We start from the raw sequence: 56,366 nt of genomic DNA, 5'->3' as shown, positions 1-56,366 counted from the left end.
CGGCTCGTTCCGCGAGCCCGACCCGAGCACTGCTCGCAGGAGTGACCCGATGTCCCGCCGTACCGCCTCCCGGGCCCTGCTCGCCGTCGCGATCTCGGTCTCCCTGGCCGCCTGCGGGGACGCCGACGAGTCGACCGGCGCCGACGAGCCGACCGGCTCCGCCGAGCCGACCTCGCAGGCGTGCGAGACGCAGCCACCGACGGCCGAGCCGGCGGAGTCCATCTCCACCGACCTGGCCGAGCGGCCCGAGGTGCCCGCGACCGACGCGGCGCCGCCCTGCGGCCTCGTGATCAGCGACGTGGTCGTCGGCTCCGGCGCGGAGGCCGTCGAGGGCTCGACGGTGGCCGTCAAGTACCTCGGGGCCTTCTACGGGACCGGCAAGGAGTTCGACTCGTCGTGGTCCCGCTCGGCCGACGAGACGATCCCGGTGCCCCTCGGCGCAGGGCGGGTCATCCCCGGCTTCGAGCAGGGGATCGTCGGCATGCAGGTCGGCGGTCGGCGGATGGTGACGATCCCGAGCGACCTGGGCTACGGGGACGAGGGCCGTGCCCCGATCCCCGGCGGCGCCACCCTCGTGTTCGTCCTGGACCTGGTCGAGGTCACCCCCTGATGCGCGGCCGACCCGCGGTCCTGCTCGCCGTGGTCCTGTCGCTGGCGGTGACCGGCTGCGGCGGCGGCGTGGACGACGAGGCCGGCGTCGTCGTCACGGTGCCGCCCGCGAGCAGCGCGGCCGCGCCGACCACGCCGGTCACGTCCACCGACGCGGAGGCGGCGCTCAACGAACGGGGCAACATCGTCACGGCGGTCGGCGAGCCGGCGGCCATCCGGCGATCGGCCGACCCGGGGGCCCCGACGATCCTGACGTTCACCGTCGAGGAGTTCGTCATCAACCCCGAGTGCGACAGCGGCTTCGAACAGGCGCCGGTCACCGGCAACTACCTCGGCATCGCCCTGCGGGTCGAGACGACGCCGGACTACGACGCGCGCGCGCTGCGTAGCTTCTCGGAGTTCGACTTCGCCATCCTCCGGCCGGACGGCACGCCCCTCGACGACGTGATCGGCAAGGGGCAGCTCTGCTTCGGCGAGGAGGACGAGATCTCGCACCGGCGGATGGGCCCCGGCCAGCAGTACCGGGGCTGGATCGTCCTCGACATGCCGATCCGCGAGGGCACCCTCGTCTACGCGCCGCCGGACCAGCCCCACGGCTGGGAGTGGGAGTTCTGACCGTCGCCTGACCCCGGGCCCCGAGCGGTTCCGGTGGACAGCTGGACGACCTCGCCGACGACCCACACCGCCGGCGGCTGGACGCAGTGCTCGGCCATCGCGTGCCCGAGGTCCGCGAGCGTCGTCCGGACCGTGCGCTCACGGCCGGTCGTGCCCTCGACCACGACGGCGACGGGGGTCGCGGCGGGCCGCCCGGACGCGATCAGGGTGACCGCGATGGCGGCGGCGTTCTCCACGCCCATGAGCACGACGACGGTGCCCCGCAGGCGGCCGACGGCGGACCAGTCCACCAGCGACTGCGGATGGCCCGGCGGCAGGTGCCCGGAGACGACCACGAACTCGTGCGTGAGCCCCCGATGGGTCACCGGGATCCCGGCGACGCCGGGGACGGCGATCGCACTGGTGACGCCGGGGACGACCTCGACCGGGACGTCGGCGGCCGCGCAGGCGAGGAGCTCCTCCATGCCGCGGCCGAACACGAAGGGGTCCCCGCCCTTCAGCCGCACGACGAGCCGGCCCTCGCGGGCGTGCCGCACCAGCAGCCGGTTGATCTCCTCCTGCGGCATCGCGCGACCTCGGGGCAGCTTCGAGGCGTCCACGATCTCGACGTCACGCCGCAACCCGGCCAGCAGCGAGCGTGGGCCCAGGTGGTCGACGACCACGACGTCGGCCTGCGCCAGCGCCTGCCGGCCGCGCACGGTGATCAGCCCGGGGTCGCCGGGCCCGCCGCCGACGAGCACGACCCGGCCGCGGCGGCCGTCCCGGGGGAGGGCGTCCGCCCCGTCCGAGAGGACGCGGAAGGCGCTGGAGGCGTCCGGGTCGCCGGTGGAGGTGCAGAAGACGCGGGCGCGCTCGGCGTCGGCGGCGACGTGCCGGTCCACCGCGTCGTCGCCGGTCGCGGCGACGGCGTACCAGGCGGCGTCCAGGTCGCCGGGCGCGTAGCCGCGCGGGATCCACGAGAGCGAGCCGGCGCCGGCCAGTGCCTCGAGCGCGGGGACGACGGCGGGGCTCACGACCGTCACCAGCGCGCCGGCGTCCAGCAGCCCGGCGGTCGCGCGCAGCGCACCGGCTCCGCCCCCGACGACGACCACCGGTCGGCTGTGCAGCCGCAGGCCGACGGGGTGGAGCGGCGGGGACGGACGGGACGGCGATGCGGTGCTCATGGCACCTCCTCGGGGTTCGGGGCGGAGACGAGGACGTCGGTGAGGGCGGCGGTGAACGCGGCGGTGACCTCGGGCCGGCGGACCGCCACCCGCAGGTGGTCCCCGGTCAGGCCGGGGAAGGTGTCGCCGCGGCGGACCGCCCACCCGCTGTCCCGGAGCGCCTGCCGCACCCGGACCCCGTCGGGCACCCGCAGCAGGACGAACGACGACCGAGGATCTCCCTCCACGACGGCGGCGGGGGGCAGACCGGCGAGGAGGGCCGCCCGCCAGCGGTCGAGGTCACGGGCGCCCGCCTCGGCCTCGGCCCGCGCCGCGGGGGTGCTGCAGGCGACGAGCGCGGCGAGAGCCGGCGTGGAGACCGGCCACCGCGGCTGGTGCGCGGCCAGGCGGGCGACGAGCGCCGCGGACCCCAGCGCGTAGCCGACCCGCAGCCCGGCCAGCCCCCACGTCTTGGTCAGGCTGCGCACGACGACCAGCCCCGGGACGTCCCGCCGGTCGGCGAGGCTCTCCGGTTCCCCCGGCACGGTGTCGGCGAAGGCCTCGTCGACCACGAGCACCCGGCCCGGGCGGGCGAGGTCGACGAGGTCGGCGGCCGGGTGGAGCACGGAGGTCGGGTTGGTCGGGTTGCCGACGACGACGAGGTCGGCCTCCTCGGGCACGGCCGCGGGGTCCAGCCGCCAGCCGTCGGCGGCGCGGAGCACCACGCGGGTGACCGGGTGCCCGGCCGCGTCCAGCGCCGCCTCCGGCTCGGTGAACGACGGGTGCACGACGGCGGCGAGACGCGGGCGCAGTGCGCGGGCCAGGAGGACGAAGGTCTCGGCCGCACCGGCGGTCAGCAGGACCTCGTCGACCGGGCGGCCGTGCGCGGCGGCGACCGCCGTCCGGGCGGGGGCGGGATCCGGATAGGACGACGCGGCGTCGATCGACGCGTGCAGGACGGCGCGCAGCCAGGCCGGCGGGGCGTCGGCGCGGACGTTGACGGCGAGGTCGACCAGGCCGGGGGCCAGCTCGGCGTCGCCGTGGTGGTGCAGGTCGGTCATCGTCCCGGCTCCGTGCGTGCCACCGCGACGGTGACCCGACCGCACACCGTCCTGGGCACGACGAGCGAGCCGCCGTCCAGCAGAGCCGCGGCCTCGGCCACCGAACCGGTCCCGACCGCGGCCGCCACGAGGTCGGACGCCGTCGGCGTCCGGACCTGCGCCAGCGCTGTCGCGGGGTGACCCACCAGGGTCCAGCCGCGCCGGGCCGCCGCCTCCTGGACCCCCGTCTCCCGCGCCCGCGCGTCGATGGTCGCCAACCGCACGGCGCCGACGCCGTGCGGCAGCACCGAGTCGACCGCGGCGAGCACCTCCTCGGCGCTCACGCCGGACCGCGCACCGATGCCGACCGTGGTCGGGGCGCCGGTCACGACCGCACCAGCGGGGCCGGGGGCAGGGCGGCGAGCAGGCCGCCGGCGTCCCGGGGGAGAGGGCCGGCCGGCAGCAGGCCGAGGGCGCGCAATCGGGCACCCACGCCCAGCGCCCACGGTCGGTCGAGCCGCGCGCGGGCGAGCAGGTCGCCGTCGGCGAGCAGCACCTCGGGTGCGCCCTGGACGACCCGGCCGTCGACCACCACCGCGACCTCGTCGGCCCACCGCAGCGCCAGGTCGACGTCGTGGGTGCTCATGGCCACGGTGGAGTCGTTCTCCTGCAGCCGGGCCAGCGCCGCGAGCGTCTCGGCGACGGCCGAAGGGTCCAGGCCGGCCGTCGGCTCGTCGAGCAGCAGCACGCAGGGCCGCATCGCGACCGCGCCGGCGATCGCGACCCGCTTGCGCTCGCCGTAGGAGAGCTGGTGCGTGGGTCGTCCGGCGAGCGGGTCGAGGGCGAGCAGGTGCAGCGCCTCGGCCACCCGGGCGCGGACCGCGGCCTCGTCCAGGCCGAGGTTGAGCGGGCCGAAGGAGACGTCCTGCGCGACGGAGGCGCTGAACAGCTGGTCGTCGGGGTCCTGCAGCACCAGCTGGACGGTCTGCCGGTGCGTGCGCAGCCCGGCGCGCGAGTACGCCACGGGCTGCCCGTCCACCGTGACCGCGCCGGCGGTGGGCCGCAGCCTGCCTGCGAGGCAGCGCAGGAGGGTGGTCTTCCCCGAACCGTTCGCGCCGAGCAGGGCCAGCCGCCGGCCGGCGGGCACGGTGAGCGTGGCGCCGTCGAGCACGGGGCGGCCGCGCTCGTAGCCGGCGACCAGCCCGCGGGCGGCGAGCGTCCGGTGGCTCACGTCGCCACCGAGGAGGCGACGACGATGGCGGCCGGCCCGGCGACCGAGCCGGCGAGGAAGGCCCACGACGAGGGCAGGACCTCGGGCAGCACCCGCAGCCCGGTCTCCATGCCGCGACCGGCCAGCCCCTCCTGCATCCGCCGGGCGCGGTCCCAGGACCGGGTCAGCACGGCCGCGGCGAGGGCACCCGACGACCGGTAGGAGCGGGCGACCGAGGAGTAGCCCATCCGCGCCGTCTGTGCCTCCCGGATGGTGTGCAGGCTGCCGAGCAGCACGAACAGCAACCGGTAGACGACCGACGCGACCTCCACCACGGCGTCGGGCACGCGTGCCCGGCGCAGCGCCGGCAGCAGGTCGGACATCGGGGTGGTGGTGGCCAGGAGCAGGACGGCTGCGCTCCCGGCCAGCGCGTGCCCGACCAGCGAGCCGGCGCGCGCCGCGGCGTCCGGCGCCCACCCCGGTCCGCCGCCGCCGCCGACCTCGACCACGGCGGTGACCGCGCCGACGGCGATGAAGGCCGCGGGCCAGCGCGCCGCGCGCAGGAACGTGCGGGCGGGCACCCGGGCGGGACCGAGGGCCAGCGCGACCACGACGGCGCCGACCAGTGCGCTGCCCGGCCAGGCCGGCAGCACCAGGGCGGTGACGACGAGCCCGCCGCAGAGCAGCATCTTGTCCCCGGGCGCACGCCGGCGCCACGCGCTGGCCCACGCCGCGTCGTCGACGGCCAGACCGGTCACCGCTCGCCGGCTCCCGCAGCGGGCGCCGGGACCGAGGTGCGCCGTCCGCGCAGCAGCCCCAGCACGTAGCCGAGCGCCCCGGCGCCGAGCGCGGCCTGCAGGGCGAACAGCCCGGACTCGACCTCTCCGGCCGGGCTGAACACCGACTCGAACCACGGGGTGTAGCCGTCGGCCTCGAGCTCCTCGGTGACCGCGGCGTCCGTGCCGCCGAACTCCGACGTCCCGCCGTCGACCAGCAGGGGCACGGCGAACAGCGCGACGACGGCGAGCACGAGCAGTGCGGTGACGAGCGTGCGGCGGGTCATGCGGCGCCTCCGGGGGTCACGGGCTCGGCGGGCTTCAGCACGCCGAGCCGCTCGAGCTCGGGGCGGGCGTTGACGGTGAGCACCCGGAACAGCAGGACGCCCAGCAGCCCCTCGCCGATGGCCAGCGGGATCTGGGTGACCGCGAAGACCCCGAGGAACTTCAGCAGCCCCCCGACCAGGCCGCTCTCGGCGTCCGGGAAGGCCAGCGCCAGCTGGAACGAGGTCGTGACGTAGGTGGCGAGGTCGGCCAGCGCGACGCCGGCGAAGACCGCCGGCATCAGGCCGGCCCCGGCGGCCCGGGTGAGCCGGTAGGCGGCGTACCCGGTCCAGGGTCCGACCACGGCGAAGGCGAACGCGTTCGCGCCGAGCGTGGTCAGCCCGCCGTGCGCCAGGAGCAACGCCTGGAACAGCAGGACGACCGTGCCCAGCAGCGCCATCACCGGTGGCCGGAAGAGGATCGCGCCCGGGCCGGTGCCGGTCGGGTGGCTCGAGCTGCCGGTCACCGACGGCAGCTTGACCGCGCTCAGCACGAAGGTGAACGCCCCGGCCGCGCCCAGCAGCAGCGTCGACCCCGGGTTCTCCCGCACCTCTCTCACCACGGCTCGGGCGCCGTGCACGACGAAGGGAGCGGCCGCGATCGTCCAGCCGGCCGCGTGGCCGGCGGGGAGGAATCCTTCAGCGATGTGCACGGATGTTCTCCGATCGTTCGGCGGTGACGCACGCGGCGACGAAGCGCTGGGCCATGAAGGGGCTGCCGGCCCAGTGGAGGTGCAGATAGGAGGCGTGCACGCTGCCGCCGACGAACCCCTCGGTGGTGGCGGCCGACCACTGCCACGCGCCGGCCGCGCCCGCCGGCGGGTCGGCGTGCGTGCGGTGGAACTCGTGCCCTCGGACCCGGGTGCCGGCGACGGCGAGCACCGAGTCGGTGACGGCCTCGGCGGCCCGGTAGCCGAGGGTCAGCCGCGGCGACATCGCCGTCGCCACGTCGAGCACCCCGCACATCGGCACCCCGTCGAGCGCGCGGGACAGGTAGAGCAGCCCCGCGCACTCCGCCACGACCGGCGCGCCGCTGGCGGCCAGCGCGGCGACGTCGGCGCGCAACGACTCGTTGGCCGACAGCTCGGTGGCGTGCACCTCGGGGAAGCCGCCGCCGACCACGAGCCCGGCGGTGCCCTCCGGCAGGGTCTCGTCCCGCAGCGGATCGACGACGACCACCTCCGCGCCGGCCGCCTCGAGCAGCTCGGTGTGCTCCGCGTAGCCGAAGGTGAAGGCGGGCCCGCCGGCGACCGCGATCCGGGGCCTGTCCCGGACCGGCGCGACCTCCGCCGCGGGGTCCCAGGGCGCGGCGTCCAGCGGGGGAGCGGACCGGGCGAGGGCGAGCACGGCGTCGAGGTCGACCGATGCGGCGACCACCTCGCCCAGCCGCCGGACCGTGGCCAGCGCGTCGTCCGAGCGTTCCGCCGCGGGGATCAGCCCCAGGTGCCGCGACGGGGTGTGCAGCTGCTCCATCCGGCGGACCGCGCCGAGCACCGGCACCCCGGCGGCGGCCAGCGCCTCGCGCAGGATCGCTTCGTGCCGGTCGCTGCCGACCCGGTTGAAGATGACGCCGCCGAGCCGGACGCCGGGGTCGAAGGTCGCGAACCCGTGCACGAGTGCGGCCACCGAGCGCGCCTGCGAGGAGCCGTCCACGACGAGCAGGACCGGCGCCCGGAGCAGCCCGGCGACGTGCGCGGTGGAGGCGAAGCCCGGCTCGACCGACGGATGCGAGGCGCCGTCGAACAGCCCCATCACGCCCTCGACGACGGCGACGTCGGCCGGCCGCGGGTGCAGCGCGCCGCGCAGGAACAGCGGCGCGATCCGCTCCTCGCCGACCAGCCACGGGTCCAGGTTGCGGCCCGGGCGTCCGGCGGCGAGGCCGTGGTAGCCGGGGTCGATGTAGTCGGGGCCGACCTTGTGCGGGGAGACGGTGAGCCCGCGGGCGGTGAGCGCGGCGATCAGCCCCGTGGCCACCGACGTCTTGCCGGCGTTGCTGCTGGGCGCGGCCACGACCAGCCGTGCCATCCCCCGCCCGCCCCCGGTCACCACTCGATGCCTCGCTGACCCTTCTGGCCGGCGTCCATCGGGTGCTTGACCTTGGTCATCTCGACCACCAGGTCCGCGGCGCCGACCAGCGCCGGCGGGGCGTCCCGGCCGGTGATCACCACGTGCTGGGCGCCCGGGCGAGCGGACAACGTCGCGATCACATCATCGATGTCCACCCAGCCCCACTTCAGCGGGTAGGTGAACTCGTCGAGCACGTAGAACCGGTGCGCCTCGGCGGCCAGGTCGCGCTTGATCTGCGCCCAGCCCTCGGCGGCGTCGGCGGCGTGGTCGGTCTCGCTGCCCGCCCGGCGCGACCAGCTCCAGCCGGAGCCCATCTTGTGCCAGACGACGGGGCCGCCCTCGCCGGTCTGCTCGTGCACCCGGCCGAGCGCGGTCAGCGCGTTCTCCTCGCCGACCTTCCACTTGGCGCTCTTGACGAACTGGTAGACCGCGATCGACCAGCCCTGGTTCCAGGCGCGCATCGCCATCCCGAAGGCGGCGGTGGACTTGCCCTTCATCTCGCCGGTGTGCACCACGAGCAGCGGCCGGTTGCGCCGCTGGCGCGTGGTCAGCCCGTCGGCCGGCACGGTCTCGACCTGCCCCCGGGGCACGTCAGGCCACCTTCCGGGCGTCGCGGACCGTCGCGGCGAGACCGTCGGCGGCGAGCTCGCCCATGGCGAGGGTCGGCCCGCCGAGGACGGCGCCCAGGGTCGAGGCCAGGCCCAGCCGGACCGGCCCGGACTCGCAGTCGACGACGACGGCGGCCACGCCCGCGGCGGCGAGGAGCCTCGCGGCGGCGTGCGCCTCGAGGAGCGGGGCACCTCCGCGGGCCCCGGTCGCGCGGCCGTCGGTGACGACGACGAGCAGCGGGCGGCGCCGTGGATCGCGGATGCGCTCCACCCGCAGCACCTCGGCGGCACGGAGCAGGCCGGCGGCCAGCGGCGTCCGTCCTCCGGTGGGCAGCTCGGCGAGCCGCGCGGCGGCGGCCTCGACCGACCAGGTGGGCGGCAGGGCCAGCTCGGCGCCGGTGCCGCGGAAGGTGACCAGCCCGACCTTGTCCCGGCGCTGGTAGGCGTCGACCAGCAGCGAGAGGACGGCGCCCTTCACCGTGCCCATGCGGGCCCGGGAGCCCATGGAGCCGCTGGCGTCGACGACGAAGAGCACGAGGTTGCCCTCCCGGCCTTCGAGCGTCGCCTGGCGCAGGTCCTCGCGGGCGATCCGCAGCCCCGGACCGGTGCGGCCGCGCGCCCGCTGGTGCGGTGCGGCCGCGAGCACGGTGTCGGTCAGGTGCAGCTTCGTGACCGCGGCGATCGGACGGGTGGAGCCGACGACCCGGCCGCGCTCCGAGCGGGCGCGCGACCGTCGGCCCGCCGCGCCGGCGCCGATGCCCGGCACCTCCAGCCGCCGCGCGCGGAAGGTCTCCGACGGGGCGGCCGCGGCCTGGTCGGGGGCGGGTGCGGCCTCGGTGTGGCCGCCGCCCTCGCCGCGCGGCGCCGTCGTCGGCTGCTGCCCGTCGCCGTCAGGGACTTTCGGTGCAGAAAGTCCCTCGTCGTCGTTCCCGGGGGCAGCGTCCGGGTCGGTCGGAGCAGGTGGACCGCCGCTGCCGTCGGGGCCGTCGTCCTCGGGGCCGTCGTCGTCGGGCCGGCTGTCGGCGAGGGCCTGCTCCAGCGTCTCCTCGTCGAGGCCGGGGGCGTCGAACGGGTTGCGCCGGCGGCGGTGCGGGAGGGCGAGGCGGGCGGCCACCCGGACGTCGTCCTCGGTGACCTCGTCGCGACCGCACCAGGCGGCGTGCGCGATCGCGGCGCGGGCGGTGACCAGGTCGGCGCGCAGGCCGTCCACGTCGAAGGCCGCGCACACGGCGGTGACCTGCTGCAGCGCGGCGTCGGACAGGACGACGTGCGGCAGCCGGGCGCGGGCGCCGGCGATCCGGTCCGCGAGCCCGGACTCCTGCGCCGACCACGCGGCGGCGAAGCCGGCCGGGTCGGCGTCGGAGGCGAACCGCCGGCGCACGACCTCGGCGCGCACAGCCGGGTCACGGGGCGCGGCGACCTCGACGGTCAGGCCGAACCGGTCGAGCAGCTGCGGCCGCAGCTCGCCCTCCTCCGGGTTCATGGTCCCGACGAGGAGGAAGCGGGCGGCGTGCCGGACCGAGATGCCCTCGCGCTCGACGTAGGCGGTGCCCATGGCGGCGGCGTCCAGCAGCAGGTCGACCAGGTGGTCGTGCAGCAGGTTGACCTCGTCGACGTAGAGGACGCCGCGGTGCGCGGCGGCCAGCAGGCCCGGTTCGAACGCCTTCACGCCCTCGGTGAGCGCGCGCTCGAGGTCCAGCGAGCCCACGACGCGGTCCTCCGAGGCGCCCACGGGCAGCTCGACCAGCCGGGCCGGGCGCACGGGGCCGCCGGCGGTGGGCTCGTGCGGGCCGTCGGGGCAGCCGGGGTCGGGAGCGGCGGGGTCGCAGGCGAAGCGGCAGCCGGGCACCACCGCGACCGGCGGCAGGACGGCGGCCAGGGCCCGGACCGTCGTCGACTTCGCCGTGCCCTTCTCGCCGCGCACGAGCACGCCGCCCACGGCGGGGGAGACGGCGTTGAGCAGCAGGGCCAGCCGCATGTCGTCCATGCCGACGACGGCGCTGAAGGGGTAGGTCATGCGCAAGAACGGCGCACGGGAGCACGCTTCCTCTCCCCGGGTGTCCACGCCCGGAGGTGGCAGGAGCGCGACGGCGGGAGTTCCTGACTCACCGACCCGGGGGTCGGCTCACAGTGGCGGGACCGCGCCGGAATCGCACCGGGCTTCCTCCACTGCCGTCGCGTGGTGGCGACATGGAACCACACCCTCCCGGCGGGCCGGGAGCGCCGGGGGTCAGCCCGCGACCGACCCCGGGGGCAGCAGCGGGAGGTCCGGCGGCGCTCCGGACTCGATCAGCCGCCAGAGCGCCGCGGTGTCGGCGTGCTCGGCGACGAGGTCGCCCAGGCGGTCCAGCCGGGCCTCGCGGACCGCGGCGAAATCGGTGCCCGGGGCGGGCACGAACCGGCGGCCGGTGATCCGGGCGACCTCGGTGAGGAACGCCCGCCGGAAGCCGTCGTTCTCCAGCGCGCCGTGCCAGGTGGTGCCGGCCACCGACCCCGCCCGGGCGCCGTCCAGGAAGGGCTCGGCGGAGTCGTCGACGGTCACGACGCCGTGGTGGATCTCGTAGCCGGAGACCGGCTCGCCGAGGGCCGCGCCGGTCGGGCGGCCGAGGGTCTTCTCGCGGGCGAACCGCACGTCGGTGGGGAGCAGGCCGAGCGCCGGGACGGTGCCGGCACGGGACTCGACGTCGTCGGTGATGGTGCGGGCGAGCATCTGGTGGCCGCCGCAGATGCCGAGCACCGGACCGCCGGCCGCCGCGTGCCGCTGCACGGCGGCGGCGAGCCCGGTCTCCCGCAGCCAGGCGAGGTCCGCGACGGTCGACCGGGTGCCGGGGAGGACGACCAGGTCGGCGTCGGCGAGCTCCTCGGCCCGGGTGACGTACCGGACGAGGACGCCGGGCTCGGCGGCCAGCGCGTCGAGGTCGGTGAAGTTCGACAGCCGGGGCAGCCGGGCGACCGCCACGCGGAGCACGTCCTCGCCGTGCGGCGGCCCCGTGAGGGTGCCGCCGGTCGGCACGCCGAGGGAGTCCTCGACGTCGAGCTCCAGCCCGCCGAGCCACGGCAGCACACCGAGGGTCGGGCGCCCGGTGAGCCGTCCGAGCTCGACGAGGCCGGGCTCGAGCAGCCGGACGTCGCCGCGGAACTTGTTGACCAGGAAGCCGGCGACCAGCCGCTGGTCGGCCGGCGGCATGAGCGCGACCGTGCCGTAGAGCGCCGGGAACAGCCCGCCGCGGTCGATGTCCCCCACCACCACGACGGGCAGGTCCGCCGCGGTCGCCAGCCCCATGTTGGCGATGTCGTCGGCGCGCAGGTTGATCTCGGTGGGGGAGCCCGCGCCCTCGCAGACCACCACGTCGAACCGGGACCGCAGGTCCGCGAGCGAGGCCAGGACCTGCTCGAGCAGCGCGGCCTTCATCGGCCGGTAGGACAGCGCCGTCACGTCGGCCACGGCCCGGCCCAGGACGACGACCTGGCTGGAGTTGTCGCCGCCGGGCTTGAGCAGCACCGGGTTCATCGCCGCCTCGGGCTCCACCCGCGCGGCCGCCGCCTGCATGACCTGCGCCCGGCCGATCTCGGCGCCGTCGGGCGTGACCATGGAGTTGTTGCTCATGTTCTGCGCCTTGAACGGCGCGACCGAGACGCCTTCGCGCACCAGCCAGCGGCAGATGCCCGCGGTGACGACCGACTTGCCGGCGTCCGACGTGGTGCCGGCGACCAGCAGCGCCCCGCTCACGAGCGCGTCCGCAGCAGCCGGGCGGCGACGGCCAGCCCGGCGGCGCCGAGCCAGACCGCCCGCGACAGCCGCACCGCCGCGCCGATGTCGGCCGGGGTGGGTGCGCGACCCGCGGCCCCCAGCAGCGGGCGGACCTCCACCCGGGAGCCGTAGACGTTCCGGCCGCCCAGCCGCACGCCGAGGGCGCCGGCGGTCGCGGCCTCGCACCGGCCGGAGTTGGGGCTCGGGTGGGCCGGGCCGTCGCGCAGCCAGGTGCGCAGCGCCCCGGGAGCCGAGCCACCGACCAGGGGCGCGCAGGCCACGGTGAGCGCGGCGGTGAGCCGGGCCGGCAGCCAGTTGGCGAGGTCGTCGAGGCGGGCGGCCGCCCACCCGAAGCGCTCGTAGCGCGGCGACCGGTGGCCGACCATGGCGTCGAGCGTGTTCACCGCGCGGTAGCCGAGCAGCCCGGGGAGCCCCGCGGCCGCACCCCAGAACAGCGGCGCGACGGCGGCGTCCGAGGTGTTCTCCGCGACCGACTCGACGGTCGCCCGGGCCAGCCCGTCCCCGTCGAGCGAGCGCGGATCCCGTCCGGCCAGGGACGGCAGGGCCGCGCGGCCGGCCGGGAGGTCGCCGGCGTCCAGGGCGGTGCGCATGACCCCGGCCGCCCGGCCGAGCGAGGTGCCACCGAGCACGGTCCAGGTGGCGGCCGCGGTGACGAGGGTCCGGGCGGCCGGCCTCCGCCGGGTGCCCCGGTCCAGGAGCACGCCGAGCCCCGACGCGGCGGCGGTCAGGCCGAGCGCGTGGCCGGCGCCGACCGCGCGGGAGTCGCGCCAGATCCGGTGCTCGAGGGCGCCGGCGACCGCGCCGAAACCGGCCACCGGATGGGCGCGCCGGGGGTCGGCGAGGAGCAGGTCGGCGGCGGCGCCCAGGGCGAGGCCGGTCGCGATCGGGATGTCCATCGCCGCTCATCGTGTCAACCGGCCTCCGGGACCCGGTGCCTAGGATCGCCCGTCGTGCGTGCTGACGAGCGGGACGGAGCCGCGCCGGTGACCGTCGTCGGCATCGGCGCCGACGGGTGGGACGGCCTCTCGCCGGCTGCCCGGCGAGCCGTCGGGGACGCCGGCGTGCTGCGCGGCAGCGCCCGACAGCTGGGGCTCGTGCCGGACGCCGTGCCCGCCGAGCGGGTGCCCTGGCCCTCGCCCATGGGCCCGGCGCTGGCGGGTCTGCTCGACGCGCACCCCGGACGCCGCGTCGTGGTCCTGGCCAGCGGGGATCCGATGCTGTCCGGCGTCGGCACCTCCCTGGTGCGGCTGCACGGAGCCGGCGCGGTGCGCGTCCTCCCGCACCCCTCCTCGGTCAGCCTGGCCTGCGCGCGCCTGGGCTGGGCGGTCGAGGAGACCGCCGTCGTGACCGTCGTCGGCCGCGCCCTGGAACTGCTCGTCCCGCACGTGACCCCCGGCCGGCGGCTGCTCGTGCTGGGCTCGGACGGCGGCGCCCCGGCCGAGGTGGCCGCCCTGTGCGCGCGGCTCGGCTACGGCGCGAGCCGGATCACCGCGCTGGCCCGGCTCGGCGGGCCGGAGGAGCACGTGCTGACCGGCCGCGCGGCGGGCTGGCCGCACGGCGTCGTCGACCCGCTGGTGGTGACCGCCGTCGAGGCGGTCGCGGACGACGGCACGGTGCCGCTCCCGACCGTGCCCGGGCTGCCCGACGAGGCCTACGAGTCCGACGGTCAGCTCACCAAGCGCGACGTCCGCGCCGTCACGCTCGCCCGGCTGGCCCCGCTGCCCGGTCAGCTGCTCTGGGACGTCGGCGCCGGCGCCGGCTCCATCGGCATCGAGTGGATGCGGGTCCACCCCTCCTGCCGTGCCGTGGCGGTCGAGTCCCATCCGGACCGGGCCGCCCGCATCGCGCGGAACGCGGTGCGGCTCGGGGTGCCGGGGCTGCGCGTCGTCGAGGGCCCGGCGCCGGACGCGCTGGCCGGGCTGCCCGCCCCGGACGCCGTCTTCGTCGGCGGCGGGGGAACCGTGCCCGGCGTCCTCGACGCGTGCTGGGCGGCGCTGCGCCCCGGCGGCCGGCTGGTGGTCAACGCGGTGACGCTGGAGAGCGAGACGGAGGTGCTCCGGTGGCGGGCGGAGGTCGGCGGCGAGCTGACCCGGCTGCAGGTGTCGCACGCGGGCGCGGTCGGCGGCTTCACCGCGTTCCGCCCCGCCCTGCCGGTCACGATCTTCTCCGTGGTTCGGTGACGCCATGACCGTGCACTTCATCGGCGCCGGGCCGGGCGCACCGGACCTGGTCACCGTCCGGGCCGCCCGCATCATCGCCACCGCGCCGGTCTGCCTGTACGCAGGCGCCCTGGTGCCGCGGGAGCTGCTCGACACGGCGCCGCCCGGCGCCCGGCTGGTCGACACCGCCGACCTCGACCTCGACCGGATCACCGCCGAGCTGGTCGCCGCCCACGAGGCCGGTCTCGACGTCGCCCGGCTGCACTCCGGCGACCCGTCGGTCTACAGCGCGATGGCCGAGCAGATGCGCCGGCTCGACGCCCACGGCGTGCCCTACGACGTCGTCCCGGGGGTGCCGGCGTTCGCGGCGGCCGCCGCCTCGCTCAAGCGCGAGCTGACCGTGCCCGGGGTCGGCCAGACGGTGATCCTCACCCGGACGTCGGCCCGCTCCACGCCGATGCCGGCCGGGGAGGACCTGGCCACGCTGGGGGCCTCGCGCGCCACGCTGGTGCTGCACCTGGCCGTCCAGCGGATCACCGAGCTCGTGCCCGAGCTGGTGCCGCACTACGGCGCCGACTGCCCGGTGGCGGTGGTCGCCCGGGCCAGCCGGGACGACGAGCTGATCCTGCGCGGGACGCTGGCCGACATCGCGGAGCAGGTCGAGACTGCCGGGCTGAAGCGGACGGCGGTGGTGATCGTCGGGGCGGTGCTGACCGCGGGGGAGTTCCCCGACAGCCACCTCTACTCGACGACGCGGTGCCGCTGACGGGCCGGTCAGCCCGCGCGGCCGACGATCGTCCCCCCGCGGTCGATGACCACGACGTCCACCTCGACGGGGGCGCCGCGGAGCACGCCGAGCGCCGTCGTCCGGGCGCCGGCGGCGACCAGGTCGCCGAGGGGGAAGCCCGCAGCCGAGCACTGCTGCAGCGCGTCGAGCGCGGTGTTCGCCGCACGGACGCCGTCCACCAGGTCCGGCGCACCCCCCGCGTCGCGCACCATGGCCGCCAGCGACTCCGTCGACACCTGGGAGCGACCCGAGTGCAGGTCGAGGTGACCGTCGGCGAGCTTGGCCAGCTTGCCGATGCCGCCGGCGACGGTCAGCCGCGGAACGGGGTGCCGGCGCAGGTACTTGAGCACCGCGCCGGCGAAGTCGCCCATGTCCAGCAGCGCGTCCTCGGGCAGGCCGTGGAGCTCGGTGACCACGCGCTCGCTGGTCGACCCGGTGCACCCCGCGACGTGCTCGCGGCCGGCGGCCCGGGCCACGTCGATGCCGCGGCGGATCGAGTCGATCCACGACGAGCACGAGTAGGGGACGACGACGCCGGTCGTGCCCAGGATGGACAGCCCGCCGAGGATGCCCAGCCGCGGGTTCCAGGTCCTCCGCGCCAGCTCCTCGCCGTGCTCCACGGAGATCTCGACGACGACGTCGCCGGTGCCGCCGTGCCGCGCGGCGACCGCGGCCACGTGCTCGCGGATGAACTGGCGCGGCATCGGGTTGATCGCCGGCTCCCCGACCGCCAGCGGGAGCCCGGGCTTGGTCACCGTGCCGACGCCCTCGCCGGCGCGGAAGGTGACCCCGGTGCCCGGTTCGCCGGCGGTGACGCGCGCCGAGACCAGCGCGCCGTGCGTGACGTCGGGGTCGTCGCCGGCGTCCTTGACGACGCCGACCGTCGCCGCGCCTGCGGTCAGTTCCTCGGTCGCCAGCGCGAACGACGGGTGCAAGTCGCGAGGCAGGTCGATCGACACCGGGTCGGGGAACTCGCCCGTGAGCAGCGCGGTGTAGGCGGCGGTGGTCGCCGCGGTCGCGCACGCCCCGGTCGTCCACCCGTAGCGCAGCCCGGTGCTGCCCTCCCTGCCCGCTGTGGTCACGGGGAAAGGATGCACCGGTGGTGAGCGGAACCGGTCGGGTGCTGGTGCTCGGGGGCACGGGGGAGGCCCGTCGGCTGGCCGGGGCGCTGGTCGCCGAGGGCGTCGAGGTGGTCAGCTCGCTCGCCGGCCGGGTGGCCGATCCGGTGCTGCCCCCGGGGGAGGTGCGGATCGGTGGGTTCGGCGGCGCCGCCGGGCTGGCGGCGTGGCTGGGGGCGAACCCGGTCGGCGCGGTCGTGGACGCGACGCACCCCTTCGCGACGACCATGACCGCCTCCGCCGCCGAGGCCTGTGCCGTCACCGGGCATCCGCTGCTGCGGCTGCAACGGCCGGGCTGGACCGCCCAGCCGGGTGACGACTGGCGATGGGTGGACACGCTGGAGGAGGCCGCGGCCGCGGTGCAGGGGTTCGGCTCGGTCTTCCTCACGACGGGCCGGCAGGGGCTGGGCGCGTTCGCCGGCCTGACCGCGCGCTGCCTCGTGCGCTCGGTCGACCCGCCGGCGTCGCCGCTGCCCGGACGGACCTCGGTGGTGCTCGCGCGTGGCCCGTTCAGCGTCGACGACGAGCGCGCTCTCCTCCGCGAGCACGCGGTCGACGTCGTCGTCACCAAGGACAGCGGCGGGCACATGACCGCGGCCAAGCTCACCGCCGCCCGGGAGCTCGGGGTACCGGTCGTGCTGGTCCGCCGTCCGCCGCTGCCGCCCGGCGTGCCGGTCGTCGTGACCGTCGACGACGCGCTGAGCTGGGTGCGCGCCGGTCCCGGACCGAGGACGTCCGCCGACTGACCGCCCGCACGCGGGCGCCCTGAGGACGCCCGTCAGCGGGGCGCCGCTACTCGTCGAGAGGCCGGAGCCGCGTCGCCGCGGGCGGGGTGGCGGTCCGGATGATCGCCTCCCGGAGTGCGTCGGTCAGCCGGCACTGGCCCGCGCAGTCGATCTCCGTGAGGGTCTGCCCGACCCAGCCGAGTGCGGCGGCTCCGTCGCAGGCCGGGCAGGCCTCCCAGGTGACCACGTCGCTCTGCACAGCCGCACCCCCCGTCCACGTCGGTGATCACGCAGTCACCGGCTGTACGGACAACGACCGACCCGGCGTCAGGGTGCTGCGCGACCCGCGGCCGGCCTCAGCCCGGGTAGGTGCGCGACGTCCAGACCAGGCCGGACGGGCCGACGCGGGTCTGCGAGGACCCGACGATGAGCAGGCAGCGCATGTCGACGGTCTCCGGGTCGAGCGCGCCGAGCGTGGTCACGGTGAGCCGCTCCTCGGGCCCGCCGACGTCCCGGCCGACGACGACCACGGTGTCGGGCGACCGGGTCTCCAGCAGCACCTGCTTCGCCTCGCCGAGCTGGTGCGGGCGGGCCTTCGACCGGGGGTTGTACAGGGCGATCACCAGGTCGGCGGCGGCCGCGTGCCGCAGCCGGTCGACGACGACGTCCCACGGCTTGAGGACGTCGGACAGCGACAGCACGCAGAAGTCGTGGCCGAGCGGCGCGCCGACCCGCGAGGCCACCGCCTGCGCCGCGGTGAGACCCGGCACGACGCGCACCGGCACGCCCGCGAACTCCGGTCGCCCGGCGACCTCCAGCACCGCGGCGGCCATGGCGAAGACGCCGGGGTCGCCACTGGACACCACCGCGACCCGGCGCCCCGACCGGGCCAGCTCCAGGGCATGGGCGGCCCGCTCCGCCTCGACCCGGTTGTCCGTGGGGAACCGCTCCTGGCGCGGGTTGGCCGGCACCCGGTCCAGGTACGGGCCGTAGCCGATGAGCACCTCGGCGGTGGCGAGCGCGTCGGCGGCCTCGGGGGTCGTCCAGTACCGCGCCCCCGGCCCGAGCCCCACGACGACGACCTCGCCGGCGGGCCCGTCGGCGTCGGCCGGCCGGTCGGGGACGGGCAGCTCGTCGGTCAGCGGGCTGGGCAGCAGGGCCAGCGAGAAGTACGGCACGCTCGCCGGGTCGACCTCGGCCAGCGGCATCGTGCGCTGGCCGTCGGTCGTCGCGCGCTCGACGTACAGCGCCCGGTCGAGGACGCCCGCCCGGTCGAACGCCTCGCGCACCTGCGGGAACGTGCGCCCGAGCTTCATGACCACGGCGGAGTCGGTCCTCGCCAGCCGCTCGGCGAGCTCGTCGGCGCCGAGCGTGCCGGGCAGGACGGTGAGCACCTCGTCCCGCTCGACCAGCGGCCGGCCGACGGCCGCGGCGGCGCCGCTGACGCTGGTCACACCGGGCACCACCTCGGTCGGGTACCGGTGCGCGAGCCGCTTGTGCATGTGCATGTACGAGCCGTAGAAGAACGGATCGCCCTCGGCCAGGACCACGACGTCCCGGCCCGCATCGAGGTGGGCGGCCAGCCGCGCGGCGGCGGCCTCGTAGAACTCGTCGATGGCGCCCTGGTAACCGCCGGGGTGGTCGGTCGTCTCGGTGGTCACCGGGTAGACGAGCAGCTCCTCGATCTGGCCCTCGCGCAGGTGGGGCGCGGCGATCCCGCGGGCCACCGACCGGCCGTGCCGCGCCGCGTGGAAGGCCACGACGTCGGCCGCGCCGATCAGCCGGGCGGCCTTCACGGTGAGCAGCTCCGGGTCGCCGGGGCCGAGGCCCACGCCGTAGAGGCGGCCGGTGCTCATTGCACCTGACTCGCTCCCGCGGTGCCCTCCGCTCCTCGCTCGTTCCTCGCTGCGATGCTCACGCCCCTGTCCGCTCATTCGACGTCGCTCGCGATCGCGTTCACGGCCGCGGCGGTGATGGCGCTGCCACCGCGGCGGCCGCGCACGACGAGGAAGTCGAGGTCGGAGGCGGCCAGGGCGTCCTTGGACTCGGCCGCGCCGATGAACCCGACGGGGATGCCGAGGACGGCGGCCGGGCGGGGGCCGCCGGCGGCGACCATCTCGAGCAGGTGGAACAGGGCGGTGGGGGCGTTGCCGATCGCGACGACCGCGCCGTCGAGCCGGTCGCGCCACAGCTCGAGCGCGGCGGCGGTGCGCGTCGTGCCCAGCTCGGCGGCGAGCCCGGGTGTGCGCGGGTCGTTGAGCGTGCAGACCACGTCGTTGTCCTTCGGCAGTCGGCGCCGGGTCACCCCCGAGGCGACCATCTGGACGTCGCAGAGGACGGGCGCGCCGGCGTCGAGGGCCGCCCGCGCACGCTCGACCACGGCGGACGAGTACGCCACGTCCTCGACCAGGTCGACCTGCCCGCAGGCGTGGATCATGCGCACCGTGACCCGGGCGACGTCCTCGGGCATGCCGCCCAGGTCGGTCTCCGCGCGGATGGTGGCGAACGACCGCCGGTAGATCTCGGCGCCGTCCTTCTCGTACTCGTACATGTGCTGCCGGGTCTCCATCGCACTCGCTGCCGGCGCGGTCGAGCGCCGTGCGGGGGCGAGGCTACGGAACGCCGATCCGGTACCCGTCACCCGTGGCGACGACGTCCACGACGTCACCGGGGGGCCGCCCGCAGCGGCGCTCGCACCCCACCCAGTGCTGGCGGGCCCCGTCCGCGGGGAGCGTGCCGGCGCGCACAGCGGCGACGGCGTCGGCGCGCACGTCGGCCAGCGACTTCGCGCAGCCGGGGCGTCCGGCGCAGGTGGTGACCTGCAGCCAGGCGGTGCCGGGGTCGAGTTCGAGGCCCGCGGCCGCGAGGGCCGGGGCCGCTCCGGCATCGGGCAGGTCGGGGACCGCGATGCTCCGCCACGGGGTGAGCTGCAGGCCGTCGGTGGCGGTCGCGGCGAGCATGTCCGCCTGGGCCGCCGTCAGCCGGCCCAGCGGGACGACGGCGACCAGCGCGGTGCGACCGTCGTCCTGGCGCACCGCTCCCGCCGGGCCGGCCGCCGGGGCGCGGGGAACGGGCCGCGGCTCGTGCCGCGCGCCGCCGAGCGCGGTTGCCATGCGCTCGCGGCCGTCGGTGAGCTCGGCGACCCGCCACGCCGTGCCGCCCTGCTGCTCCCTGACCTCGAGGAACGCCCGGGTCGCGGCGAGCGCGAGCGCCACGGCGCCGTCGGGACGGGTCCGCAGCCCGGTGTCGGTGCCGGCGAGCAGCAGCGCCACGGTGTGCCCGTCGAGGGCCAGCAGCCCGACGTCGGCGCGCAGCCCCGCGACGTCACCGCGGCCGTCGTCGAAGGCAGCGAGGAAGCGGCCGGGCAGAGCGGCCAGCCGGGCATCGGCGCACAGCCCCGCATCGAAGCCCGGCACCCAGGGGCGCGCGTCGAGCAGCCCGCCGGCGCGGCCGCTCAGCACGCTCGCCAGGACGTTGCGGGCCGTCTCGTGGGTGGCGCTCGGCAGCAGCCCGACCGCGGCCAGCCGGTTCCCGAGCTCGGTCTCGGCGCCCGCCCGCAGGCCACGGAGCTGCACGTTCCCGCGGCTGGTGAGCTCGAGCGCGCCGTCGCCGAGCTCGCGCGCCGCGGTGCCGAGGACGCGCAGCTGACCCGGGGTCAGCGCGCCGCCAGGAACCCGGACGCGGGCGAGGGCGCCGTCGGCGGCGGGATGCGTCTGCAGGGCACCGGGGCAGGCGTCGGGCCGGTCGCGGGGTGGCGGGGTGGCGTCCATGGCGGCGTCGAGGCTACGTGCGCGCGGCAGCAGCTCCGGCGCGCCGGCGGGGCCACGTGCCAGGCTGGACCGATGCGCGTCGTCTCGCTCCTGCCCTCGGCGACGGAGATCGTCTACGCCCTCGGGCTCGCCGATCAGCTCGTGGGCGTCACCTTCGAGTGCGACGAGCCGCCCGCGGCGCGCCGCGAGAAGGCGGTGGTCGTCGGCGGGCTCGACACCGCAGGCATGACCCCAGCGGAGATCGATGCCTCCGTGCGCCGGCGGCTCGCGGCGGGGGAGGACCTCTACACGCTGCACGAGGGGGCGCTCGCCGCGCTGGACCCCGACGTGATCCTGACCCAGGACCTGTGCCGCGTCTGCGCCCTGCCGTCGGGCGCCGTCGACGCGGCGCTGGCCCACCTGGGCTGCCGGGCCGACGTCGTCGCCCTCGACCCCTACACGCTGGACGAGGTGCTCGCGACGATCAGCACGGTCGGCGGGCGCCTCGGCGTCCCCGGGCGCGCCGAGGAGGTCGTCGCCGCACTCCGGGCGCGGCTGGCCACGGTCGCGGCCCGCGTCGCCGGGCGGCCCCGGCCCCGGGTCGCGGTGGTCGAGTGGGTGGACCCGCCGTTCCCCGCCGCCCACTGGGTGCCCGACCAGATCGCCGCCGCGGGGGGCGAGCCCGTCGCCTGCCGGCCCGGACAGCGTTCCGCGCCCGTCGACTGGGACTTCTTCAGCGCCGCCGACCCGGAGGTCGTCGTGGTCGCGCCCTGCGGCTTCGGTCTCCCCGGTGCGGTGGAACAGGCGGCGAGGGTGGCCGAGGCGCTGCCCGGCCGCGCGGTCTGGGCCATCGACGGCGACGCGGTGATCGTCCGGCCGGGGCCGCGGCTGGTGGACGGCGTGGAGGCGCTCGCGGCGCTGCTGCACCCGGGCGAGGACGACGGGCAGCCCGGTCTCGCCATCCGCGTCGCCTGACCGCTGCCGGCTGCCCGGCCGGGATGTCCGGCCGGTAGCGTGCGGCGCACACCACGGCAGTGCGTGAGGAAACCGGTGCGATTCCGGTGCGGTCCCGCCACTGTGACCCTGGGCGACCAGGGGAGCCAGATACTCCGGCTGCCGTGCCCGACGACCCGGGGCGCGGACCCCCAGGGAAGGCTCTCCCGTGACGTCCCAGCGCACCTTCACGCTGCTGTCCACCTCCGACACCGACCTGCTCTCGGCCAGGGCCAGCGCGTCGGACTGGAAGCTCGGCAACCCCTACCGGGTCGGCGCCGACCAGCTCGCCGCGTTCGCCGCCGGCACCGACCTGGTCGTCGTCCGGATCCTCGGGGCCGCCCGCAAGTACGAGGACATGCTGCAGCCGTTGCTGGACAGCGGCCTGCCGGTCGTGGTGCTGGGCGGGGAGCAGCTGCCCGACGCCGAGCTGATGGCACTGTCCACGGTCCCGATGGGCGTCGCCACCGAGGCGCACGCCTATCTCGCGCAGGGCGGCCCGGACAACGTGGTGGAGCTGCACCGCTTCCTGGCCGACACCGTGCTGCTGGACGGTGAGGGCTTCGAGGCCCCCGCCGTCGCGCCCGACTGGGGCCCGCTGGACCGCCCCACCACCGCGACCGGCCCCCGGGTCGCCGTCCTCTACTACCGGGCGCACCACCTCGCCGGGAACACCGCCTTCGTGCACACGCTGTGCGATGCGATCGAGACCGCCGGCGGCGTCCCGGTACCGATCTACACCGCCTCGCTGCGTGCGGTCGACCCCGCGATGCTCGAGGTGCTGCGCACGGTCGACGCCATGGTCGTCACGGTGCTGGCGGCCGGCGGTTCCCGGCCCGCCACCGCCCAGGCCGGTGGGGACGACGGCGCGTGGGACGTCGGCGAGCTGGCCCGCCTGGACGTCCCGGTCATCCAGGGGCTGGTGCTGGGCACCCCGCGCGAGAGCTGGGCGGCCAACGACGACGGGCTCTCCCCGCTGGACGTCGGCAACCAGGTGGCCATCCCCGAGTTCGACGGCCGGATCATCAGCGTCCCGTTCTCCTTCAAGGAGGTCGACGACGAGGGTCTGACCTCGTACGTGCCCGACCCCGAGCGGGCCGCCCGCGTCGCCGGCACCGCGGTCGCCCACGCCCGGCTCCGGCACACCGCGCCGGCCGACCGGAAGATCGTCGTGATGCTGTCGGCGTACCCGACGAAGCACTCGCGCATCGGCAACGCCGTCGGCCTGGACACCCCCGCGTCGGTCGTCCGGCTGCTGGCCGCCATGCAGGGCCAGGGCTACGACATCGGTCCGTTCGACGGGCCGGGCGCGCTGCCCGGCGTCGCGGACCTGGACGGCGATGCGCTGGTGCACGCCCTCATCGAGGCCGGCGGCCAGGACCCGGACTGGCTGACCGCCGAGCAGCTGTCCGGCAACCCGGTGCGCATCCCGGCCGCCGAGTACCGCGCCTTCTTCGACACGCTGCCCGCCGAGCTGACCGAGCGGATGGTCGAGCACTGGGGTCCGCCGCCGGGGGCGCTGTTCGTGGACCCGACCGACGACTGCATCGTGTTCGCCGCCCTGCGCGCCGGCAACGTCGTCGTGATGGTGCAGCCGCCCCGCGGCTTCGGCGAGAACCCCATCGCGATCTACCACGACCCCGACCTGCCGCCCAGCCACCACTACCTGGCCGCCTACCACTGGCTGCGCAGCGCACAGATCGACGGAGGGTTCGGCGCGCACGCGGTCGTGCACGTGGGCAAGCACGGCAACCTGGAGTGGATGCCCGGCAAGACCGTCGGGCTCTCGGCGGCCTGCGCCCCGGACGCGGCGCTCGGCGACCTGCCGATGATCTATCCGTTCCTGGTCAACGACCCCGGCGAGGGCAGCCAGGCCAAGCGCCGGGCGCACGCCACGCTGATCGACCACATGGTGCCGCCGATGGCCCGCGCCGAGACCTACGGCGACATCGCCCGCCTGGAGCAACTCCTCGACGAGCACGCCAACATCGCCGCGATGGACCCGCCGAAACTGCCCGCCGTCCGTCAGCAGATCTGGACGCTGATCCAGGCCGCCAAGCTCGACCACGACCTGGGCCTGGACGACCGCCCGCACGACGCCGAGTTCGACGAGATGATCCTGCACGTCGACGGCTGGCTGTGCGCCATCAAGGACAGCCAGATCCGCGACGGGCTGCACGTCTTCGGCTCCCCGCCGGAGGGTGACGCCCGGGTCGGGCTGGTGCTGGCCATCCTGAGGGCCCGGCAGATCTGGGGCGGCTCCGTCGCGATGCCCGGTCTGCGCGAGGCGCTGGGCCTGGTCGAGGACGGCTCGGCCGGGCTGCACGAGACCGACGAGGTGGAGGCCCGCGCCCTCGCGCTGGTCACCGCCATGGAGGACGCCGGCTGGGTTCCCGACGCCGTCGCGCCGACGGTCCTCGACGTGCTGGGGGAGTCGCACACCGAGGTGGAGCGCGTGCTGCACTTCGCCGTCGCCGAGGTGGTGCCCCGGCTGGCGCGGACCACCGACGAGATCGACATGGCGCTGCACGCCCTCGAGGGCGGCTACGTGCCGGCCGGGCCCTCGGGCTCGCCGCTGCGCGGGCTGGTCAACGTGCTGCCGACCGGCCGCAACTTCTACTCCGTCGACCCCCGCGCGGTGCCCTCCCGGCTGGCGTGGGAGACCGGGCAGGGGCTGGCCGAGTCGCTCGTCGAGCGGTACGTCAGCGAGACCGGCGAGCACCCGCGCTCGGTGGGGCTCTCGGTGTGGGGCACCTCGGCGATGCGGACCTCCGGTGACGACGTCGCCCAGGTGCTGGCGCTGCTCGGCGTCCGGCCGGTGTGGGACGAGGCGTCGCGCCGGGTGACCGCGCTCGAGCCGATCCCGCTGCCCGAGCTGGGCCGGCCGCGGATCGACGTCACGGTGCGCATCTCGGGCTTCTTCCGGGACGCCTTCCCGCACGTGGTGACCATGCTCGACGACGCCGTCACCCTCGCCGCGGGCCTGGACGAGACCCCGGAGCAGAACTTCGTCCGCGCCCACGTGGACGCCGACGTCGCCGAGCACGGGGACCGCCGGCGGGCCACCACCCGGGTGTTCGGCTCGAAGCCCGGGGCCTACGGGGCCGGGCTGCTCTCGCTGATCGACAGCCGCAACTGGCGCACCGACGCCGACCTCGCCGAGGTGTACGCGGTGTGGGGCGGCTACGCCTACGGCCGGGACCTCGACGGCGTCGCGGCCCGGTCGGACATGGAGACCTCCTACCGGCGGATCGCGGTGGCGGCCAAGAACATCGACACCCGCGAGCACGACATCGCCGACTCCGACGACTACTTCCAGTACCACGGCGGGATGGTCGCGACCGTCCGCGCGCTGACGGGGAACTCGCCGAAGGCCTACATCGGCGACTCGACCCGGCCCGAGCACGTGCGCACCCGCTCGCTGGTCGAGGAGACCTCGCGGGTGTTCCGCGCGCGGGTGGTCAACCCGAAGTGGCTCGCCGCGATGCGGCGGCACGGCTACAAGGGCGCCTTCGAGATGGCCGCCACGGTCGACTACCTGTTCGGCTACGACGCCACGACCGGCGTCGTCGCCGACTGGATGTACGAGAAGCTGGCGCAGAGCTACGTGCTGGACCCGGAGAACCGCGAGTTCATGGAGCAGTCGAACCCCTGGGCTCTGCACGGCATCGCCGAGCGGCTGCTCGAGGCCGTCGACCGGAAGATGTGGGCCGAGCCCGACCCGGCACTGCTGGCCGAGCTGCAGCAGGCCTACCTCGACACCGAGGGCGACCTGGAGGGCGGGGAGTCACCGGCCCAGGTGGGCCGGTGACCCGCCCGCCTCACCGGACGGGACGCAGCGCGTCGCGCGTCAGGGAGGCGATCGTCGGATAGCCGTCGACGGCCATCGTCAGGTCGATCTCCGCGAGCAGGGAGCGCAGCACGTGCTCGATGCCCTCCTGGCCGCCGACCGCGAGGCCGTAGGCGTACGGACGCCCGACCGCGACTGCCCGCGCGCCCATGGCGAGCGCCTTGACCACGTCCGGCCCGCCGCGGATCCCGCTGTCGAAGATCACCGGGGCGTCACCTGCGGCGTCCACGACGTCGGCGAGGCAGTCGATCGCCGGGAGGCCGCCGTTGGCCTGGCGGCCGCCGTGGTTGGAGCAGTAGATGCCGTCCATGCCGGCGTCGACGGCGCGGCGCGCGTCGTCGGGGGAGCAGATGCCCTTGAGCAGGATCGGCAGCGAGGTGAGAGAGCGGAACCAGGCGAGGTCGTCCCAGCTCAGGCTCTGGTTGCCGAAGATCCGGGCCCACAGGCCGGTGGCGGCCTGCGGGTCCTCCTCCGGGGGAGCGTCCAGCCGGGAGCGGAACACCGGGTCGGAGGTGTAGTTGGCCAGGCAGAGCCCGGTGAGCTGCGGGAAGCTGGCGATCGTCAGGTCCCGTGGCCGCCAGCCCAGGGCGAGCGTGTCGAGGGTGATGACGATCGCCTGGTACCCGGCCGCCTCGGCCCGCCGGACCAGGCTCTCGGTGAGCTCGCGGTCGTTCGGCGGGTAGAGCTGGAACCAACCGGGGGTGTCCCCGAGAGCGGCGGCGACGTCCTCCAGGGGGTCCTGCATGAGCGTCGAGGCGATCATCGGGACGCCGGTCGCGGCCGCGGCGCGCGCGGTGGTGAGGTCGCCGTGCCCCTCGGGTTCGCAGATGCCGATGACGCCGACCGGCGCGAGCATCAGCGGCGTCGGCAGCTGCCGGCCGAAGATCTCGACGCCCAGCTCGCGCTGCGCGGCGCCGGCCAGCATCCGGGGCATGAGGCCCCAGCGCTCGAACGCGGTGACGTTGGCGCGCTGGGTGTGCTCGTTCCCGGCGCCGCCGGCCACGTAGGACCAGACCTCCTCGGTCATGGCGGCCTCGGCGGCGCGCTCGAGGGCGCCGTACTCCATGGGCAGCGTCGGCTTCTGGCCGACCAGTCCGTTGAAGTAGATGCCGAACTGCCAGTCGCCGTGGTTGGCCACGTGCTCTCCTCGTGCGTCGTTCCCCGGACCAGGGCCGAAGCCCTTGACGGGGTGAACTGAACCACATTCCATTTCGGGGCATGACGGTCGACGACAGGTTCACCGAGGACTTCCGCGAGCAGCAGGCCGAGCGGGAGGACCTGGGCACCTGGAACGAGATCGTGACCGGGCCGGTGTCCGACTGGACCACCGACTTCTCGCACACCGAGCCGGAGTACGCCGAGCGCGCGATCGAGATCTGGGCGGACCTCCGCGTCCGGTGCCCGATCGCGCGCACCGAGCGCTTCGGGGGCGCCTGGCTGCCCACGCGGTACGAGGACGTCCAGGCGATCGCCTACGACACCGAGCACTTCAGCTCGCGGGCGATCATCGCGGGCAACTACCGGCCGCCGCTGGACCTGGCGCCGGTCGGCGGCGAGCCGCCCATCTCGTCGGACCCGCCGTTCCACCACGACGCCCGCAAGCTGCTGCTGCCGGCGTTCACGAAGGCGAACGTCGCCAAGCAGGCGGTGACGACGGAGGCGTTCTGCCACTCGCTGATCGACGGGTTCGCCGGCCGGGACGTCGTGGACGCGGCGACGGAGTACGGCATGCACATCCCGATCCGGGTCATCGCCGACATGCTCGGATTCCCGACGGCGGACAGCGACCGGTTCAAGCACTTCGTCGAGGACGCCCTCGAGGGGATCAACACCCCGCTCGAGGAGCGCGAGCAGCAGCCCGACCAGCTCTTCGACTACCTGCTCGAGCAGATCCAGGACCACCTGGCGCACCCGCGGGACGACCTGACGACCCACCTGATCAACGCGGAGCTGTACGGGCAGAAGCTGGAGCCGCAGCACGTCGCCGGCACGATGGCGCTGCTGCTCATCGCCGGCATCGACACCACGTGGAGTGCGATCGGGGCCTCGCTGTGGCACCTGGCGCAGCACCCGGAGGACCGTCGCCGGATGGCCGAGGAGCCGGCCGTCCGGGCGACGGGGGTGGAGGAGTTCCTCCGCGCCTATGCCCCGGTGACCATGGCCCGGCTGGTGAAGGAGGACATCTCCTTCGGCGGTGTCGAGATGAAGGCCGAGGACTGGGTGCTGCTGCCCTTCCCGGCCGCGAACCGCGACCCCGAGCGCTTCGAGCGGGCCGACGAGGTGCTCATCGACCGCGAGGTCAACCGGCACGCGGCCTTCGGTCTGGGCATCCACCGCTGCGTCGGTTCCCACCTGGCGCGGATGGAGCTGCGGGTGGCGCTCGACGTGTGGCTGGACCGGATCCCGGAGTTCACGCTGGCGGACCCGGCCGCGGTGCGCTGGTCGACCGGCCAGATCCGTGGTCCCCGGGCGCTGCCGCTGCGCATCGGCTGACCGCCCTGGGGGCTCAACCCAGGGCGGCGATGAGCTCCCGGCAGGCCCGCTCGCAGCGACGGCACGCCTCCGCGCACACCCGGCAGTGCTCGTGCATCGAGGCGTGCTGCCCGCACTCGTCACCGCACGCCTTGCAGGCAGCCGCGCAGGCCTCGAGCACCGCGCGGGTCAGGGTGGCGTCGTATCCGGTGCGGCGGGAGAGCACCCGGCCGGTGGCGTCGCAGACGTCCGCGCAGTCGAGGTTGGTGCGGATGCACTTCGTCAGCTCGGCGACCATGTCCTCGCTGAGGCATGCATCCGCGCACGCCGTGCACGCCTGCGCGCACTCGACGCATGCCTCGATGCACTCCCGCAGCTTGTCGCGATCCACGCCCCCGAGGTCCTTCGGGTAGGTCTCCAGCATCTGGCCGGCAACGGTCACGGTCCTCGCCTCCTCGCGCCGGTCGGTGGGCGCCGCCTCGACGCCCCGGGATCCGCCGGCCCCTGCGGCCTACCCCGCGTCGCGTACGGATCCCCCGATGTCACGAATTGTTCATGCGCTCCCGAGCCTGCGGCCGTCCTCGGCTGCGACGGTGCCGCGCGACGTGCGGATCCACGCCGCGCGACCGGAGCTCTTGACTAAGTGAACTGAATCACATTTCATTTCGGGCATGGGGCGGACCGTCGGTGCGAACGCCGATGAGACACGTCGCCGCCTCCTGCGGGCCGCGGCGGACGTCTTCGCCGCCCGCGGCTACGACGGCACCCGCGTGGCCGACATCGCCCGCGCCGCCGGGCTCAGCAACAGCGCGCTCTACTGCTACTTCACCTCGCGGGCCGACCTGCTCATCGGTGCCCTGCGGGTGCACGGCCGCCGGCCCCTGGCCGACCTGGTGGCGAGGTTCCCCAGCAGGTCGGTGGCCGACCTCCTGCTCCAGACGGGAGCGGCCCTGCGCCGACGGCAGGACCCCGAGTCCTTCCTCGCGGTCGAGGCGCTCGTCGCGGCCCGGCACCACGCCGAGGTGGCGTCGGCGCTGCGCGACTACACCGCCGAGCGAGCCGGTTGGCTCGTCGCCCTCGTCCGGGACGGCCAGGCCCGCGGGGAGCTGGATCCCGCGCTCTCGCCCGAGGCGGTGGCGCACTTCTGCCTCGCCCTGGCGGCCGGCACCACGCTCATCGGCCCCGACCTGCACGACGTCGACGACCGGGAGTGGACCGAGCTCCTCATCCGTGTCGTCACCAGCCTCGAACCCGTCCGCACCGGCGAACAGATCGGAATCCGCACATGAGAGTCAGCATCGATCCTGCGAGGTGTCAGGGCCACGGCCGCTGCTACGACCTCGCTCCTGACCTGTTCGGGGAGGACGAGGAGGGCTACGCGGTCCTGACCGACCTCACCGCCGACCGGGACGTGCCCGCCGACCGGGAGGGCGACGCCCGGCTCGCGGCGGCCAACTGCCCCGAGTCCGCCGTGCTCGTCCACGAGGAGGCCCGGGCATGACCGTCGACGACCGGTTCACCGAGGAGGCCCGGGCGCAGCGCATCGCGCAGGCCCAGCTCGGCACGTTCAACGAGATCATCACCGGGCCGGTGTCCGACTGGACCACCGACTTCTCCCACCTGGAACCCGAGTACGCCGAGAACGCCATCGAGATCTGGGACGACCTCCGGGAGCGGTGCCCGGTCGCGCACACCGAGCGCTTCGGGGGCGCGTGGTTGCCCACGCGGTACGAGGACGTCCAGGCGATCGCCTACGACACCGAGCACTTCACCTCCCGGGCGATCATCGTGAGCAACGTCCGGCCGCCGCTCGACGTGGCCCCGGTGGGCCTGGCCCCGCCGATCTCCTCGGACCCGCCGTTCCACCACGACGCGCGCAAGCTCCTGCTGCCGGCGTTCACCAAGGCCAACGTCGCCAAGCAGGCGGTGACCACCGAGGCGTTCTGCCACTCGCTGATCGACGGCCTCGCCGGCCGGGACGTCGTGGACGCCGCGACCGACTACGGCATGTACATCCCCATGCGGGTCATCGCCGACATGCTCGGATTCCCGCAGGAGGACAGCGAGAAGTTCGCGCACTTCGTCGAGAACGCGCTCGAGGGAGCGAACGGACCGCTCGAGGAGCGCCAGGCGAGAGGGATGGCGCTGTCGGACTACCTGTTCGAGCAGGTCCGCGACCACCTGGACAACCCGCGGGAGGACCTCACGACCTACCTCCTCAACGCCGAGCTGTACGGGCAGCGGCTGTCCCCGCAGCACGTGGTCGGCACCATGACCCTGCTGCTCATCGCCGGCATCGACACGACGTGGAGCGCGATCGGTTCCTCGCTGTGGCACCTGGCGAAGAACCCGGAGGACCGCAAGCGGCTGGTGGCGGACCGCTCCCTGCGACCGAAGGCGGTCGAGGAGTTCCTCCGCGCCTACGCGCCGGTCACCATGGCGCGCCTGGTCAAGGAGGACGTGGAGCTGGGCGGCGTCCAGATGAAGAAGGCGGACTGGGTCCTGCTGCCCTTCCCGTCCGCCAACCGCGACCCGGAGCGCTTCGAGCATGCCGACGAGGTGCTCATCGACCGCGAGGTGAACCGGCACGCCGCCTTCGGTCTGGGCATCCACCGCTGCGTCGGCTCGCACCTGGCGCGGATGGAGCTGACGGTGGCGCTGGACGTCTGGCTCGACCGCATCCCGGAGTTCAGCCTCGCCGACCCCGCGGCCGTGCGGTGGTCGGCGGGTCAGATCCGCGGACCGCGCGCCCTGCCGCTGCGCATCGGCTGACGCGCGGAGCACGAGGAGAGGCCCTGGTCGAGCCGGCCAGGGCCTCTCCTCGTTGTGGGGGGACGGTTGCTCAGCCCAGCAGACCGACGCCGGGTGGCGCGGCCATCAGCGGCGGCGGAGCAGTGTGCTCAGCCAGCCCCCGGACCGCTCGGGGCGGGGGTGGCCCGGGCAGCGCTGGGCGCTGGGGACGCGGGCCATGACCTGGTCGACGTGCTGGCCGCATCCGGCCCAGGTGGTCTTGCCGCAGGTGCTGCAGGTTGCCGCTCGGCACATGGTGGATCTCCTCGTGTCGGTGTCGGTGTCGGTGTCGGTGGTCGGGTTCGCCGTCGGGCCGGTGGTCAGTCGTGGGCGAAGCGGATGTTCGGCAGCACCCGGGTGAGCCAGGCCGGGCTCCACCAGGCGGCTGCGCCGGTGAGCCGGAGCATCACGGGCAGCAGCACGAGGCGGACGAGGAAGGCGTCCAGCAGCACGGCGACGCCGAGGATGATCCCCATCTCCTTGGGTGGCAGCGGCCCGGACAGGGCGAAGGTGAAGAACACCGCGACCATGACCGCGCCGGCGGCGAAGATGACCCGGCCGGAGTGGGCGAGGGAGCCGATCATGGCCTCGCGGGCGTCTCCGGAGCGCTCGTAGTGCTCCTTGGCGCTGGCCAGCAGGAACACGGTGTAGTCCATCGCGATCGCGAAGATCATCGCGAAGAAGAACACCGGGGCCCAGGCGTCGAGGAAGCCCTGGCTCTCGAATCCGAAGAAGCCGGCCCCGAAGCCTTCCTGGAAGATCAGCCGGGCGACACCGAACGCGGCGGCGGTGGACAGCAGGCTGGCCAGGGTGCCCAGCAGGGAGATCAGCGGCGCCTGCAGCGCGATGAGCAGGAGCAGGAAGCCGAGCACGAGCACCACGCCGATGACCAACGGGGTGGACTCGTCCAGCTGGGCCTTGAGATCGAGGTTCTCCACCGGGGCGCCGCCGACCTGGGCGGAGACGGGCAGGTCGGCGCGCAGCCGGTCCACCAGGGCGGACAGCGCCGGGTCGGAGGGGTCCATGGTGGGCACGGCCTGGATCATCACGAGGTCGGTGCCGTCGGTCGCCGGCATGGCCGGCAGGACACCCGCGATGTCGGGGTCCCCGCTCAGCGTGGCGGTGGCCGCCGTGGCGTCGCCGCTGTCGGCGATGACCTGCAGGGTGCCGGGTGCGCCGTCCCCGAAGGCCTCCTGCACCCGGTCGTAGCCGACGCGGGCGCTGGCGTCCTCCGGGAGCACCTTGATCGACGGCATGGCCGTCTTCAGGCCCAGGATCGGTGCGGCCAGCGCGAGCAGGATCAGCAGTGCCCCGATGCCGTAGGCCAGCGGGCGCTTCCACAGGCGCTCGCCCCACGCGGCGAACCGGGGGGAGCGGTGCTCCCCGGCGCGCACCCAGGGCAGGGCGATCCGGTTGATCTTCAGGTCCAGCTTGAACAGGACCAGGGGCAGCAGGGTCAGGGTGGCGGCGAGGACGAAGACGACGGCGAGCATGATGCCGCCGGCCATCGACCGGAACGAGGGCGAGGGGACCAGCATCACCGCCGACAGCGAGACGAGCACCGTCGCGCCCGAGAGCAGCACGGCCTTGCCCGCGGTGTCCATGGTCTCGGCGATCGCGCGCACCGGTGGCGCGCCGCCGCCCATGCGGGCCGCCCGGTAGCGCACGACCAGGAACAGGGCGTAGTCGATGCCGAGAGCCAGGGCGAACATCATCGCGAAGTTCATGGCCCAGATGGAGACCGGCACGATCTCGTTGATCAGCACCAGCGAGCCGGCCGAGGCCACCAGCCCGGCGAGGGTGAGCAGCAGCGGCAGCCCGGCGGCGACCAGCGCGCCGAAGGCGAGCACGAGGATGCCGAGGGTCACCGGCCAGGACAGCATCTCGGACTTCAGCATCGCGTCGAGGTTGGCCTCGTTGAAGTCCGACCACAGCAGCGACGCACCGGTCGGGTTGACCTCGACCGACCCGGTGGACAGCTCCTCGAGCGGGGCCTTGAGGTCGTCGGCGACGCGCACCATCTCGTTGGGATCGGCGCCCGCGCCGGCGAGCAGGATCGCCGTGGACCCGTCCGGGCTCAGCGTGGCGCCGGGCTGGGGCTGGAGGACGTCGCCGATGCGGTCGTCCGCGGCGAGCAGATCGGTGGCCCGGGCGAGGACGTCCGCGCCGTCGCCCTCGGTGACCGCGCCGTCGGACTCGTGCACGACGACCTGGATCGCGGAGCTGGCGTTCCCGCCGAAGTGGTCCACGGCGAGCTCGCGGACGGCGACGGACTCCGAGCCGTCGGCCTGCCAGCCCGCGCCGGACAGGGCCGCCTCCACGCGCGGGGCGAAGAAGCCGAGGCCGATGACGAGCAGCAGCCAGACGACGGTCGTCGTCCTGGCGTGGGCGGTGACCCAGATCCCCAGCCGCCCGAGCGGACCGGGGCGGGAGGGCAGGGCGCTGGGAGCGGGCTGGCGGCTGGGGGCCGTCGTGGTCACGGAGCGATCGCTTTCGTCGGGTGGGGCGGGGACGGTTGGGGGACCGAGATCAGCGGATGGCGGATGCGTCGTGCAGGCCGGCGGCGGCTGCCCCGGTGTCGGGATCGCCGTATCCGCCGTCGACCAGCACCGGCCGGCGGCCGGTGCGGGCGAGCAGCGACGCGGCGATCGCGGCGCGGTATCCCGAGCCGCAGTACACCCAGACGTCGCCGTCGGGGACCTCGTCGATGCGGTCGGTCAGCTCGTGGATCGGGATGTGCCGGGAGCCGCGCACACCGCCTCCGGCGCGCTCGTCGGTCCGCCGGGCGTCGATGACGACCAGCGCGGGGTCGGCGTCCACCGCCGCGGCGAGGCCGGCGAAGTCGCTGACCGGGTACGAGACCGGCTGCTCTCCGGCGGTCAGGTCCTCGGGGGTGCCGACCGCGGCGCCGGCGAGCCGGTCGATGCCGATGCGGACCAGCTCGCGGCGGGCCTCGGCGACCTGCTCCTCGGTCTCGCCGATCAGGGTCAGCGGAGCGCCCCAGGGCACCAGCCAGCCGACGTAGGTGACGAAGTTGGCGATGGCCAGCTCGAAGTTCAGCGCCCCGGGGAGGTGCCCGGCGGCGAACGCGGTGCGGGTCCGCAGGTCGATCACCCACTCGCCGGCGGCCAGCCGGCCGGCCAGCTCGGCCGGGTCGACCGGTCGCGGCGCGGACAGGTCCACCGGCGCCGGGCCGGCGGCGTTGCCCGGCCCCATGTGGCTGTACCAGGCGGGGATCGCGGTGAGGCCCGCGATCAGCTCGTCGACGAACGACTGCTCGTCCTGGGTCAGCGCCGGGTTCACCGCCGCCTGGTCGCCGACGGTGGAGGAGTCGCCGCTGGTCGGGGTGGCGGAGCAGAAGCTGCCGAAGCCATGGGTGGGGAACACCGGGGTGCCGCCCGGCAGCTCGTCGGCCAGTCGCCGGACCGAGCGGTACTGGGCGTGGGTGAGCTCGTCGGTGTGCTCGGGACCGACCAGGTCGGTGCGGCCGGTCGAGCCGTAGAGCATGGAACCGCCGGTGAACACCGCCTGCACGGCACCGTCGGCGTCGGCGAGCACGTAGCTGACGTGGTGGTGCGTGTGCCCGGGGGTGTGCAGCACGCGCAGCCGCATCGGGCCGGCCTCGAGCACGTCGCCGTCGGCGGCCGGCACCCGCTCGTAGGCGACGGAGTCGCCCGCCGGGACGACGTAGTCGGCGCCGACCCGTCCGGAGAGCTCGAGGCCGCCGGTCAGGTAGTCGTTGTGCAGGTGGGTCTCCAGCACCAGCGCGATGCGCACGCCGCGCTTCTCGGTCAGGGCCAGCACGCGGTCGATGTCGCGCTGGGGGTCGATCACGACACCGACCCCGCTGTCACTGACCAGGTAGCTGCGGTCGCCGAGACCGGTGGTCTCGATGATGTCGATCTGCACGGGGGCTCCTCGGTACGGTACGGGGCAGGGGTACGAGCGGGATAGAGCAAGAGGGGTCAGACGGTGGGACGCCCGTCGGCGATCCACTGCGTCATGCCGCCGTCGAGGTTGGCGACGTCGTAGCCCTGGCCGGCGAGGAACTGCGCGGCCTGCGAGCTGCGTCCGCCGCTGCGACAGACGGTGATGACCGGGCGGGCCCGGTCGAGCTCGAAGACGCGGGCGGGCAGCTGGCCCAGCGGGATGTGGGTGCTGCCGGCGATCCGGCCCTCGGGCAGCTCGGCGGCCTCGCGGACGTCGAGCACGACGGCCTCGGTGCGGTCGGCTGCTTCGGCGGGGGTGAGCTGGGGGATCGACGGGTTCATGGCGACTCCAGGGGGAGTGGTGGTGATCAGGCGAGGGAGAGGAACAGGCGCTCGAGCTCGCGCAGGTCGACCTCGCGGGTCTCGCCGTCCTCGTTGGTCGAGCAGTGGCGCATCCCGCTGGAGACGACGGCGAAGCCGGCCTTGCGCAGCGCCTTGGAGGCGGCGGCGAGCTGGGTGACGACCGCGGAACAGTCGCGCCCGTCCTCGATCATGCGGACGACGCCGCCGATCTGACCCTCGATGCGCTTGAGGCGCTTGACGACGTCGGCGAGGTCGCCCTGGGGGATGTCCATTGCAGGAAGGCTACATACCCCCGGGGGTATGTGCAAGATCGCTGTCCGGGTCTCGGGTCCGGGTCGGACCCGGCGTCCGCGAGAGCCGCCTGCCCGGTCCGCGCCCAGCGCAGCCGGGCCGGGTTCACCGCATCACCGCTCGTCGCGCGGTGGCCCGGCGGCGAGGGCGAAGAAGTTCTCCTCCTCCTGCACGTAGTGCAGCTGGAGGAGTGCATGCAGTCCGTACAGACAGGCCAAGAGGTCCTGCTGGCGCTCCTGGTCGAGATCGCCACCCTCGTCGAGGGCATCGAGATGGGTCTGCAGCCGGCGGGTGAGCCGGCCGATCTCGGCGTGCGCGCGGCTCATCGGTGCCACGGCCTCGCTGCTTCCGAGGGTCCGGGCCAGCGAGGGGTAGAGCTCGGCCTCCTCGGCCTCCTCGTGCGGCACCAGACGCTCGACCAGGGCGGTCCGCGCCCGGTGGAGTGCCTCGACGGCGCGCGGCCCGGGACCGTTGCTCAGTTCGTCGGCGGCCGCGCGCACCAGGGGGAGGACCTGGCGGAGCTCGTCGTGCTCGGCGGCGAAGCGGCGGAGCAGCACCTCGGTCGCCGGCCGAACGGGATGGCCGCCGATCCGCCCGCCGCGCAGCGCACGGAGCGCATTGAGGATGACGGCGACGTCGATGCCCTCCTGGAGCAGCGCCCCGGCCGTCGGCGGCAGCAGTCCGGCGGCGGCCAGGGCCATCGCCGCCAGTGACAGGCCCATCCCGACGGCCGCGCTCTGCACGGCGATCCCCCGGGCGTACCGGGCGATCTCCATGGCGTCGGCCAACCGGTCGAGCCGATCCGTGGTCAGGACGACGTCGGCGGCCTCCGACGACGCCGTCGCCCCGCGGGCGCCCATCGCCACCCCGACCGTGGCGGCCGCCAGGGCCGGCGCGTCGTTCAGGCCGTCGCCGACCATGACCGTCACCGCGCGCTGCTGCTCGGTGCGGACGGCGTCGACCTTGTCGGCCGGCGTCTGCCGAGCCCGCACCTCGTCGAGGCCGAGCGCGGCACCGACCTCCCGCGCCGGTTCGGGCCGGTCGCCGGTGAGCATCACCAGCCGGTGGATGCCGGCCGAGCGCAGACGGCGGAGCGTGCGGCCGGCATCGGTCCGGAGCGGGTCCTTCAGCAGGATCGCGCCGACCGGCCGGTCGTCGACCTCCACCCAGACGAGCGTGCAGCCGTCGAGGCCGGCGCGATTGACCGCCGTCCGTGCCCACGGGGCCTCCGGAACGGTGTCGCGCTTGCCGACCCGCACCGCCCTGTCGTCGACGGTGGCCGTGACGCCGCGGCCGGGCTCCTCCCGCACGTCCCGCGGCATGGAGAGCGTCAGGCCCCGGACCCGCGCCTCGGCGACGACGGCTTCGGCGAGCACGTGTGGGGACAACTGGTCCGCCGAGGCCGCCAGCCGCAGCACCTCCGTCGCCGGGCGGTCCGGATCGGTCACCACCTCCGTGACCGCCGGCCGGCCGGCGGTCAGCGTGCCCGTCTTGTCCAGCACCAGTGTCGATGCATGGCCGAGGTTCTCCAGCGCGCCGCCGCTCCGGATCACGACGCCGAGCCGCGAGGCGCGCGACAGGCCGGACACGATCGCAACCGGTGCCGCCAGCAACAACGGGCAGGGGGTCGCGACCACGAGGACCGCCACAGCGCGTTCCGGTGAGCCACTCAGCGCCCAGGCCAGCGCGGCCACGGCGAGCGAGAGCGGCAGGAACCAGGCGGCGAACCGGTCCGCCAGCCTGATCACCGGCGCGTTCTCGGCGCCGGTCTGCCGGACCAGCGCCACGATGCCGGCGTAGGTGCTCTGCGCCGCCGGTGCGGTGCAACAGATCTCGAGGCCGCCCCCGGCGTTGAGGGTGCCGCTGCGGACAGGTTCACCGGGGGCGCGCTCGACCAGTTCCGGTTCCCCGGTGAGCGCCGACTCGTCCAGCACCGCGGGGGTGCCCGACACGACGCCGTCCACCGGCAGCACCTCGCCCGGACCCACGAGCACGACGTCGCCCACGACCACGTCATCGACGGGAACCTCGGTCACGACGTCCCCGACCCGGCGCCGCGCGGATCGCGGTGCCCGCTCCAGCAGCGCGCGCAGATCCTGGGTCGCCCGCCGCTGCGCGGCCGCGTCCAGGGTGCGGCCGGTCGCCAGCATCACCGCGATCAGCGCGCCGGCCAGGTACTCGCCCACGGCCAGGGTGCCCAGCAGTGCGAGCACCGCGATCAGGTCGACGCCGAGCGTCCGCCGCAGCAGCGCGGTCACGACCCACCCGATGGCGGGCACGAGGGCGACCACCGTGGCGGCGGCCCACAGGACGTCGTCCCACCGGCCCGCGCCCACCGACCACGCGACGCCGCCGGCTCCCAGCAACGCCACCGTGACCACCAGCAGCGCCGATTCGAACCACCCCGTCAGGTCCTTCCCCGACAGCAGCCGAGGAAGCCCGTGCGCCGGCGACCCGGTAGCGGTCATGTGCCCTCCGTTCGCGGTCCGCCTCACGTCCGACCGTCGACCGACCCTGCCGCGGGCGCGGCGACAGGAGCATCGCCACTGGTCCCGGTTCCGGTCGACGTTGGTCCCGACCGGGCGTGACGAGGCGGCACGGCGGGGTCCAGCGGTGTCCCGCAGCACCCCGCCGTGGCCTGGTCAGCCGCCGAGTTCGGTGAGCAACTGCTGCATCTCGGCGATCTCGGCGTTCTGGCTGTCGTCGATGGACCGGGCGAGCGCGAGCGCCTCGGTGGCGCGCCCGTTCTCCGCTTCCTCGGTCGCCATCCGCACGGCGCCCTGGTGGTGGGCGATCATCCCGGACAGGAAGAGGCGGTCGAACTCCGGCCCGGTGGCGGCCATCAGGGCCTGCATGTCGCCCTCCGACATCATTCCGCCCTCGCCGTGGTCCATGCCGCCCATGGAGTCGTCCATGTGACCGGCGTCGGCGTCCCAGTCGTGCAGCCAACCGGTCATCGTCTCGATCTCGGGATCCTGCGCTGCCTGGATGCGGGCCGCCAGGTCGAGCACCCGCGGGTCGGCGGCGCGGCCCTGGGCCAACTCGGCCATGGCGATCGCCTGCCGGTGGTGGGGAATCATCTCGCGGGCGAACGCGACGTCGGCGTCGTTGAACTCGGCCTGCTCGGCCGACGAGCCGGCCGAGGCGCTGCTGCCGTGCGTCATCGAGCCGTGCCCGGCGGCGTCGGAGTCGTCGTCGGCGCAGCCGGCGAGGACGAGAGCGCCGGCGAACAGGGCGGCGGTGAGGCCGGTCAGGCGTGCGGTGGTTCGGGTCATGGCGGAGATCTCCTTGCTGCGGAAGTGGACCGGTGGGCGTGCGCGCACACCGCCGCCGGGCCAGCGCGGGCTGGGCGGGGCGGTGGGGTCGGCGGGCCTAGGTCCGCAGCAAGCAGAGGGCGTGCAGGTCCGGTGGCTGGAGCGGTGCCAGGCCGGTGGGGAGTCGGGTGCGCAGGCGCGCCCGAGGCGGGCCGGGCAGCGCGGGGGTGCGGGGCAGCAGCGAGACGAGCAGCACGGCCAGGCCGGCGGCGAGCACGGCCAGGCACAGCGTCCACAGGTGACCACCCGGCCCGACCGGCGTGCTCCCGTGTCCGGCAGCGAGCAGGCCCGCCGTGGGAGCAGCGGCGACGATCGTCGCGAGGGGGTCGGCGTGGGCGCCGTGCGCGTCGGCCGGCGTGGCCGTCGCGCTGGTGAGCGCGCCGCCGCCGAGCAGCCCGGCAGGGGCCAGGGTGCCCGTGACGACGCCGTGTCCGGCTGCATGGTCGGTGCCGGCGGCCGTGCACTGCAGGCCGTGCAACGCGAAGACGGCGGCCAGCAGGAACAACGCCGTCCATCCTCGTGCCGCCATGCCCACCCCCCTTTCCGTCCGAGGCTACGACGGCCGGAGCGGCCGCCCGGCACCCACGGTGCCCGGGTGTCCGGGCTCGATCAGTGCCGGTCGGCGGTGGCCGGCCGGGCGTCCGTGGCCGCACCCCGGGTCCGGGCCGCGCGGCCGGCGGTGGCCTCGGCGACGCCGGCCTCCGGTCGCAGGTCCAGTCGCCGCAGCAGCTGGGCGTTGGACGCCACGACGACGGTGGACAGGCTCATCAGCAGCGCGCCGACCTCCATCGGCAGGATGAACCCGATCGGAGCGAGGACCCCGGCGGCCAGCGGCACCGCGATCAGGTTGTAGCCGGCCCCGGCCCACAGGTTCTGCTGCATCTTCCGGTAGCTGGCCCGCGACAGCCGGATGACCGACAGCACCGAGCGGGGGTCGGACGAGGCGAGGATGATCCCGGCGGAGGCGATCGCGACGTCGGTGCCCGCGCCGATCGCGATGCCGACGTCGGCCTGGGCGAGCGCGGGGGCGTCGTTCACGCCGTCGCCCGTGAAGGCGACGGCACGCCCCTGGCGCTGCAGCGCGGCGACCTTCTCGGCCTTGTGCTCCGGGCGCACGCCGGCGAACACCTGGTCGATGCCGAGCTCGGCGGCGACCACGCGGGCGACCGGCTCGGCGTCGCCGGTGATCATGACGACCTCGACGCCCAGGGCGTGCAGCGCGTCGACCGCCTCGCGGGACTCCGGCCGGACCTCGTCGGCCAGACCGAGTGCGCCGACGACGTGCCCGTCGACCAGCACGTGCAGGACGGTCGCGCCATCCCTCGCCCACGATCCGGTGTCCGGGAGCGGGCTCAGGTCGTGCTCGGCCAGCAGGTTCGGTCCGCCGACGGCGACGGTGCGCCCGTCGACGGTGGCGGTGACCCCGACGGCGGCCGACGCACGGAACTCGGTCGCCGGCGCGACGGTCAGGCCGCGGTGGCCGGCGGCGGCGACGATCGCGCGGGCCAGCGGGTGCTCGCTGTCGGCCTCCGCTGCTGCGGCCAGGGCCAGCACCTCGTCGTCGTCCAGGCCGGCGCCGGCGATGTGGTTGACCGCCGGCTCGCCGCGGGTCAGCGTGCCGGTCTTGTCGAACAGCACGGTGTCGATGGTGCGCATCCGCTCCATCGCGCCGCGGTCCTTGACCAGCACCCCACCGCGGGCGGCCCGCTCGGTGGAGATCGACACGACCAGCGGGATGGCCAGGCCCAGCGCGTGCGGGCACGCGATGACCAGCACCGTGACGACGCGGGTCAGCGCGTCCTCCGGGGTGCCGTTGACGGTCCAGACGACGGCGGTGATCGCGGCGGCGGCGATGGCGAACCAGAACAGCCAGCCGGCGGCCCGGTCGGCGAGCAGTTGCACGCGGGTGGTGGAGGACTGCGCCTCGGCGACGAGCCGCTGGATGCCGGCCAGCGCGGTGTCCTCGCCGACTGCGGCGACCCGGACCCGGATCGCGGTGTCGGTGGCCACGGTGCCGGCCACCACGGTGTCCCCGGGGCCGCGGCGCACCGGCTTGGACTCCCCGGTGATCATCGACTCGTCGACGTCGGCGGTGCCGTCGACGACCTGCCCGTCGGCCGGCACCCGCCCGCCCGGGCGGACGATCACCACGTCGCCGAGGGCCAGCTCGGCCGGCGGCACGGTGACCACCTGGTCGCCGACGACCTTCTCCGCCTCGTCGGGCAGCAGTGCGGCCAGGGAGTCCAGCGCCGAGGAGGTCTGGGCCAGCGACCGCATCTCCAGCCAGTGCCCGAGCAGCATGATGACGATCAGCAGCGCCAGCTCCCACCAGAAGTCCAGCTCGTGGGAGAGCAGCCCGACCGTGGAGCCCCAGGAGGCGACGAAGGCCACCGTGATGGCCATGCCGATGAGCAGCATCATCCCGGGCTTGCGGACCCGGATCTCACCGATCGCGCCGGTGAGGAACGGCCGCCCGCCCCAGACGTAGATGACCGTGCCCAGCAGGGGGGAGACCCAGTCCAGGCCGGGGACGTCGGGCAGCGTGTAGCCCACGATGTCGGCGAACATGTCGCTGAGCAGCACCGTCGGCACCGACAGCGCCAGCATCAGCCAGAACAGCCGGCGGAACATCGCCACGTGGTCGCCGCCGCCGTGCCCCGTCCCGTGGCCGCCGTGGTTCTCGTGCGCGGCCCGCATCGGGTCCTCGACGGTGGAAGGCGCACCGCCCTCGCCGCCGGTGGCGGGCATGCCCTGCCCGTGGGTTCGGCCGTGCGCGGGCTCATCCCGGTGTGCGGCGTGGTCGTGAGCGGAGCGGTTCGTGGGATCTGACATGACCTGCAACTCCTGCGTCGGATGCCGTCGCCGCCCCGGACCCGGGGAGGGGGTGGCGCTGCTGCGTCTCGCGTTCGTCACTATACCCCTATGGGGTATCTGGGCAAGAGGTGTGGCCGCGGCATGACAGGGCAGGCCGGGCGCCCCGCCGACGCCGCCCATCGAAGGGGTCAGGCGGGTCGCGCCCGTGGCACGGGCGGCGCCGGAAACGGATGGAGGACCCGTGTCGTCTCTCGTCGTCCCGCAGCGGTGTGATCGCCCCGGTTGCCCCGAGCTGCCCCCTGATGGCTGCGGGCGAGCAGCCGTACCCGGCCGCGTCGGTCAGTCGCCGTGGGCGTGGTCGCAGAGGACCTCTTCGCCGTCGGGGATCCGGCCGCCGGCGATGCCCTCGAGCGCCGCGAACGGCCCGCACGGGTGCGGCTCCAGCCACACGTGGATCATCGGCGTCTCGACCGGCTTGACGAGGCCCGCCCGGCAGGCGCCGCTCGCATCCGTGATCCCCCGGACCTTGCCCTCCGCGTTGTAGCAGAGGTTGTCGTGGGTGTGCCACTGCATGAGGTTGCCGCCGAGGTCGGGGGCCTGCTCGAGAGGCGTGCCCCGCTTGAGCATGTACATCGCCGCCACCAGCCGGCGACCGCCGCCGCTCGTGTCGTACACGAGGGACTCGGGGACGTCCGGGTCGAGGATGACGTCGTCGTCCATGTTGGCCTCGTTCATCAGGTGCTCGATGCCCGTGAAGCCGTCGCCGATGGAGTGGAACCCGTTGGCCTCGGCGTAGGTCGGGTCGGCCCACTGCGGGAGGCCGTGGAGGGTCACGGCGATGACGTTCTCGGCCGCGGCCTGCTGCTCGGGGGTGACGCCCTCGACGCCGCTCAGGTCGATCGGCTTGGTGGGGTCGTAGGGCACGGTGGCCGCCGAGGCGTCCTGGACGTGGTCCGCGGCCCCGGCCCCGTCGGCGTGGTGGCCGGCGGCGACCGAGCCGTGGCCGTCTCCGGCGGCGTGCGCGTGCGAGCCGGCCGTCACCATGCCGAACACGGTGAGGGCGGTGACGCCGACGGCCATGAGTGGCAGCGGCGCCCGCAGCCCGGGGCGGGCGCTGCGCCACGTCCACAGGGCGGCGCCGAGGGCGAGCACCGACGTGAGGGCGAGGCCGGCGGCCAGGCCGTCCGCCGTCTGGAGGGGCTCGGCCTCGTCGAGGCCCGCGATGAAGGAGATGCCGCTCACCTTGGCGAGGGCCCAGCCGGCGAGCACGCCCGTCCCGATCAGCAGGCCGAGGACGGCGACGAGGCGGGTGCCGCGGACGAGCGCCAGGACGCCCCACGCCAGCTGGAGGGCGGCGACGGCGGTGAACGCCACAACGGCTGACCGGTGCTCGCTGTGGACCCCGATGGCGGCGGCGTGGATCGCCCCGGCGCCGAGCGACGTGAGCCCGGCGAGCCCGAGGAGGCCGGTGGTCGTCGACGCCGTGGCGCTGGTGCCGGGACGGTCGACGGCGACGGTCAGGAGGTGCTCCAGGTGACGGGCGGACGGCGGGGGCGACGGGTCGGACGCGCGTGGACGACGCCCGGCGGGCTGACCTGCACCTTCCCGCGCGGTCGACCCTCCGGTCAATGAGTACCGGCCCGACGCCGTGGTGCCCATCCACATCTGCATGCCCCTGCGGATACCCGGGGACGTGGAAAGGCCCTGGTCAGTTACCTGACCAGGGCCTTCGCCGGATGGGGTGAGTGACGGGGCTCGAACCCGCGACACCCAGGATCACAACCTGGTGCTCTACCGACTGAGCTACACCCACCATGTCCTCCTCCCTGGGCGAGCAGGGAGGGGAACCGACGCAACGATACCGGAGCGCTCGCGCGGCCCGGCGAGGCCGGGGGAGCGGCGCGCCTCAGGCTCCGGGAGCGGGCGCCTTCTCGTCACCGTCGAGCAGTGCGGCGAAGCCGCCGACGACCTCGGCGGCCGCCTTCTTCGCCTGGCTGCTGCTCGGCCCGGGCGAGTCCACGAACACCGTGCGGCGGTAGTAGGCCAGCTCCCGCACCGACTCGATGATGTCGGCCAGCGCGCGGTGCGCCAGGCCCTTCGCCGGCTGCCCGAAGTAGACGCGGGGGAACCAGCGGCGGGCGAGCTCCTTGACCGAGGAGACGTCGATCATGCGGTAGTGCAGGTGGTCGTCCAGCTCGGGCATGTCGCGGGCGAGGAACCCGCGGTCGGTGCCGATCGAGTTGCCGCACAGCGGAGCCGTCCGGCGCTCGGGCACCCAGCGCTTGATGTAGGCGAGGACCTGCTGCTCGGCCTCGGCCACGGTGAGCGTGGAGGCGCGCACCTCCTCGGTCAGCCCCGACTTCTCGTGCATCGTCCGGACGACCTCGTTCATGCCGTCGAGGGCGGCGTCGTCGGCGCTGATGATGAGGTCCAGACCCGGGTCCAGGACGTTGAGCTCGGAGTCGGTGATGAGCACCGCCACCTCGATGAGCTTGTCCTCGACGAGGTCGAGCCCGGTCATCTCGCAGTCGATCCAGACCAGGTGTCCTGCGCTGTCAGCCACGGCGACCGACACTACGCAACGCCACCGACGCAGAGCTCCGCGGACGCCGGGCGCGTCGTCCCGTGGGGGGCGTGTGATTCGCGCGGGATCCGGCGCGGTCCCCGAGACCGGACCGTGACGTGACGTAGCGTCGAGGGGACGCCGGGACGCTCGACTCCCGGCCGCGACCGGTGCCGCGAGGCCGCCCCCAACCCGCCCGGAGGACCGACGTGCTGCCCCTCACCCCGCTGCCACCGCAGACGGACGGGGAACGCGCCTTCTTCTCGGAGCTGGTGCGGTGGGACTCCGGCAACGCCGTGCGCGGCGCGGTCGTGGCGGCGATCCCCTTCGCCGACGGCCCGCTCCAGCGCCGGCTCTCCGACGCGATCCTCTTCGTGCCGGAGGGCATCGCCGTGATCCGCGTGGCCGAGGTGGCCCGGCAGACCGGCGTCGTCAACGCGTCTCCGGAGGGCCCGTGGACGATCGGCCCCGCGGGCACCGGAGGAGCGGTCCTCCAGCTCGCCGGCGGTGGGTCCACGCCGCTGGACGGGCTCATGCGCGCGGGGATGGAGACCGCGATGCGGCTCCGCCGGGCCGGCCTGGAGCCCGGCCGCATCGCCCGGCTGACCGTGCTCGCCGGCGATCTCGACGGCCTGCTGCCCGCTGACGGCGACCTCGGCGAGGGCGACCAGGTGGCCCTGCTCGAGACCCGCTCGCTGCTGCTCGGCTTCGCCCGTGCCAGCCGCTACACCGGCGTCGACAACCCCCGCCTGTGGACGACGGCCGATGTGCGGGCCGCCCTGGAGGCGCTGGGCCTGCAGGGCCGCGGGCCCTCCGTCGAGGAGCTCAACGGCGAGGGCTTCCCCTACTCGCCCTACGTGCTGCGCCGCCCGCAGCTGCTCACCCCGGCGGCGATGGCGGCCTCGCCCGGCGCCGTGCCCCCCGCGCCCCCCGCGCCGCCCTCGACGCCGACGACCACACCCCAGCCGGTCGCGCCGGCCGCCGGCCCGACCCGTGCGTCCATCGACCAGGCGGTGGCCGCCTCCGTGGCCGCCGCGCACGCCGCAGCCGCCGTCGGGGCCCCGGCCGCTCAGCCGGCGCCGGGCGGGGACACCGTCGCCATCGACGCGCCGGGCGAGCGCGCAGCCGGAGCGGCCGGCACCCGCGACACCGTGGCCGTCGACGGGCCCTCCGCGCCGCCGCCGGGCGACGAGGGCATCGGCGGGCTGTTCGCCGGCGGCGAGCCCGACGCGGCGCCGGCTCCGCCGCGCACCAGCGTCCTGCCGTCCCAGCAGGCGGCGCCCGCCGCCCCGGACGTCCCGGCGATCGCCCAGCCGGCACCGCAGCACTTCTGGGACCGCGCTCCCGATCCCGACGACTCGGGCGCCGGGAAGACCGGGCGCACCCGCCGCGCGCTGCTGGTCGCCGCCGCCGTGGTCCTCCTCGTCGCTGGGGGCGTCGGCGCCGGCCTCGGGCTGGCCGGCCGGGACGACGGCGAGGGCGCGGCGGCACCGGAGGCGTCGACGGAGGAGCCGGGCCCGACCGCCCCCGCGATCGGCAGCGTCCAGGAGATCGGCGGCGTGGGCTTCACCGTGCAGGCCGCCGAGGTCGAGGAGTCCTGCGTCGGCCACGCCTACGGCCAGATCGCGGAGTACTTCCAGGGGTCGGACTGCACGGGCCTGTCCCGCGCGCTGTACTCCGCGCAGGTCGGCGGGCGGGACGTCGTCGTCTCGGTCTCGCGGGTGCGGATGCCCGACACCGCCGCGGCCCGGGACCTGCGGGGACGCGCCGACACCAACGGCAGCGGCAACGTCAGCGACCTGCTCGGCGAGGGCGTGCGCTACCCCGGTGGTCCGGAGAAGCTGACCGGCGCCGAGTACGCCAGCGCGGTCTCCGGCCCGACGGTCACCATCGTGGAGAGCGCCTGGGTGGCCCCGTCGGCCGGCGGCACGGACGCCGAGATCGACAAGATCGCCACCGACGGGCTCTCCCTCGCCACCCCCGCGCTCCCGGACTGAGCCGCGGGCCTACCAGGCCCGGGCGGCGGCCTCGGCCATGCCGGTGAGCAGCGTGGCCGTCGCGGCCCGGTCGAGCTGCCCGGCGCTGTGCGGGGTGGAGTTGATCAGGCCGAAGACCGCGTGCGCGCGGACGCGGCAGGCGGCGGCGTCCGCGGCCGGGTGCAGCCGCGCCAGCACCGCCACCCACACCTCCACGTAGCGGCGCTGGAGCCGGCGCACCTGGGCGGCGTCCGCCTCGGCCAGGGAGCCGAGGTCGCGGTCGTGGACGGTGATCAGCGCGGGGTTCCCCAGGGCGAACTCGACCTGGAAGGCGATCAGCGCCCGGAGCTGGGCCGCGGGGTCGGCACCGGCGGCGGCCACCCGCTCCCTCCCGCCGGCCAGCAGGCGCTCGCTGATCCGCAGCAGCATCTCGGCGAGCATCGCGTCCTTGCCGGCGAAGTGCCGGTAGATCGCCGGGCCGGTCACACCGACGGCCGCGCCGACGTCGTCGACACCCACCGCGCGCGAGCCGCGCTCGGCGAACAACTGCGCCGCGGCCTGCAGGATCTGCTCGCGCCGCGACGGCCGGTCGGCGTCGGCGTGCAGGGCGGTGTCCCGCGCCGGGCCGGTCGTCGTCACGCCCCGGATCGTAGCCGCCGGTGAACGGCGGTTAAGTCCGCCGCCGCCTGGGCTGGCCCACTCCTGTGAACGATGGTTAACCTCCAGGCGTGGACGCGCCGGTGCTCTCCCGTTCGACGTCGCCCGATCCTGCCACCGCGGCCCGCAACGCCGCGGCGCACGCCGCGCTGGCGGCTGATCTCGCCGATCAGCTGCGCACGGCGGCCCTCGGTGGCGGCGAGCGTGCCCGCGAGCGGCACGTGTCCCGCGGCAAGCTGCTGCCCCGCGAGCGGGTGGACGCGCTGCTCGACCCCGGCAGCCCGTTCCTGGAGCTCAGCCCGCTGGCGGCGCACGGTCTCTACGACGGCGACGCCCCGGCCGCCGGGATCATCACCGGCATCGGCCGGGTGGCCGGGCGCGAGTGCGTCGTCGTCGCCAACGACGCCACCGTCAAGGGCGGCACCTACTACCCGATGACGGTGAAGAAGCACCTCCGCGCGCAGGAGGTGGCGCTGGCCAACCGGCTGCCGTGCATCTACCTGGTCGACTCCGGCGGGGCGTTCCTGCCGATGCAGGACGACGTCTTCCCCGACCGCGACCACTTCGGCCGGATCTTCTTCAACCAGGCCAACCTGTCCAAGGCGGGCATCGCGCAGATCGCCGCCGTCCTCGGCTCCTGCACCGCCGGCGGGGCGTACGTGCCGGCCATGAGCGACGAGGCCGTCATCGTCCGCGGGCAGGGCACGATCTTCCTGGGCGGCCCGCCGCTGGTGAAGGCCGCGACCGGTGAGGTGGTCACGGCCGAGGACCTCGGTGGGGGCGACCTGCACAGCCGGGTCAGCGGGGTCACCGACCACCTGGCCGACGACGACGCGCACGCGCTGCAGATCGTCCGCCAGATCGTCGGCACCCTCGGCCCGCGCGAGCCCCGCCCCTGGGACGTCGACCCGGTGGAGGAGCCGCTCCACCCGCCGGAATCGGTGGTCGAGGTCGTGCCGCCGGACCCGCGCACGCCCTACGACGTCCGCGAGGTCATCGCCCGGCTGGTCGACGGCAGCCGCTTCGCCGAGTTCAAGCCGCTCTACGGCTCCACGCTGGTCACCGGCTTCGCCCGGCTGCACGGCCACCCGGTCGGGATCATCGCCAACAACGGCGTGCTGTTCAGCGAGTCGGCGCTCAAGGGCGCGCACTTCATCGAGCTCTGCGACCGCCGGAAGATCCCGCTGCTGTTCCTGCAGAACATCTCCGGGTTCATGGTCGGCCGCGACTACGAGGCCGGGGGCATCGCCAAGCACGGCGCCAAGATGGTCACCGCCGTCGCCACCGCCCGGGTGCCCAAGTTGACCGTCGTCATCGGCGGTTCCTTCGGCGCCGGCAACTACTCGATGTGCGGCCGGGCGTACTCGCCCCGCTTCCTCTTCACCTGGCCCAACGCCCGCATCTCGGTGATGGGCGGGGAGCAGGCGGCCTCGGTGCTCGCCCAGGTGCGGCGCGACGGTCTGGAGGCCCGGGGCGAGGAGTGGCCGGTTGAGGACGAGGGGGCGTTCAAGGCGCCGATCCGCGAGCAGTACGAGCGGCAGGGCCACCCGTACTACGCGACCGCCCGTCTCTGGGACGACGGCGTCATCGACCCCGCGCAGACCCGGACGGTCCTCGGCCTGGCGCTCTCCGCCTGCGCCAACGCCCCCCTCGAGGAGGTCGGCTATGGCGTCTTCCGCATGTGACCCCACCGCCCCCGGACTTCCTGCACCGAAAGTCCGGGGAAGGCACCGGACTTTCGGTGCAGGAAGTCCGGAAAGGGCGGTGGCGTAGGTGTTCGGGACCGTGCTGGTGGCGAACCGGGGTGAGATCGCCGTCCGGGTGATCCGGACCCTCCGCGAGCTGGGCATCCGCTCGGTCGCGGTGCACAGCGACGCCGACGCGGGCGCGCTGCACACCCGGCTGGCCGACGTCGCCGTCGCCCTCGGGCCGGCGCCCGCCGCGCAGAGCTACCTGTCCATCGAGCGGGTGCTCGACGCCGCGGTGCGGACCGGCGCCCAGGCGATCCACCCCGGCTACGGGTTCCTGTCGGAGAACGTGGAGTTCGCCCGGGCGTGCGCGGACGCCGGGATCGTGTTCATCGGCCCGCCGGTCGCCGCGATCGAGGCGATGGCCGACAAGATCCGCGCCAAGCAGACCGTGACGGCCGCCGGGGTGCCGGTCGTCCCGGGCCGGACCGAGCCCGGCATGACCGACGCGCAGGTGATCGACGCCGCCGTCGCGGTGGGCTTCCCGGCGCTGCTCAAGCCGAGCGCCGGGGGCGGCGGCAAGGGCATGCGGGTGGTGCGGTTCAAGGACGAGCTGGCCGAGGCGATCGCCGCCGCCCGCCGCGAGGCGCGCGGCTCGTTCGGCGACGACACGCTGCTGGTCGAGCGGTACGTCGGCAACTCCCGGCACATCGAGGTGCAGGTGCTCGGGGACGCGCACGGGAACGTGATCCACCTCGGCGAGCGCGAGTGCTCGCTGCAGCGCCGGCACCAGAAGGTGATCGAGGAGGCGCCCTCCCCGCTGCTCGACACCGCCATGCGGGCGTCGATGGGCCGGGCGGCGGTCGAGGCGGCGAAGGCGGTCGGCTACACCGGCGCCGGCACGGTGGAGTTCATCGTGGACGCCGACCGCCCGCGTGACTTCTTCTTCCTCGAGATGAACACCCGGCTGCAGGTCGAGCACCCGGTCACCGAGGCGATCACCGGCCTGGACCTGGTGGAGCTGCAGCTCCGGGTCGCAGCGGGGGAGCGGTTGCCGATCGACCAGAGCGACGTCTCCCTGGACGGGCACGCCATCGAGGCGCGGCTCTACGCCGAGGACCCCGCCCGCGGTTTCCTGCCGCAGGCCGGGACCGTGCTCGGGCTGGTCGAGGCCGACGGTCCGGGCATCCGGGTGGACAGCTCGCTCGCCGTCGGCACCGTCGTCGGCACCGACTACGACCCGATGCTGGCCAAGATCGTGGCCTGGGCGCCGACCCGGGAGACCGCCCGCGCCCGGCTGGTCGCCGCCCTCGGGCGCACCGCCGTCCTGGGGGTGACGACCAACGCCGGGTTCCTCCAGCGGCTGCTGGACGATCCCGACGTCGTCGCCGGGCGGCTGGACACCGGGCTGATCGAGCGCCGGGGCGAGGCGCTCGCGCTGGCCGGGCCGCCGCCCGCTGAGGTCTACGCCGCGGCCGCGCTGGCGCTGCTCGTGGAGTCCGAACCGGCCGGCGGCGTCGTCGACCGGTGGGACGTGCCCGACGGCTGGCGGCTGGGCGAGCCGGCCTGGACGGTGCGCCGGCTGCAGGCCGCCGGTGGCGAGCCGGTGACCGTCCGGGTGCGCGGGCGCTCGGGGGCCGCGCAGGTCGCGGTGGGGGACGACGCCCCGGTGCCGGCGAGCGCCGTCCGCCACGGCGACCGGCTGAGCGTGACGCTGGACGGCCGGACGTCGTCCGCCGTCGTGGTGCACAGCGGCGGCACGGTCTGGCTGGCCGCCGGCGGACGGGTGACCGCGCTGCGCGAGCACGAGCGGCTCGGTGCGCACGTCGAGGGCGTGGGTGGGGACGGCGCGGTCACCTCGCCGATGCCCGGCACGGTGACCGTGGTGCAGGCGTCCGTCGGCGACGAGGTGGCGGCGGGGACCCCGCTGCTCGTCGTCGAGGCGATGAAGATGGAGCACGTGCTCACCGCCCCGATCGCGGGCACGGTGACCGAGCTCGGCGTGACAGCCGGCCAGACGGTCGCGCTGGACGAGCGGGTGGCGCTGGTGACCCCGGCCGCCGCCGAGCAGGAGGACTGACATGCTGGACTACCGGCTCAGCGACGAGACCGAGGCGCTGCGGACGACGGTGCGCGAGTTCGCCCGCGAGGTCATCGCCCCGCAGATCGGCGAGTTCTACGAGCGTGACGAGTTCCCGGCCCACATCGTGCGGCAGATGGGCGAGCTGGGGCTGTTCGGCCTGCCGTTCCCGGAGGAGTACGGCGGCTCCGGCGGCACCTACTTCGACCTGTGCGTGGCGCTCGAGGAGTTGGCGCGGGTCGACTCGTCCATGGCGATCACCGTGGAGGCGGGGGTCTCGCTGGGAGCCATGCCGATCTTCCGGTTCGGCACCGAGGAGCAGAAGCGCGCGTGGCTGCCCCGGCTGTGCGCCGGGGAGATGCTCGGCGCCTTCGGGCTGACCGAGCCCGGCGGCGGCTCGGACGCCGGCGCCACCCGCACGACGGCGCGGCTCGAGGACGGCCACTGGGTGATCAACGGCTCGAAGGCGTTCATCACCAACGCCGGCACCGAGCTGACCGGGCTGGTCACGGTCACCGCGGTCACCGGCACCCGGCCCGACGGCGGCAAGGAGATCTCGGCGATCCTCGTTCCGTCGGGGACGCCGGGCTTCGTCGTCGGCCAGCGGTACTCGAAGGTCGGCTGGAACGCCTCGGACACCCGGGAGCTGTCGTTCGCCGACGTCCGTGTGCCCGCCGAGAACCTGGTGGGGGAGCGGGGCCGCGGCTACGCGCAGTTCCTCTCGATCCTCGACGAGGGACGGATCGCCATCTCCGCGCTGTCGGTCGGCCTGGCCCAGGGCTGCGTCGACGAGTCGGTGACGTACGCGCAGCAGCGCGAGGCGTTCGGGCAGGCGATCGGCAAGAACCAGGCGATCCAGTTCATGATCGCCGACATGGAGGTGCGGGCCTCCACCGCGCGGCTGGCCTACTACCGGGCGGCGGAGAAGATGCTGCGCGGCGAGCCGTTCAAGCGCGAGGCGTCGATCGCCAAGCTGTACAGCTCCGAGGTGGCGATGGACAACGCCCGCTACGCCACCCAGGTGCACGGCGGGTACGGGTTCATGAACGAGTTCCCGGTCGGCCGGTTCTACCGCGACGCCAAGATCCTGGAGATCGGCGAAGGGACGTCCGAGGTGCAGCGGATGCTCATCGCCCGCGACCTCGGCCTGGGCTGAGGCACGTCCCCACCTCGCCGGGCGGACGCCTGGGGCTGCTGAAGGCTGCGGTGGCGCGTGGGAAATCGGCCCCGGAACGTCCCGCGCGGCGCCGGGCTCGCCGCTGACCAGGGGTTTCGGACTCGGACACAGTCCGCTTCGGCTCGCGGCGAAGGTCGTCACGAGACCGTCGGAGATCTCATCGTGACGCACTCGCCCAGATCCGCAGCCCCTCGCTCCCGGTGGCGGAGCGCCGCCCTCGGTTCGCTGCTGGCGGTCGCAGCGATCGCGCTGGGGCTGGTGGTGGCTCCGGCCGCGGTCGCCGGCCCGGCGCCCTCCGCTGCGCCGAACCTCGGCTCGGTGCGGCACCTCGAGGTCGACGTCGACGTCCAGGGGACGGCGCCCCTGGGGCTGCAGCTCTCCGGAGCCGCCATCCGCTTCGCGTCCGCGACGACGACGGGCACCTGCCGCACGCAGGCCCTGGGTCAATGCGACGTCCGCTGGGCCTCGAACGGGAAGCTCTCGGGCAGCGGCACGGCGAGCCTGTCCCTGCCCGCCGGCACGTACACGGTCACCCAGGTCGCGGACCAGCCGGTGCCCGGGCTGCAGCCGAAGGCGGGCACCCTCGCGACGGTCACGATCTGCGACTGCTGGCACAGCTTCTGGGGCGTCCGGCTGACCGAACGGTCGGGGCACCTGGCCGTGCCCAACGCCTCGCTCTACCGGCACACGATCACCGCCCGTGTCGTCGACCGGGCGACCGGAGACCCGGTGCGCGACGCGCGGTACCGGCTGACCGGCCCGGGCTTCCCCGGCCTCCTCGGCAACCCGGCGGTGTGGGACGCCGGGGTCGAGCGGAGCAGCCGCACCGGCGAGCTGACCTTCACCACCATGCTGCGCGCCCCGATCTTCCGGCCGGGGACGTGGACGCTCACGCCCGTCGACGTCCCGGAGCCCTACGTCGCCGCCGACCTCCCGGTCGAGCTCACCGCCGCCGCGCCGGGGGGGAACACGTGGCGGGCAGGCGAGGTCGAGCTGTCCGTGCCGGCCGTGCCACTGCCGCCGGCGACCGGCTCGGCCACGCTGGCCCTGCAGATCGACGGCCCGGCGCCCGCCGACTTGGACCTGGCGGGCGTCGAGTTCGAGCTGACCGGCCCCGGCGCCGACCCGACCACCACGCCGTGCGTCACGGACGCGGCCGGTAGCTGCTCCATCCGGGTCGTCCCCGACGTGCCGGGCGACGACGTGCAGATCGAGGGCGCCGCGGTCGTCCTGCCGGTGGGCACCTACGCCGTCCGCCAGGCGACGGCGCCGGTCGGGCTGACGCCCGCCGTCGAGATCGCCCCGCTCGAGCTGTGCGTCGCGCCGACTCCCGAGGGGTGCGTGACGAGCCGGACCATCCCGAACGTCTCGACCTACCGCACCCGTGCCGAGATCCAGGTGCTGTCGGGCAACGGGCCGGTCGCGGGCACGGAGGTCACGCTCACCGGGCCCGGCTTCCCGGCCACCTCCGCCCGCACCGACGAGGACGGCCGAGGCGCCTGGAGCGGCTGGTTCCGCCCGGGCGAGTGGTCGTTCGCCGTCGACGGTCAGCCCGCGCCGCTCCTCATGACGATGGAGCCCGGACGGGGCGACACCTCGCTGCCCTGGCGGATCGAGATCACCCTCCCGTCCGTCGAGCAGCCGGAGGTCACCGACCCGACCCCGACGACGACCCCGGCCGCCCCGACCACCTCGGCGGCGCCGTCCCCGACATCGACGCCGAACAGCCCCGACGCGCCGAGTTCCGGGGCGCCGACGGCCACGTCCGTTCCCGGTCCTGCGGCCGGCCCCTCCGGCGAGGCGCAGCCGTCGGCAGCAGCCGCACCCGGGAACGGGACCGACGCAGGGACCGGCGTGGCCGCGGCGCGTGTCGTCCCCGCCGACGAACCGCAGGAGGACGCCGCCCCGCCGACGGCCGCGGCTCCGACCACCGGCCCCGCGCCGGAGAACCCCGGGAACGGGCAGGTGTTCGTCGCCGCGGACCGCCCGGGCCTGGAGACCGAGAGCAGCGCGCAGCTCCTGTCCGCCGGCCTCGTGACCGGCATCGGGATCGTCTTCGTGGCGCTGGTGCTCACCGGCTACGGGCTGCTGCGCAGCCGCCAGCGGCGTCGCGTCTGACTCGGCCCTCCTGCCGACAGTGGCTCAGTCGGCCTGCGGCGCCCGGTCCGGGACGCAGACGCTGAGCAGCACGACGCTGTCCTCGTCCGCGTGCAGGCTGTGCCTGCGGTTCGGGATCGGGCTGATCTGGTGCGCCGCGAGGCTCACCGTCTCGTCGTCGGCGACCAGCCGCACGCGCCCGCGGATGACCAGGATCGTGGCCGGCCCGGGGCTCTCGTGCTCGCTCAGCTCGGCGTCGGCGCGCAGGGCTATGACCGTCTGACGCAGTCCGTCGACCGGGTGCGGCAGCGTCCGGGCAGCCCGGCCGGCGTGCTCCGAGGTCGCCTTCTCCAGCAGTTCGCCGGCGAGTGCGTGCAGGTCGATGGGTGCGTCAGTGGTCATGGCCCGACCCTAGGTGCGAGGGGAAGGCCTCACGCCCCGACGTCGATCAGCACCTCCGCGCCGGGTCGACGCGCGGGAGTCAGGGAGCCGGCGGAGCGGCCGGCACCTCGGTCGAGGCCGGGGCCGCCCGCTCCGCCTGCGCGCGGCGCCAGTGCAGGGCGTAGATGCCGCCCGCCAGGAGCAGTGCCGTCCCCGCCGCCACGGCGTCGCGGATCGCGTCCCGCCGCTGCACGTCCGTCTGCAGCTCCAGCTGCTGATCCCCGCTCAGCATGTCCATGGGCGTGTACGCCGTCCAACTGAAGGACGGGGTGGGGTCGGGATAGGCGATGGCCATCGCGCTCCGGACCAGCTGGACGGTCGCGAAGATCCCGACCAGCAGCATGCTCAGGCAGACCAGGTGGAGGTACACGCTGCGCGGGGTGAATCGACTCGGGCCGGACACGGCGCTCCTCTCCCGGGCGCGGCCACCTCGCCGCGCGATGCGGCGGATGATGCCGCATGCAGCCGCTGCGACCTGCGCATACGCGCGCGGATGCACCCGTGCGTGTCGATCAGCCGGCGTAGCCGTCGGCCTCGGTGGGCCACTCGACCGGCGGCAGCCCGGCGAGCGCGGCCAGCCGGTCCACGGTCAGCTCGACCGCCTCGTCGGTGGGCGGCACCCCGCTGGGCGAGGCCAGCAGCGCGAGCACCTCGGCAGGGTCCAGCTCCGCACCCGTAGCCTCCTTGGCCCAGGCGGCGAAGCCCTCGGCCTCGGCGTCGACGTCGACCGGGTCGGAGGCGTCGACCTCGGCGAAGTAGAACCGCGGTTCGTAGCCCAGGAAGAACCGGCCGCCGCCGGCGTCGGCGCGGCGGTGGTCGACCGTGGCGAACCCGCTGTCGTGCACGTCGACCAGCAGGAACGGCACCGCCGTCGGGGCGCTGCGGGTCCACCGCCCGTCGCTGTACACGAACTTCCCGAAGAGACCCACGGGCCGAGGCTAGCGACGCTCGGCGATCAGCCGGTCAGCCCGCCGGGGAGGTTCACCACGATCGCCTCCTGGCTGCTGCGGGCGATCACGACGACGGCCTCCTCGGCGCCCGGGTTCTCCTCGCGGTGCGGCGTGAACGGCGGGACGAACACGTAGTCGCCCGGCTCCGGTGTCAGCCGCACCTCCTCGCCGTCGCGGGCGAACACGAAGACCGGGTGCCCCGAGACGACGTAGATCGCGGTCTCGGAATCGCCGTGGTGGTGGTTGCCCGACGACGCGCCCGCACCGACCGTCGTCCGCCCCATCCAGAGCCGCTCCGACCCGACGGTGGACGCCGAGATCGCCTCGCTCCGGCTCATCCCCGGCGTCTGGCCGGTGTCGCCGGACAGGTCGTCGGCCGCGACGTGACGCAGCGGGCGGTGCCAGTCGTCGTGCGGCGCGGTCATGACGTCCCCCAGGGCCGATGGTTGTCCGGCCCGACGCTAGCGCCTCCCTGCCCTGGAGGCGGCTGACCGGGCGCAGGACGAAGGGAGGTCCGGTCGCGGGTCCAAGGGTCGTGGCAGCGGTCCGGGGCGCCCGGCATCGTCGGAAGCACCACCCCGATGTCGTCCGGAGGTTCGCATGATCCCCGTCAAGCAGGCCGCCGAGGAGTTCCTCGGCCACAAGCGCATCGCGGTGACGGGCGTGTCCCGGTCGCCGAAGGACCACGGCGCCAACGTCGTCTACAAGCGGTTGCGCGACCGTGGCTACACCGTCTTCGCGATCAACCCGCAGACCGACCAGGTCGAGGGCGACCCCTGCTACCCGGAGCTGAAAGCGGTGCCCGGCGGCGTGGAGGCCGTGGTCATCGGCACCAGCCCCGGCCACGCCGAGGAGACGATGCGCGACTGCGTGGACCTCGGCATCGACCGGGTGTGGATGCACCGCGGGCCGGGCGCCGGCAGCGTGAGCGAGGAGGCGACGACGTTCGGTCGAGCGCACGGCGTCACGGTCATCGACGGCGGCTGCCCGTGCATGTTCGGCCCCACCGCCGACTTCGGGCACAAGGTCATGCACGCCTTCGGCGTCGGCCACATGCCCAAGCAGGTCTGACGCCGTGCTCGCCTCCTGGACCGCCGCGGGGCCGCGCCGGCGGTTGCGGCGCTGGATGTACCGGGACGGCCGCCCGCACGGTGTCGCCCGGGTGCTCAACCGGTTCGATGCGCTGGTGCTCGGCAGCGGCCGGCTGCCGGTCGAGCGGGC

General features: G+C 75.1%; 53 protein-coding genes, 1 tRNA gene and 2 riboswitches (1 of these 56 running past the window's edge). Of the genes, 18 read left to right on the top strand and 36 right to left on the bottom strand.

Translation table 11 applies throughout. The features are described 5' to 3' along the window. The first annotated feature begins 49 nt into the window (after positions 1–49). On the top strand, positions 50–610 hold the full coding sequence (locus tag CRP29_RS00810) for an FKBP-type peptidyl-prolyl cis-trans isomerase (protein ID WP_097193181.1): 561 nt from the start codon (positions 50–52) through the stop codon (positions 608–610). Continuing rightward, complete coding sequence (locus CRP29_RS00805; RefSeq protein WP_097193180.1) at positions 610–1,224, top strand: hypothetical protein; 615 nt, start codon at positions 610–612, stop codon at positions 1,222–1,224. Before CRP29_RS00810 ends, CRP29_RS00805 begins: the two co-directional genes overlap by 1 nt. On the opposite strand, the gene cobA is transcribed toward CRP29_RS00805, so the two are convergent. From cobA to CRP29_RS00745, 12 genes are all read right to left on the bottom strand, one after another. Further along, a complete protein-coding gene (cobA, locus tag CRP29_RS00800; protein ID WP_097193179.1) occupies positions 1,179–2,387 on the bottom strand; it encodes a uroporphyrinogen-III C-methyltransferase in 1,209 nt (402 codons plus the stop codon). The genes CRP29_RS00805 and cobA overlap by 46 nt on opposite strands. Continuing rightward, positions 2,384–3,427 carry an Rv2231c family histidinol phosphate aminotransferase CobC gene (gene cobC / locus CRP29_RS00795; RefSeq protein WP_097193178.1) on the bottom strand — a complete coding sequence of 348 codons (1,044 nt, stop codon included), beginning with the start codon at positions 3,425–3,427 and terminating at the stop codon, positions 2,384–2,386. Before cobC ends, cobA begins: the two co-directional genes overlap by 4 nt. After that, positions 3,424–3,795 (bottom strand): cobalamin biosynthesis protein, encoded by a 372-nt coding sequence (locus CRP29_RS00790; protein ID WP_097193177.1) that lies wholly within the window; start codon positions 3,793–3,795, stop codon positions 3,424–3,426. The genes cobC and CRP29_RS00790 overlap by 4 nt, the downstream gene beginning before the upstream one ends. Further along, positions 3,792–4,637, bottom strand: coding sequence for an energy-coupling factor ABC transporter ATP-binding protein (locus tag CRP29_RS00785; protein ID WP_097193176.1), 846 nt, complete (start codon positions 4,635–4,637; stop codon positions 3,792–3,794). The genes CRP29_RS00790 and CRP29_RS00785 overlap by 4 nt, the downstream gene beginning before the upstream one ends. After that, positions 4,634–5,374, bottom strand: a complete 741-nt coding sequence (gene cbiQ, locus CRP29_RS00780) for a cobalt ECF transporter T component CbiQ (RefSeq protein WP_097193175.1) — start codon at positions 5,372–5,374, stop codon at positions 4,634–4,636. Before cbiQ ends, CRP29_RS00785 begins: the two co-directional genes overlap by 4 nt. After that, the gene (locus CRP29_RS00775; RefSeq protein ID WP_097193174.1) at positions 5,371–5,679 is read right to left on the bottom strand and encodes an energy-coupling factor ABC transporter substrate-binding protein; all 309 of its coding nucleotides are present in this window, start codon (positions 5,677–5,679) and stop codon (positions 5,371–5,373) included. The genes cbiQ and CRP29_RS00775 overlap by 4 nt, the downstream gene beginning before the upstream one ends. After that, entirely contained in the window at positions 5,676–6,368 is a 693-nt protein-coding gene (locus CRP29_RS00770; RefSeq protein WP_097193173.1) for an energy-coupling factor ABC transporter permease, read from the bottom strand. Before CRP29_RS00770 ends, CRP29_RS00775 begins: the two co-directional genes overlap by 4 nt. Then, positions 6,355–7,740 (bottom strand): cobyrinic acid a,c-diamide synthase CobB, encoded by a 1,386-nt coding sequence (locus CRP29_RS00765; RefSeq protein ID WP_097193172.1) that lies wholly within the window; start codon positions 7,738–7,740, stop codon positions 6,355–6,357. The genes CRP29_RS00770 and CRP29_RS00765 overlap by 14 nt, the downstream gene beginning before the upstream one ends. Positions 7,741–7,757: 17 nt before the next feature. Further along, positions 7,758–8,372: a cob(I)yrinic acid a,c-diamide adenosyltransferase gene (gene cobO, locus CRP29_RS00760; protein WP_097193171.1), complete on the bottom strand. Its 615-nt coding sequence runs from the start codon at positions 8,370–8,372 to the stop codon at positions 7,758–7,760. A 1-nt stretch (position 8,373) separates the two neighbouring features. Then, positions 8,374–10,407: a putative cobaltochelatase gene (locus CRP29_RS00755; RefSeq protein WP_097193170.1), complete on the bottom strand. Its 2,034-nt coding sequence runs from the start codon at positions 10,405–10,407 to the stop codon at positions 8,374–8,376. Positions 10,408–10,484: 77 nt separating this feature from the next. After that, positions 10,485–10,557, bottom strand: a riboswitch (cobalamin riboswitch). A gap of 63 nt (positions 10,558–10,620) precedes the next feature. After that, a complete protein-coding gene (locus CRP29_RS00750) occupies positions 10,621–12,120 on the bottom strand; it encodes a cobyric acid synthase (RefSeq protein ID WP_097193169.1) in 1,500 nt (499 codons plus the stop codon). Next, positions 12,117–13,058: a cobalamin biosynthesis protein gene (locus CRP29_RS00745; protein ID WP_097193168.1), complete on the bottom strand. Its 942-nt coding sequence runs from the start codon at positions 13,056–13,058 to the stop codon at positions 12,117–12,119. Before CRP29_RS00745 ends, CRP29_RS00750 begins: the two co-directional genes overlap by 4 nt. 54 nt (positions 13,059–13,112) lie before the next feature. On the opposite strand from CRP29_RS00745, the gene cbiE reads away from it, so the two are divergent. Both cbiE and cobM read left to right on the top strand, forming a co-directional pair. Then, positions 13,113–14,342 (top strand): precorrin-6y C5,15-methyltransferase (decarboxylating) subunit CbiE, encoded by a 1,230-nt coding sequence (gene cbiE, locus CRP29_RS00740; RefSeq protein ID WP_245852234.1) that lies wholly within the window; start codon positions 13,113–13,115, stop codon positions 14,340–14,342. Between the two features lie 4 nt (positions 14,343–14,346). Continuing rightward, positions 14,347–15,087, top strand: a complete 741-nt coding sequence (gene cobM / locus CRP29_RS00735; protein ID WP_097193166.1) for a precorrin-4 C(11)-methyltransferase — start codon at positions 14,347–14,349, stop codon at positions 15,085–15,087. A gap of 8 nt (positions 15,088–15,095) precedes the next feature. Here the strand turns inward: cobM and CRP29_RS00730 are convergent, their stop codons facing one another. Next, on the bottom strand, positions 15,096–16,190 hold the full coding sequence (locus CRP29_RS00730; protein WP_097193165.1) for a cobalt-precorrin-5B (C(1))-methyltransferase: 1,095 nt from the start codon (positions 16,188–16,190) through the stop codon (positions 15,096–15,098). Between the two features lie 20 nt (positions 16,191–16,210). Between CRP29_RS00730 and CRP29_RS00725 the strand changes: the two genes are divergently transcribed. Next, entirely contained in the window at positions 16,211–16,972 is a 762-nt protein-coding gene (locus CRP29_RS00725) for a cobalt-precorrin-6A reductase (protein WP_097194007.1), read from the top strand. Positions 16,973–17,018: 46 nt separating this feature from the next. On the opposite strand, the gene CRP29_RS00720 is transcribed toward CRP29_RS00725, so the two are convergent. The 4 genes from CRP29_RS00720 to CRP29_RS00705 form a co-directional block, all read right to left on the bottom strand. Beyond that, positions 17,019–17,210 carry a hypothetical protein gene (locus tag CRP29_RS00720; RefSeq protein WP_097193164.1) on the bottom strand — a complete coding sequence of 64 codons (192 nt, stop codon included), beginning with the start codon at positions 17,208–17,210 and terminating at the stop codon, positions 17,019–17,021. Positions 17,211–17,307: 97 nt separating this feature from the next. Next, positions 17,308–18,807, bottom strand: a complete 1,500-nt coding sequence (locus CRP29_RS00715) for a precorrin-2 C(20)-methyltransferase (protein WP_097193163.1) — start codon at positions 18,805–18,807, stop codon at positions 17,308–17,310. A gap of 74 nt (positions 18,808–18,881) precedes the next feature. Beyond that, on the bottom strand, positions 18,882–19,520 hold the full coding sequence (locus tag CRP29_RS00710) for a precorrin-8X methylmutase (protein ID WP_245852232.1): 639 nt from the start codon (positions 19,518–19,520) through the stop codon (positions 18,882–18,884). Between the two features lie 43 nt (positions 19,521–19,563). Continuing rightward, the gene (locus CRP29_RS00705) at positions 19,564–20,721 is read right to left on the bottom strand and encodes a precorrin-3B synthase (RefSeq protein WP_097193162.1); all 1,158 of its coding nucleotides are present in this window, start codon (positions 20,719–20,721) and stop codon (positions 19,564–19,566) included. Positions 20,722–20,793: 72 nt separating this feature from the next. On the opposite strand from CRP29_RS00705, the gene CRP29_RS00700 reads away from it, so the two are divergent. Both CRP29_RS00700 and cobN read left to right on the top strand, forming a co-directional pair. Then, positions 20,794–21,675 (top strand): ABC transporter substrate-binding protein, encoded by an 882-nt coding sequence (locus CRP29_RS00700; protein WP_097193161.1) that lies wholly within the window; start codon positions 20,794–20,796, stop codon positions 21,673–21,675. A gap of 65 nt (positions 21,676–21,740) precedes the next feature. Further along, a riboswitch (cobalamin riboswitch) is annotated at positions 21,741–21,810 on the top strand. A gap of 52 nt (positions 21,811–21,862) precedes the next feature. Then, positions 21,863–25,504, top strand: coding sequence for a cobaltochelatase subunit CobN (gene cobN, locus CRP29_RS00695; protein WP_176522775.1), 3,642 nt, complete (start codon positions 21,863–21,865; stop codon positions 25,502–25,504). 10 nt (positions 25,505–25,514) lie between these two features. On the opposite strand, the gene CRP29_RS00690 is transcribed toward cobN, so the two are convergent. After that, positions 25,515–26,681: an alpha-hydroxy-acid oxidizing protein gene (locus CRP29_RS00690; protein WP_217991411.1), complete on the bottom strand. Its 1,167-nt coding sequence runs from the start codon at positions 26,679–26,681 to the stop codon at positions 25,515–25,517. Positions 26,682–26,761: 80 nt separating this feature from the next. Here CRP29_RS00690 and CRP29_RS00685 point away from each other — a divergent pair, with 80 nt between their 5' ends. After that, a complete protein-coding gene (locus CRP29_RS00685) occupies positions 26,762–28,036 on the top strand; it encodes a cytochrome P450 (protein ID WP_097193159.1) in 1,275 nt (424 codons plus the stop codon). Positions 28,037–28,049: 13 nt separating this feature from the next. On the opposite strand, the gene CRP29_RS00680 is transcribed toward CRP29_RS00685, so the two are convergent. Next, positions 28,050–28,457: a four-helix bundle copper-binding protein gene (locus CRP29_RS00680; protein ID WP_097193158.1), complete on the bottom strand. Its 408-nt coding sequence runs from the start codon at positions 28,455–28,457 to the stop codon at positions 28,050–28,052. Positions 28,458–28,686: 229 nt separating this feature from the next. Here CRP29_RS00680 and CRP29_RS00675 point away from each other — a divergent pair, with 229 nt between their 5' ends. Genes CRP29_RS00675 through CRP29_RS00665 form a run of 3 tightly spaced genes read left to right on the top strand, consistent with a single transcriptional unit; the run spans position 28,687 to position 30,787 of the window. Beyond that, positions 28,687–29,304: a TetR/AcrR family transcriptional regulator gene (locus CRP29_RS00675; RefSeq protein ID WP_097193157.1), complete on the top strand. Its 618-nt coding sequence runs from the start codon at positions 28,687–28,689 to the stop codon at positions 29,302–29,304. Beyond that, the gene (locus CRP29_RS00670) at positions 29,301–29,516 is read left to right on the top strand and encodes a ferredoxin (RefSeq protein ID WP_097193156.1); all 216 of its coding nucleotides are present in this window, start codon (positions 29,301–29,303) and stop codon (positions 29,514–29,516) included. Before CRP29_RS00675 ends, CRP29_RS00670 begins: the two co-directional genes overlap by 4 nt. Next, the gene (locus CRP29_RS00665) at positions 29,513–30,787 is read left to right on the top strand and encodes a cytochrome P450 (protein ID WP_097193155.1); all 1,275 of its coding nucleotides are present in this window, start codon (positions 29,513–29,515) and stop codon (positions 30,785–30,787) included. Before CRP29_RS00670 ends, CRP29_RS00665 begins: the two co-directional genes overlap by 4 nt. A gap of 105 nt (positions 30,788–30,892) precedes the next feature. On the opposite strand, the gene CRP29_RS22515 is transcribed toward CRP29_RS00665, so the two are convergent. The 12 genes from CRP29_RS22515 to orn all read right to left on the bottom strand — a co-directional run bounded on the left by CRP29_RS22515 (position 30,893) and on the right by orn (position 44,079). Further along, positions 30,893–31,060, bottom strand: coding sequence for a hypothetical protein (locus CRP29_RS22515; RefSeq protein WP_097193154.1), 168 nt, complete (start codon positions 31,058–31,060; stop codon positions 30,893–30,895). Positions 31,061–31,125: 65 nt separating this feature from the next. Then, positions 31,126–33,285, bottom strand: a complete 2,160-nt coding sequence (locus tag CRP29_RS00655) for an MMPL family transporter (RefSeq protein WP_097193153.1) — start codon at positions 33,283–33,285, stop codon at positions 31,126–31,128. A 49-nt stretch (positions 33,286–33,334) separates the two neighbouring features. Continuing rightward, complete coding sequence (locus tag CRP29_RS00650) at positions 33,335–34,714, bottom strand: MBL fold metallo-hydrolase (RefSeq protein WP_097193152.1); 1,380 nt, start codon at positions 34,712–34,714, stop codon at positions 33,335–33,337. Positions 34,715–34,770: 56 nt separating this feature from the next. Then, on the bottom strand, positions 34,771–35,076 hold the full coding sequence (locus CRP29_RS00645; RefSeq protein WP_097193151.1) for a rhodanese-like domain-containing protein: 306 nt from the start codon (positions 35,074–35,076) through the stop codon (positions 34,771–34,773). A 26-nt stretch (positions 35,077–35,102) separates the two neighbouring features. After that, positions 35,103–35,369, bottom strand: coding sequence for a metal-sensitive transcriptional regulator (locus tag CRP29_RS00640; protein ID WP_097193150.1), 267 nt, complete (start codon positions 35,367–35,369; stop codon positions 35,103–35,105). A gap of 132 nt (positions 35,370–35,501) precedes the next feature. Next, positions 35,502–37,856, bottom strand: coding sequence for a heavy metal translocating P-type ATPase (locus CRP29_RS00635; protein WP_097193149.1), 2,355 nt, complete (start codon positions 37,854–37,856; stop codon positions 35,502–35,504). 174 nt (positions 37,857–38,030) lie between these two features. Next, entirely contained in the window at positions 38,031–38,663 is a 633-nt protein-coding gene (locus CRP29_RS00630; protein ID WP_097193148.1) for a DUF305 domain-containing protein, read from the bottom strand. 97 nt (positions 38,664–38,760) lie between these two features. After that, positions 38,761–39,231, bottom strand: coding sequence for a hypothetical protein (locus tag CRP29_RS00625; protein WP_141437018.1), 471 nt, complete (start codon positions 39,229–39,231; stop codon positions 38,761–38,763). An 80-nt stretch (positions 39,232–39,311) separates the two neighbouring features. Next, a complete protein-coding gene (locus CRP29_RS00620; protein ID WP_245852231.1) occupies positions 39,312–41,450 on the bottom strand; it encodes a heavy metal translocating P-type ATPase in 2,139 nt (712 codons plus the stop codon). Between the two features lie 405 nt (positions 41,451–41,855). Next, positions 41,856–43,187, bottom strand: a complete 1,332-nt coding sequence (locus tag CRP29_RS00615) for a hypothetical protein (RefSeq protein WP_097193146.1) — start codon at positions 43,185–43,187, stop codon at positions 41,856–41,858. A 66-nt stretch (positions 43,188–43,253) separates the two neighbouring features. After that, positions 43,254–43,329, bottom strand: a tRNA-His gene (locus CRP29_RS00610). A 93-nt stretch (positions 43,330–43,422) separates the two neighbouring features. Further along, on the bottom strand, positions 43,423–44,079 hold the full coding sequence (gene orn, locus CRP29_RS00605) for an oligoribonuclease (protein WP_097194003.1): 657 nt from the start codon (positions 44,077–44,079) through the stop codon (positions 43,423–43,425). A 209-nt stretch (positions 44,080–44,288) separates the two neighbouring features. On the opposite strand from orn, the gene CRP29_RS00600 reads away from it, so the two are divergent. After that, the gene (locus tag CRP29_RS00600) at positions 44,289–46,076 is read left to right on the top strand and encodes a hypothetical protein (RefSeq protein WP_097193145.1); all 1,788 of its coding nucleotides are present in this window, start codon (positions 44,289–44,291) and stop codon (positions 46,074–46,076) included. A gap of 9 nt (positions 46,077–46,085) precedes the next feature. Here the strand turns inward: CRP29_RS00600 and CRP29_RS00595 are convergent, their stop codons facing one another. Next, positions 46,086–46,694, bottom strand: a complete 609-nt coding sequence (locus tag CRP29_RS00595; RefSeq protein ID WP_176522774.1) for an SACE_7040 family transcriptional regulator — start codon at positions 46,692–46,694, stop codon at positions 46,086–46,088. A gap of 89 nt (positions 46,695–46,783) precedes the next feature. Here CRP29_RS00595 and CRP29_RS00590 point away from each other — a divergent pair, with 89 nt between their 5' ends. The 4 genes from CRP29_RS00590 (at position 46,784) to CRP29_RS00575 (ending at position 53,775) form a co-directional block, all read left to right on the top strand. Further along, positions 46,784–48,397 carry a carboxyl transferase domain-containing protein gene (locus CRP29_RS00590; protein ID WP_097193144.1) on the top strand — a complete coding sequence of 538 codons (1,614 nt, stop codon included), beginning with the start codon at positions 46,784–46,786 and terminating at the stop codon, positions 48,395–48,397. A gap of 88 nt (positions 48,398–48,485) precedes the next feature. Further along, complete coding sequence (locus CRP29_RS00585; protein WP_097193143.1) at positions 48,486–50,480, top strand: ATP-binding protein; 1,995 nt, start codon at positions 48,486–48,488, stop codon at positions 50,478–50,480. 1 nt (position 50,481) lies between these two features. Further along, positions 50,482–51,636 (top strand): acyl-CoA dehydrogenase family protein, encoded by a 1,155-nt coding sequence (locus tag CRP29_RS00580; protein WP_097193142.1) that lies wholly within the window; start codon positions 50,482–50,484, stop codon positions 51,634–51,636. Positions 51,637–51,819: 183 nt separating this feature from the next. Beyond that, positions 51,820–53,775: an MSCRAMM family protein gene (locus tag CRP29_RS00575; protein WP_097193141.1), complete on the top strand. Its 1,956-nt coding sequence runs from the start codon at positions 51,820–51,822 to the stop codon at positions 53,773–53,775. Positions 53,776–53,799: 24 nt separating this feature from the next. Here CRP29_RS00575 and CRP29_RS00570 read toward each other — a convergent pair whose 3' ends face one another. The 4 genes from CRP29_RS00570 to CRP29_RS00555 all read right to left on the bottom strand — a co-directional run bounded on the left by CRP29_RS00570 (position 53,800) and on the right by CRP29_RS00555 (position 55,570). Next, on the bottom strand, positions 53,800–54,156 hold the full coding sequence (locus CRP29_RS00570; RefSeq protein ID WP_097193140.1) for a cupin domain-containing protein: 357 nt from the start codon (positions 54,154–54,156) through the stop codon (positions 53,800–53,802). 79 nt (positions 54,157–54,235) lie between these two features. Beyond that, positions 54,236–54,598, bottom strand: a complete 363-nt coding sequence (locus CRP29_RS00565; protein ID WP_097193139.1) for a hypothetical protein — start codon at positions 54,596–54,598, stop codon at positions 54,236–54,238. Between the two features lie 109 nt (positions 54,599–54,707). Continuing rightward, positions 54,708–55,124, bottom strand: a complete 417-nt coding sequence (locus CRP29_RS00560; protein WP_097193138.1) for a hypothetical protein — start codon at positions 55,122–55,124, stop codon at positions 54,708–54,710. Positions 55,125–55,150: 26 nt separating this feature from the next. After that, complete coding sequence (locus tag CRP29_RS00555; protein WP_097193137.1) at positions 55,151–55,570, bottom strand: cupin domain-containing protein; 420 nt, start codon at positions 55,568–55,570, stop codon at positions 55,151–55,153. A 175-nt stretch (positions 55,571–55,745) separates the two neighbouring features. Between CRP29_RS00555 and CRP29_RS00550 the strand changes: the two genes are divergently transcribed. Both CRP29_RS00550 and CRP29_RS00545 read left to right on the top strand, forming a co-directional pair. Further along, positions 55,746–56,216, top strand: a complete 471-nt coding sequence (locus tag CRP29_RS00550) for a CoA-binding protein (protein ID WP_097193136.1) — start codon at positions 55,746–55,748, stop codon at positions 56,214–56,216. Positions 56,217–56,220: 4 nt separating this feature from the next. After that, positions 56,221–56,366 carry the beginning of a nitroreductase family deazaflavin-dependent oxidoreductase gene (locus CRP29_RS00545; RefSeq protein WP_217991410.1) on the top strand. Its footprint extends 361 nt past the window's final position, so the window shows 146 of its 507 coding nt (coding positions 1–146); the start codon lies at positions 56,221–56,223; its stop codon lies off the right edge, out of view.

The organism is Blastococcus aggregatus (assembly GCF_900221005.1).
GTDB lineage: Bacteria > Actinomycetota > Actinomycetes > Mycobacteriales > Geodermatophilaceae > Blastococcus > Blastococcus aggregatus.
The sequence above is the reverse complement of the archived record's forward strand: the minus strand, read 5'-3'. Positions and strand labels throughout refer to the sequence as shown.

Bases quoted from the DNA above. Each gene is read 5' to 3' on its own strand.
- CRP29_RS00645 (WP_097193151.1), bottom strand. From the start codon at position 35,076: ATGAACCCGTCGATCCCCCAGCTCACCCCCGCCGAAGCAGCCGACCGC.
- CRP29_RS00705 (WP_097193162.1), bottom strand. From the start codon at position 20,721: ATGGACGCCACCCCGCCACCCCGCGACCGGCCCGACGCCTGCCCCGGT.
- CRP29_RS00580 (WP_097193142.1), top strand. From the start codon at position 50,482: ATGCTGGACTACCGGCTCAGCGACGAGACCGAGGCGCTGCGGACGACG.
- CRP29_RS00620 (WP_245852231.1), bottom strand. From the start codon at position 41,450: ATGCCCGCCACCGGCGGCGAGGGCGGTGCGCCTTCCACCGTCGAGGAC.
- CRP29_RS00700 (WP_097193161.1), top strand. From the start codon at position 20,794: ATGCGCGTCGTCTCGCTCCTGCCCTCGGCGACGGAGATCGTCTACGCC.
- CRP29_RS00630 (WP_097193148.1), bottom strand. From the start codon at position 38,663: ATGACCCGAACCACCGCACGCCTGACCGGCCTCACCGCCGCCCTGTTC.
- CRP29_RS00715 (WP_097193163.1), bottom strand. From the start codon at position 18,807: ATGAGCACCGGCCGCCTCTACGGCGTGGGCCTCGGCCCCGGCGACCCG.
- CRP29_RS00665 (WP_097193155.1), top strand. From the start codon at position 29,513: ATGACCGTCGACGACCGGTTCACCGAGGAGGCCCGGGCGCAGCGCATC.
- CRP29_RS00550 (WP_097193136.1), top strand. From the start codon at position 55,746: ATGATCCCCGTCAAGCAGGCCGCCGAGGAGTTCCTCGGCCACAAGCGC.
- CRP29_RS00675 (WP_097193157.1), top strand. From the start codon at position 28,687: ATGGGGCGGACCGTCGGTGCGAACGCCGATGAGACACGTCGCCGCCTC.
- CRP29_RS00710 (WP_245852232.1), bottom strand. From the start codon at position 19,520: ATGGAGACCCGGCAGCACATGTACGAGTACGAGAAGGACGGCGCCGAG.
- CRP29_RS00805 (WP_097193180.1), top strand. From the start codon at position 610: ATGCGCGGCCGACCCGCGGTCCTGCTCGCCGTGGTCCTGTCGCTGGCG.
- cobM (WP_097193166.1), top strand. From the start codon at position 14,347: ATGACCGTGCACTTCATCGGCGCCGGGCCGGGCGCACCGGACCTGGTC.
- CRP29_RS00640 (WP_097193150.1), bottom strand. From the start codon at position 35,369: ATGGACATCCCCCAGGGCGACCTCGCCGACGTCGTCAAGCGCCTCAAG.
- cobC (WP_097193178.1), bottom strand. From the start codon at position 3,427: ATGACCGACCTGCACCACCACGGCGACGCCGAGCTGGCCCCCGGCCTG.
- CRP29_RS00625 (WP_141437018.1), bottom strand. From the start codon at position 39,231: ATGGCGGCACGAGGATGGACGGCGTTGTTCCTGCTGGCCGCCGTCTTC.
- CRP29_RS00745 (WP_097193168.1), bottom strand. From the start codon at position 13,058: ATGGACATCCCGATCGCGACCGGCCTCGCCCTGGGCGCCGCCGCCGAC.
- CRP29_RS00635 (WP_097193149.1), bottom strand. From the start codon at position 37,856: ATGACCGCTACCGGGTCGCCGGCGCACGGGCTTCCTCGGCTGCTGTCG.
- cobA (WP_097193179.1), bottom strand. From the start codon at position 2,387: ATGAGCACCGCATCGCCGTCCCGTCCGTCCCCGCCGCTCCACCCCGTC.
- CRP29_RS00670 (WP_097193156.1), top strand. From the start codon at position 29,301: ATGAGAGTCAGCATCGATCCTGCGAGGTGTCAGGGCCACGGCCGCTGC.
- CRP29_RS00775 (WP_097193174.1), bottom strand. From the start codon at position 5,679: ATGACCCGCCGCACGCTCGTCACCGCACTGCTCGTGCTCGCCGTCGTC.
- CRP29_RS00810 (WP_097193181.1), top strand. From the start codon at position 50: ATGTCCCGCCGTACCGCCTCCCGGGCCCTGCTCGCCGTCGCGATCTCG.
- CRP29_RS00685 (WP_097193159.1), top strand. From the start codon at position 26,762: ATGACGGTCGACGACAGGTTCACCGAGGACTTCCGCGAGCAGCAGGCC.
- CRP29_RS00615 (WP_097193146.1), bottom strand. From the start codon at position 43,187: ATGCAGATGTGGATGGGCACCACGGCGTCGGGCCGGTACTCATTGACC.
- CRP29_RS00570 (WP_097193140.1), bottom strand. From the start codon at position 54,156: ATGACCACTGACGCACCCATCGACCTGCACGCACTCGCCGGCGAACTG.
- CRP29_RS00765 (WP_097193172.1), bottom strand. From the start codon at position 7,740: ATGGCACGGCTGGTCGTGGCCGCGCCCAGCAGCAACGCCGGCAAGACG.
- CRP29_RS22515 (WP_097193154.1), bottom strand. From the start codon at position 31,060: ATGTGCCGAGCGGCAACCTGCAGCACCTGCGGCAAGACCACCTGGGCC.
- CRP29_RS00555 (WP_097193137.1), bottom strand. From the start codon at position 55,570: ATGACCGCGCCGCACGACGACTGGCACCGCCCGCTGCGTCACGTCGCG.
- CRP29_RS00755 (WP_097193170.1), bottom strand. From the start codon at position 10,407: ATGACCTACCCCTTCAGCGCCGTCGTCGGCATGGACGACATGCGGCTG.